Origin of the sequence: Massilia sp. PWRC2 (assembly GCF_049896725.1) — a bacterium.
In the GTDB taxonomy this organism is placed as follows: domain Bacteria; phylum Pseudomonadota; class Gammaproteobacteria; order Burkholderiales; family Burkholderiaceae_D; genus JAFCUW01.
In genome coordinates, this window is sequence record NZ_JAFCUW010000015.1 from 1 (window position 1) to 57,671 (window position 57,671).

48 protein-coding genes and 4 pseudogenes (1 of these 52 running past the window's edge) are annotated in these 57,671 nt (G+C 56.2%); 24 read left to right on the forward strand and 28 right to left on the reverse strand.

Features of this window, described 5'->3' with window-relative positions:
- Positions 1–517: 517 nt before the first annotated feature.
- Together ACP7BZ_RS21360 and ACP7BZ_RS21365 are read right to left on the reverse strand one after the other, a co-directional pair.
- Positions 518–2,083, reverse strand: a pseudogene (locus ACP7BZ_RS21360) (transposase).
- 387 nt (positions 2,084–2,470) lie between these two features.
- Positions 2,471–3,505 (reverse strand): DUF4158 domain-containing protein, encoded by a 1,035-nt coding sequence (locus ACP7BZ_RS21365; RefSeq protein ID WP_426116931.1) that lies wholly within the window; start codon positions 3,503–3,505, stop codon positions 2,471–2,473.
- Positions 3,506–3,662: 157 nt separating this feature from the next.
- On the opposite strand from ACP7BZ_RS21365, the gene ACP7BZ_RS21370 reads away from it, so the two are divergent.
- Positions 3,663–4,277: a recombinase family protein gene (locus ACP7BZ_RS21370; RefSeq protein WP_426116933.1), complete on the forward strand. Its 615-nt coding sequence runs from the start codon at positions 3,663–3,665 to the stop codon at positions 4,275–4,277.
- A gap of 162 nt (positions 4,278–4,439) precedes the next feature.
- The gene (locus ACP7BZ_RS21375; protein ID WP_426116935.1) at positions 4,440–6,137 is read left to right on the forward strand and encodes a methyl-accepting chemotaxis protein; all 1,698 of its coding nucleotides are present in this window, start codon (positions 4,440–4,442) and stop codon (positions 6,135–6,137) included.
- Positions 6,138–6,378: 241 nt separating this feature from the next.
- Here the strand turns inward: ACP7BZ_RS21375 and ACP7BZ_RS21380 are convergent, their stop codons facing one another.
- Positions 6,379–6,588: a transposase gene (locus ACP7BZ_RS21380; RefSeq protein ID WP_426116937.1), complete on the reverse strand. Its 210-nt coding sequence runs from the start codon at positions 6,586–6,588 to the stop codon at positions 6,379–6,381.
- A gap of 64 nt (positions 6,589–6,652) precedes the next feature.
- Positions 6,653–6,985 (reverse strand): annotated as a pseudogene (locus tag ACP7BZ_RS21385) (DUF4158 domain-containing protein); the annotation flags it as partial.
- Between the two features lie 542 nt (positions 6,986–7,527).
- Here ACP7BZ_RS21385 and ACP7BZ_RS21390 point away from each other — a divergent pair.
- The 5 genes from ACP7BZ_RS21390 (at position 7,528) to ACP7BZ_RS21410 (ending at position 13,685) form a co-directional block, all read left to right on the forward strand.
- The gene (locus ACP7BZ_RS21390) at positions 7,528–8,223 is read left to right on the forward strand and encodes a VIT1/CCC1 transporter family protein (protein WP_426116939.1); all 696 of its coding nucleotides are present in this window, start codon (positions 7,528–7,530) and stop codon (positions 8,221–8,223) included.
- Positions 8,224–8,767: 544 nt separating this feature from the next.
- A complete protein-coding gene (locus ACP7BZ_RS21395) occupies positions 8,768–10,312 on the forward strand; it encodes a carbohydrate porin (RefSeq protein WP_426116941.1) in 1,545 nt (514 codons plus the stop codon).
- A 72-nt stretch (positions 10,313–10,384) separates the two neighbouring features.
- The gene (locus ACP7BZ_RS21400) at positions 10,385–12,034 is read left to right on the forward strand and encodes an Nramp family divalent metal transporter (protein WP_426116943.1); all 1,650 of its coding nucleotides are present in this window, start codon (positions 10,385–10,387) and stop codon (positions 12,032–12,034) included.
- A 415-nt stretch (positions 12,035–12,449) separates the two neighbouring features.
- Positions 12,450–13,169, forward strand: a complete 720-nt coding sequence (locus ACP7BZ_RS21405) for an MgtC/SapB family protein (RefSeq protein WP_426116945.1) — start codon at positions 12,450–12,452, stop codon at positions 13,167–13,169.
- Between the two features lie 246 nt (positions 13,170–13,415).
- The gene (locus ACP7BZ_RS21410) at positions 13,416–13,685 is read left to right on the forward strand and encodes a metal-sensing transcriptional repressor (protein WP_426116947.1); all 270 of its coding nucleotides are present in this window, start codon (positions 13,416–13,418) and stop codon (positions 13,683–13,685) included.
- Between the two features lie 118 nt (positions 13,686–13,803).
- On the opposite strand, the gene ACP7BZ_RS21415 is transcribed toward ACP7BZ_RS21410, so the two are convergent.
- From ACP7BZ_RS21415 to ACP7BZ_RS21440, 6 genes are all read right to left on the reverse strand, one after another.
- A complete protein-coding gene (locus ACP7BZ_RS21415; RefSeq protein ID WP_426116949.1) occupies positions 13,804–16,797 on the reverse strand; it encodes a Tn3 family transposase in 2,994 nt (997 codons plus the stop codon).
- Positions 16,798–16,847: 50 nt separating this feature from the next.
- On the reverse strand, positions 16,848–18,068 hold the full coding sequence (locus ACP7BZ_RS21420) for an MFS transporter (protein ID WP_426116951.1): 1,221 nt from the start codon (positions 18,066–18,068) through the stop codon (positions 16,848–16,850).
- A 57-nt stretch (positions 18,069–18,125) separates the two neighbouring features.
- Complete coding sequence (locus ACP7BZ_RS21425) at positions 18,126–18,836, reverse strand: hypothetical protein (RefSeq protein ID WP_426116953.1); 711 nt, start codon at positions 18,834–18,836, stop codon at positions 18,126–18,128.
- 25 nt (positions 18,837–18,861) lie between these two features.
- A complete protein-coding gene (locus tag ACP7BZ_RS21430) occupies positions 18,862–20,496 on the reverse strand; it encodes a 2Fe-2S iron-sulfur cluster-binding protein (protein ID WP_426116955.1) in 1,635 nt (544 codons plus the stop codon).
- 183 nt (positions 20,497–20,679) lie between these two features.
- A complete protein-coding gene (locus tag ACP7BZ_RS21435; protein WP_426116957.1) occupies positions 20,680–22,104 on the reverse strand; it encodes a heavy metal sensor histidine kinase in 1,425 nt (474 codons plus the stop codon).
- Positions 22,082–22,756 carry a heavy metal response regulator transcription factor gene (locus tag ACP7BZ_RS21440; protein ID WP_426117040.1) on the reverse strand — a complete coding sequence of 225 codons (675 nt, stop codon included), beginning with the start codon at positions 22,754–22,756 and terminating at the stop codon, positions 22,082–22,084. The genes ACP7BZ_RS21435 and ACP7BZ_RS21440 overlap by 23 nt, the downstream gene beginning before the upstream one ends.
- Positions 22,757–23,071: 315 nt before the next feature.
- Between ACP7BZ_RS21440 and ACP7BZ_RS21445 the strand changes: the two genes are divergently transcribed.
- The 3 genes from ACP7BZ_RS21445 to ACP7BZ_RS21455 all read left to right on the forward strand — a co-directional run bounded on the left by ACP7BZ_RS21445 (position 23,072) and on the right by ACP7BZ_RS21455 (position 24,548).
- A complete protein-coding gene (locus ACP7BZ_RS21445; protein WP_426116959.1) occupies positions 23,072–23,635 on the forward strand; it encodes a recombinase family protein in 564 nt (187 codons plus the stop codon).
- A gap of 36 nt (positions 23,636–23,671) precedes the next feature.
- A complete protein-coding gene (locus ACP7BZ_RS21450) occupies positions 23,672–23,893 on the forward strand; it encodes a hypothetical protein (RefSeq protein WP_426116961.1) in 222 nt (73 codons plus the stop codon).
- Between the two features lie 127 nt (positions 23,894–24,020).
- Positions 24,021–24,548 (forward strand): hypothetical protein, encoded by a 528-nt coding sequence (locus ACP7BZ_RS21455; RefSeq protein ID WP_426116963.1) that lies wholly within the window; start codon positions 24,021–24,023, stop codon positions 24,546–24,548.
- Between the two features lie 481 nt (positions 24,549–25,029).
- Here ACP7BZ_RS21455 and ACP7BZ_RS21460 read toward each other — a convergent pair whose 3' ends face one another.
- The 6 genes from ACP7BZ_RS21460 to ACP7BZ_RS21485 form a co-directional block, all read right to left on the reverse strand.
- Entirely contained in the window at positions 25,030–25,509 is a 480-nt protein-coding gene (locus tag ACP7BZ_RS21460; protein ID WP_426116965.1) for a hypothetical protein, read from the reverse strand.
- Positions 25,510–25,602: 93 nt separating this feature from the next.
- Positions 25,603–26,361 (reverse strand): hypothetical protein, encoded by a 759-nt coding sequence (locus tag ACP7BZ_RS21465; protein WP_426116966.1) that lies wholly within the window; start codon positions 26,359–26,361, stop codon positions 25,603–25,605.
- Positions 26,362–26,367: 6 nt separating this feature from the next.
- A complete protein-coding gene (locus tag ACP7BZ_RS21470; protein ID WP_426116968.1) occupies positions 26,368–27,099 on the reverse strand; it encodes a P-loop NTPase in 732 nt (243 codons plus the stop codon).
- 11 nt (positions 27,100–27,110) lie between these two features.
- Complete coding sequence (locus ACP7BZ_RS21475) at positions 27,111–27,680, reverse strand: hypothetical protein (protein WP_426116970.1); 570 nt, start codon at positions 27,678–27,680, stop codon at positions 27,111–27,113.
- A gap of 291 nt (positions 27,681–27,971) precedes the next feature.
- Positions 27,972–30,938: a Tn3 family transposase gene (locus tag ACP7BZ_RS21480; RefSeq protein WP_426116972.1), complete on the reverse strand. Its 2,967-nt coding sequence runs from the start codon at positions 30,936–30,938 to the stop codon at positions 27,972–27,974.
- Between the two features lie 32 nt (positions 30,939–30,970).
- On the reverse strand, positions 30,971–31,534 hold the full coding sequence (locus ACP7BZ_RS21485; protein WP_426117042.1) for a recombinase family protein: 564 nt from the start codon (positions 31,532–31,534) through the stop codon (positions 30,971–30,973).
- A 269-nt stretch (positions 31,535–31,803) separates the two neighbouring features.
- Between ACP7BZ_RS21485 and ACP7BZ_RS21490 the strand changes: the two genes are divergently transcribed.
- The 5 genes from ACP7BZ_RS21490 to ACP7BZ_RS21510 all read left to right on the forward strand — a co-directional run bounded on the left by ACP7BZ_RS21490 (position 31,804) and on the right by ACP7BZ_RS21510 (position 36,718).
- A complete protein-coding gene (locus ACP7BZ_RS21490; RefSeq protein WP_426116974.1) occupies positions 31,804–33,423 on the forward strand; it encodes a MutS-related protein in 1,620 nt (539 codons plus the stop codon).
- A gap of 470 nt (positions 33,424–33,893) precedes the next feature.
- On the forward strand, positions 33,894–34,340 hold the full coding sequence (locus ACP7BZ_RS21495; RefSeq protein WP_426116976.1) for a hypothetical protein: 447 nt from the start codon (positions 33,894–33,896) through the stop codon (positions 34,338–34,340).
- Between the two features lie 11 nt (positions 34,341–34,351).
- Positions 34,352–34,567 (forward strand): helix-turn-helix transcriptional regulator, encoded by a 216-nt coding sequence (locus tag ACP7BZ_RS21500; RefSeq protein WP_426116978.1) that lies wholly within the window; start codon positions 34,352–34,354, stop codon positions 34,565–34,567.
- 280 nt (positions 34,568–34,847) lie between these two features.
- On the forward strand, positions 34,848–35,849 hold the full coding sequence (locus tag ACP7BZ_RS21505; protein WP_426116980.1) for a tyrosine-type recombinase/integrase: 1,002 nt from the start codon (positions 34,848–34,850) through the stop codon (positions 35,847–35,849).
- A complete protein-coding gene (locus ACP7BZ_RS21510) occupies positions 35,846–36,718 on the forward strand; it encodes a hypothetical protein (protein ID WP_426116982.1) in 873 nt (290 codons plus the stop codon). The genes ACP7BZ_RS21505 and ACP7BZ_RS21510 overlap by 4 nt, the downstream gene beginning before the upstream one ends.
- 27 nt (positions 36,719–36,745) lie before the next feature.
- Here ACP7BZ_RS21510 and ACP7BZ_RS21515 read toward each other — a convergent pair whose 3' ends face one another.
- Positions 36,746–38,089 carry a replication initiation protein gene (locus tag ACP7BZ_RS21515; RefSeq protein WP_426116984.1) on the reverse strand — a complete coding sequence of 448 codons (1,344 nt, stop codon included), beginning with the start codon at positions 38,087–38,089 and terminating at the stop codon, positions 36,746–36,748.
- A 924-nt stretch (positions 38,090–39,013) separates the two neighbouring features.
- Between ACP7BZ_RS21515 and ACP7BZ_RS21520 the strand changes: the two genes are divergently transcribed.
- Positions 39,014–40,093 carry an AAA family ATPase gene (locus tag ACP7BZ_RS21520; RefSeq protein ID WP_426116986.1) on the forward strand — a complete coding sequence of 360 codons (1,080 nt, stop codon included), beginning with the start codon at positions 39,014–39,016 and terminating at the stop codon, positions 40,091–40,093.
- Positions 40,093–41,169, forward strand: coding sequence for a ParB/RepB/Spo0J family partition protein (locus ACP7BZ_RS21525; RefSeq protein WP_426116988.1), 1,077 nt, complete (start codon positions 40,093–40,095; stop codon positions 41,167–41,169). The genes ACP7BZ_RS21520 and ACP7BZ_RS21525 overlap by 1 nt, the downstream gene beginning before the upstream one ends.
- Positions 41,170–41,394: 225 nt before the next feature.
- Here ACP7BZ_RS21525 and ACP7BZ_RS21530 read toward each other — a convergent pair whose 3' ends face one another.
- Positions 41,395–41,877, reverse strand: a complete 483-nt coding sequence (locus tag ACP7BZ_RS21530) for a plasmid fertility inhibition factor family protein (protein ID WP_426117044.1) — start codon at positions 41,875–41,877, stop codon at positions 41,395–41,397.
- A gap of 259 nt (positions 41,878–42,136) precedes the next feature.
- Here ACP7BZ_RS21530 and ACP7BZ_RS21535 point away from each other — a divergent pair, with 259 nt between their 5' ends.
- A complete protein-coding gene (locus ACP7BZ_RS21535) occupies positions 42,137–42,433 on the forward strand; it encodes a hypothetical protein (protein ID WP_426116990.1) in 297 nt (98 codons plus the stop codon).
- A 316-nt stretch (positions 42,434–42,749) separates the two neighbouring features.
- Here ACP7BZ_RS21535 and ACP7BZ_RS21540 read toward each other — a convergent pair whose 3' ends face one another.
- Positions 42,750–43,070 (reverse strand): response regulator, encoded by a 321-nt coding sequence (locus ACP7BZ_RS21540; RefSeq protein WP_426116992.1) that lies wholly within the window; start codon positions 43,068–43,070, stop codon positions 42,750–42,752.
- A gap of 203 nt (positions 43,071–43,273) precedes the next feature.
- On the opposite strand from ACP7BZ_RS21540, the gene tnpA reads away from it, so the two are divergent.
- The 3 genes from tnpA to tnpC are packed head-to-tail and all read left to right on the forward strand — an operon-like array spanning position 43,274 to position 45,621.
- Positions 43,274–43,603 (forward strand): IS66 family insertion sequence element accessory protein TnpA, encoded by a 330-nt coding sequence (gene tnpA / locus ACP7BZ_RS21545; protein ID WP_426116994.1) that lies wholly within the window; start codon positions 43,274–43,276, stop codon positions 43,601–43,603.
- Positions 43,603–43,959, forward strand: coding sequence for an IS66 family insertion sequence element accessory protein TnpB (gene tnpB / locus ACP7BZ_RS21550; protein WP_426116996.1), 357 nt, complete (start codon positions 43,603–43,605; stop codon positions 43,957–43,959). The genes tnpA and tnpB overlap by 1 nt, the downstream gene beginning before the upstream one ends.
- A 21-nt stretch (positions 43,960–43,980) precedes the next feature.
- Positions 43,981–45,621 carry an IS66 family transposase gene (gene tnpC, locus ACP7BZ_RS21555; protein ID WP_426116998.1) on the forward strand — a complete coding sequence of 547 codons (1,641 nt, stop codon included), beginning with the start codon at positions 43,981–43,983 and terminating at the stop codon, positions 45,619–45,621.
- Between the two features lie 438 nt (positions 45,622–46,059).
- Here the strand turns inward: tnpC and ACP7BZ_RS21560 are convergent, their stop codons facing one another.
- The 9 genes and pseudogenes from ACP7BZ_RS21560 to ACP7BZ_RS21600 all read right to left on the reverse strand — a co-directional run bounded on the left by ACP7BZ_RS21560 (position 46,060) and on the right by ACP7BZ_RS21600 (position 56,151).
- Positions 46,060–47,229, reverse strand: coding sequence for an ATP-binding protein (locus ACP7BZ_RS21560; protein ID WP_426117000.1), 1,170 nt, complete (start codon positions 47,227–47,229; stop codon positions 46,060–46,062).
- 392 nt (positions 47,230–47,621) lie between these two features.
- A pseudogene (locus tag ACP7BZ_RS21565) lies at positions 47,622–48,495 on the reverse strand (IS5 family transposase).
- Between the two features lie 133 nt (positions 48,496–48,628).
- Positions 48,629–49,939, reverse strand: coding sequence for a diguanylate cyclase (locus ACP7BZ_RS21570; protein ID WP_426117002.1), 1,311 nt, complete (start codon positions 49,937–49,939; stop codon positions 48,629–48,631).
- A gap of 5 nt (positions 49,940–49,944) precedes the next feature.
- Positions 49,945–50,340, reverse strand: a complete 396-nt coding sequence (locus tag ACP7BZ_RS21575) for a PAS domain-containing protein (protein ID WP_426117004.1) — start codon at positions 50,338–50,340, stop codon at positions 49,945–49,947.
- Between the two features lie 86 nt (positions 50,341–50,426).
- Entirely contained in the window at positions 50,427–51,995 is a 1,569-nt protein-coding gene (locus ACP7BZ_RS21580; RefSeq protein ID WP_426117006.1) for an HAL/PAL/TAL family ammonia-lyase, read from the reverse strand.
- 376 nt (positions 51,996–52,371) lie between these two features.
- Positions 52,372–53,526: an OmpA family protein gene (locus ACP7BZ_RS21585; RefSeq protein WP_426117008.1), complete on the reverse strand. Its 1,155-nt coding sequence runs from the start codon at positions 53,524–53,526 to the stop codon at positions 52,372–52,374.
- A 10-nt stretch (positions 53,527–53,536) separates the two neighbouring features.
- A complete protein-coding gene (locus tag ACP7BZ_RS21590) occupies positions 53,537–55,054 on the reverse strand; it encodes an ice-binding family protein (RefSeq protein ID WP_426117010.1) in 1,518 nt (505 codons plus the stop codon).
- Between the two features lie 254 nt (positions 55,055–55,308).
- The gene (locus ACP7BZ_RS21595; RefSeq protein ID WP_426117046.1) at positions 55,309–55,785 is read right to left on the reverse strand and encodes a transposase; all 477 of its coding nucleotides are present in this window, start codon (positions 55,783–55,785) and stop codon (positions 55,309–55,311) included.
- Positions 55,786–55,824: 39 nt separating this feature from the next.
- A pseudogene (locus ACP7BZ_RS21600) lies at positions 55,825–56,151 on the reverse strand (transposase).
- Between the two features lie 454 nt (positions 56,152–56,605).
- On the opposite strand from ACP7BZ_RS21600, the gene ACP7BZ_RS21605 reads away from it, so the two are divergent.
- The 3 genes in view from ACP7BZ_RS21605 to ACP7BZ_RS21615 are tightly spaced (at most 15 nt apart) and all read left to right on the forward strand, a layout consistent with a single transcriptional unit that may run on beyond the window.
- Positions 56,606–57,031, forward strand: a complete 426-nt coding sequence (locus ACP7BZ_RS21605) for a PAS domain S-box protein (protein ID WP_426117012.1) — start codon at positions 56,606–56,608, stop codon at positions 57,029–57,031.
- A gap of 15 nt (positions 57,032–57,046) precedes the next feature.
- A complete protein-coding gene (locus ACP7BZ_RS21610) occupies positions 57,047–57,661 on the forward strand; it encodes a biliverdin-producing heme oxygenase (protein WP_426117014.1) in 615 nt (204 codons plus the stop codon).
- Positions 57,658–57,671 carry the beginning of an ATP-binding protein gene (locus tag ACP7BZ_RS21615; RefSeq protein WP_426117015.1) on the forward strand. It continues 2,395 nt past the right edge of the window, so 14 of the gene's 2,409 nt are visible here — the first part of the coding sequence; its start codon is at positions 57,658–57,660; its stop codon lies off the right edge, out of view. The genes ACP7BZ_RS21610 and ACP7BZ_RS21615 overlap by 4 nt, the downstream gene beginning before the upstream one ends.

The following is a 57,671-nucleotide window of genomic DNA, read 5'->3' on the forward strand; positions in this document are numbered from 1 at the left end:
GTCCGGCGGCAAGGACTTCCCCGCCCTCGGGGCGGGGTTAGGGGTGGGGAAATTCACACGATTTGGCAGCATCACGTTTCCGCCGCCGTGTAAAGTTCCACTCAAAACGGCATAGAGCCTTTTTACCTGGCGTCGATTAATTCAACAACGCCGCATAAGTGCGGGCGATACTCGGCACGAAAAAATCCGTCTTGCGCTAAACAATGCGACAGAACCAAAAATAGTACGCTAAGCTAGAAAATTACAGCTGAGCACCTTGCCGGTGACGGAAATGATCTAAAGTACCGTTACCGAAAGGCCACTTTCGGCCAATACCGGACAGTCGCGCTCTAGATCGCGCTCGCCTTTATTGCGACCGGCCACAGTCGGCCAAGAGCAGCCATGGTGGCTAGCCACCGCTGAATCGAAGAGGCAGAGCGTTTCGCCTTTACAGACGGATCCAATCAAATCGTTCGATTTGACGGAATTAGGGGAACCGTAAGGATTCCTTCGTAAATGAGTAACATCGCCGACGCCGCTAAATTTTGAACGTTGCGCCGTAATCAATGGGTCCGAGCTTCCGGTCGCGCAATTCGTACATCCCGAAACGATTTGCGTGATGCGTCCGATACGGACTGAAAGCGGCCAGCAATTCGGGCGTCAACTGCATGCCTTCGGCTTCCAGCTCCTTGAATGCTTGCGTCATCGTGTGGCAGTTATGGAAAATCAGCAGGTTGGCGACCAGATGGTTGTACTTGATGATTTTCAACTGGTTCTCGCGCACATTGTCTTCGATGGTGTCGGAACCGAAATACGCCCACTGGGCGAAGTTGTTGAACCCTTCGCACTTGTTCTGGGCGGCCTGAATGGTCTGACGCAACTCCTGGTCGCCGATATATTCCAGCAGGAACATCGTGCGCACGGCACGGCCCAGTTCGCGAAACGCGAAGTACAGCTTGTTTTTCCGGCTGGCGGTGCCCAGCTTGCGCAGGATAGTCGACGGCGAAATGCGGCCTGCCTGAATCGATTGCGCCACTTGCAGCATGTCCGGCAAGTGGCACGCGATCAGGTCCCAGTCGATCACGTCCTTGGAAAACAGGTCGTCGATGTGTTCGTAGGTCGTGTCACTGGCCGGGCGAAACCACTTCAGGTCTTTCCAGTTGCGAATCCGTGGCATCAGCTTGATGCCCAACAAAAATGCCAGTCCGTAGACCGGCGCGCTTTGGGCTTGCGTGTCGCCATGCAAAATGTCGGGCTGGATGTCAGACGTGTTCTTGGTGAGTCCGTCGAGGATATACACGGCCTCCCAGACGCCACAGGGGATGAAGTGCGAAAACAGCGCAATGTAAGTGTCGCTGACGTGATAGTAGGCAATACCGCCGTAACCACCGTAGCGAATATGCCTCTCCGACAGCAAATTGTTTTCGTACAGGTTCCATTGCGTGCCGTCGGCGGCTGCACGCTTGGTGTCACCTTAATACTGCGGCAGCTGAAATTGGTTGTAGCCATTGATCACCGTGCTGATTGCGGCCTCCAGCTTTTCGGTGGTGACCTGGCGCTGATTGACGAAGGACACTTGGCGCGCGCTTACGTCGGCAATATTCTTTGCGATCTGGGTTGGCCCTATGCCGGTGCCGTAAGCGAACACCGTCAGGATTTTGCGCCGGTCTTCGTCATGCAGTTTGCCCTGGTGGCCGCTCAGGGGGCCGAAGTGCTTCCCCCAGCCCAGCCATTGCATCGTGTCGGCAAGCACATCAAGCAACGACAGTTCAAGTCGGTCGAGCTTGCGCCGTAGCACATCATCAAGTTCCTTGAATCCGGTTGGCAGCGCCTTTTTCTGATACCGGTCCAGCTTCGGGCGTCCGTCAACAATATTGAAATGCGGATTCGCCAGGTAGCTCTGGTCGGCCTGTTGTGCGGCCTGCGTCAGGAGCGTACGCACGTGGGTGACAAACTCGGTACTGTTCACCGGGATTCCGACTTTTTCGCCATAGTCGGCACGTGTGCGCTCGCACTCTTCCATTGGCACCAGCTCATCCCGATGGTCCGAATAAGCATCGCTGCCGGTTACACAAACGTCACCAGACTTCAGCTCCCGCACCATCTGAGCGCAGAAACAGACTTCGAACTGGCGCCGGTTGATGCGCGTGGGCGCAACGTTGCGCTGGGTTTCGCCAGTCACGAGCTTCCACCATTTTTCCGGAATCCAAGCAAGATTCGCCAGCGTCAGGCGCGCGCTGTCGGTAGCCGTGAGGGTTATCCATTCGTGGTGCCGATGTCGATTCGCCAGCACGAAGGCCAACGCTTGCTCGACGCCGGCATCCTGACTGGTCGCAACCAGTGGTAGTTTGCTGAGAATGCGCAGGACCTCGGCGCGACGAGGCTTGAAAAGATGCCAGAAAAATCGGCATTGGTTTTTGCCGCCATACTCGGCATGCTGGCGGGAAAACTCGCACAAGTCCGGGCGAGCCGTGACGGTATTGCGGATGCCCTACAATTGTTCGACATCCGGTTGGTTGGAATTGAGCAGCGTCTCCATCGCCGCGAACCGCCGCAGAATCTCGTCGGTCTTTTCCTGATTGTCGGCAAGGTATTTTTCCAGCGCTTCGTCGGCGGCGTGCTCCACTCGTTTCATCTGTTTGCAAAAAATATCGCACAGGTCGTCGGACACGCGCGCCAGCCGCTGCCGAATCAGGGCCAACGTCACTGCATGGCGCTTGGGTGCGGCCATGTCCATCATGCTGGCCGCGTCCAGGCTGTTGCCTTCGAGCGCCCATTGCTTGATCTTCACGAGAGGAATCGGCTTGAGCAGCCCGACATGGCATGACAGTCCGGTTAATTGGTCGTAACGTGCCACCAGGTCGCGCATGCCGTCGATGGTCGGCAATGCCGCATCTTGCTTGATATCGTTCCAGGTGCTGACATGGCGCGGGTCGTCGCCCACCACGTACAGCGCATTCAGAAATTCCCGTCCGCTCTCGCCCAGAGCTGCCTCGATGCGCGCATACATCGCCTGCGTCGTCGCGGTCCGTTGGGCGCGCGCCTCGCGCACCAGCGTGTCGAAGGCTGGCAATTCATAACTGTGGCGCACCAGTGTCTCGATGCCGATGTTAACGATATCGATCACATCGTCCTTGGTCAGTGCCGCGTTGGCCAGGGTTTGCTGCAGCAGTAGCTTACCCGGCTCGCTTAACACCTTGACCGACAGATGTTGACGGACCGCTGACAAGTGCTTGCGCCTGGCTTGCGAAGCATCGTAGCTGCGCAGATTGTCCCGGTTGCAGGACGCGCCGATTAAAGCGCCGATATGCTCGACAATCGAGCATGGCACGTGAATGGACGTGACGAAATAGCCGAGCCGCTGGTAGGTTTTGAGGAGCAACGCAAAACCCAGCCGAGTCGTATCCGACCTGGTCGCGCCATCGCAGAAAATGCGTTCGGCGTCGGTCAGCGTGTAGAAACGCTCCAGCTCGACGGGCGATAGGCGGCTCTTGAAGCGCGGATAGGCGGTGTCGCTTGGTTGCAATTTGGGGAAATAGAAAATTAGTGCAAGAAAAACGACCGTTTATCTTGCGATTATGAAAATGCCCACACGGGACCGAAAAACCACAAGAAAACTCATTGAGAAAAACAACGCAATATTGTACCCTTGGATTCAGCTTTTCTTGTACATTGGATAAACTATGTTGGTCGGGTATGTTCGTGTTTCCAAAAGCGACGGTAGCCAGACGCTGGCACCGCAACGTGACGTGCTGATTGCCGCTGGCGTGGAGCCCGATCGGATTTATTCTGATTTTGCATCAGGCCGCCAGGATGACAGACCTGGGTTGAATGCTTGCCTCAAGGCGCTTCAGCCCGGCAATACATTGGTAGTGTGGAAGCTGGATCGACTTGGCCGTGACTTGAAGCATTTGGTAACGACGGTGGATGAATTGCGTAATCGCATCATCGGCTTGAAAGTATTGGCCGGCGCGGGCGCACAGATCGACACGACCACCGCGAACGGACGGCTATTCTTTGGAATTTTTGCAGCGCTGGCGGAATTCGAGCGAGAATTAATTGCCGAACGCACACATGCGGGACTTGCTTCGGCAAGAGCGCGTGGACGCCAAGGCGGCCGTCCTCGGAAGATGGATCGGGCAACCGTGATGATGGCGATGGCGGCGATGGCAGACCCGAAAGCCAATGCCGTCGAAGTGGCGCGCCGTTTGGACATCACGACCACGACCCTTTATGCATATGTGAATGGTGATGGCACGCTGAAGCAAGCAGGGCAGAAGATTTTGATTAAAACGTAGCTGGATAGGCAGAGAACGGCCAAAAGCGGTCTTTCGATGCTTAGCATCAGTCGGCCCGCTCACGGTGTTACAGCCAGGGCTCGGGCAAATGACAAGCCGGCATCCTGAATTTTAGTTGGTTTGGCCCGCTGAAGCAGCGTCGCCGTCATCGAGGTAGCCGCTATGAATAGTTTCAACATCTCCACCCGTCTGATCATTCTAATCGGCATCCTCTCGGTATTGCTGATCGGTGTGGGCGCGGTTGGTCTGTATGGCATCGGCCAGTCCAATGACGCGCTCAAGACTGTCTACGAAAACCGCACCGTGGCCATCGGCCAAATTGCCGATATCCAAGGCAATTTGCTAGAGAACCGCCTAGCCATCAGCACTGCCATCATCACGCCCACGCCCGAGGTGATCCAGGCAAAATTGGCCGCGATGGAGGCCAATTTTGCCAACACCGCCAAGGTCTGGGACGCGTACATGGCCACCACGGCGACGACCGAGGAAGCGAAGGTCGCCAAGACATTTGGCGAGAACCGCGCCAAATACCTGCAAGAAGGTTTGCGTCCGAGCATGGTCGCCTTGCGCGCCAATGACATACCCGAAGCGAGACGTCTGCTGGTCGAAAAAATTAGCGTGTTGTACGAGCCGATGCGCGTCAACATCGACGCTCTGATGAAAATCCAACTCGACGAGGCCAGGAAGGAATATGGAGCCGCCCTGGCACGGTACGCCACCATCCGCCTCGTCGCGATCGGCTCGATCAGCGTTGGCGTGCTGTTTGCCGTCCTGTTCGGACTCGCCTTGGTGCGCGGCATTTCACGTTCGCTGGCCCTGGCCATGGACGCGGCCAATGCCGTCGCCCAAGGAGACCTGACCCACCGCATCCGGGTCGAGGGAAAAGATGAAATTGCGCAACTCTTGACATCCCTCTCGGCCATGCAAGACAGTCTCGTCGATATTGTCGGCCAGGTACGCAGCGGCACCGATACCATCGCCACCGCTTCCAACCAGATCGCGGCCGGCAACCTTGACCTGTCAAGCCGGACCGAGCAACAGGCCAGTTCGCTGGAGGAAACCGCATCGTCGATGGAGGAACTCACCAGCACCGTGAAACAGAATGCCGAAAATGCGCGCCAAGCCAATCAGCTGGCGGCATCGGCATCCGACGTGGCGACCAAGGGCGGCGCAGTGGTGGCGCACGTTGTCGACACCATGGGCTCGATCAACGACTCGTCCCGGAAGATCGTCGATATTATCGGCGTGATTGACGGCATCGCCTTCCAGACCAATATCCTGGCCCTGAATGCGGCGGTGGAGGCGGCGCGCGCCGGCGAGCAAGGCCGTGGCTTCGCGGTGGTGGCAAGCGAAGTGCGCAACCTGGCGCAGCGCTCGGCGGCGGCGGCCAAGGAGATCAAGGCCCTGATTGGCGACTCGGTCGAGAAGGTCGATGCGGGCACGAAACTGGTCGGTCAGGCCGGTTCGACGATGCAGGAAATTGTCGAAAGCGTCAAACGGGTAACAGACGTAATGAGCGAGATTTCGGCGGCCAGCTTGGAGCAGACCTCGGGCATCGAGCAGATTAATCAGGCGATCGCGCAAATGGATGAAGTGACCCAGCAAAACGCGGCCCTGGTCGAGCAGGCCGCCGCCGCCGCTGCGTCGCTCCAGGATCAGGCGGGGAACTTGGCGAAGGTGGTGGCGGCGTTCAAACTTGACGGGGCGCACAGTGCGGGACCCGCCGTTGCGGCGTCCATCGGGCGTGCGCCTGCGGGGCCCGCGCCCGCCCGCACCAGCGGCGCTGCCAAGCCAGTCAGGATCGCGCATGTACGGATCGCGCCAGCCATCGCGAAGACCGACGATTGGGAAGAGTTCTAGGATCGCGCGTAGCGGGGCGGCGCGCATCACATCCGGGCCGGCGTCGAAATGTCGATGATCCCGCCACCGAGGCACACGTCGCTGTCCTACAGCACGGCCAACTTGCCCGGCGTGACCGCCCACACATCAATTACGCACGCCCACTGGAACGAGGGGTTCTGGCGTTACCTGTCGCTCGGTGACGCAAAAATACTTTGATTCCAAAGCTGTTTTCGCCTATTACTCATTTACGTAGGAATCCTTACGGTCCCCCTTCTAGCTCAGGCACGGAGCGGCTACCAGGGGCCACCTTGGGCGACGTGCCGTGCCTGGCGGCGGCAACCCAATTGCCCAGCGTTCCTTTGGGGATCGTCAGGCGCAACGCGGCGTCGTCCAGCGTCAGGCCTTGAGTCAGGACCAGCTTTACCGCTTCTTCCCGAAGCTCCGGGGTGTATGTTTTTGAGCGTGCCATAAATTCTCCAGTTGGTGAAGTTTACCAAACTAGAGTGTCCGAAAAAGTCAGGTTACCTCATGCCGAGGTAGGCGCGCAACTCATGCAGATGCTCATTGCGCGTTTTCTCGCGCTCGCTGTATTGCGGCCAAGCAGCGACGTCGCTGCGTACCTGGCTGGCAATCCACTGAATTAGCGCCTCCGGCACCACCGTATCGCTGGCTAACGCATAGCCAGGATAGCGCAGCAGGCTCAATTGGATAGCGAAACCAAGTCGATTGGCGTCGCCCCGGCGCTGCCGGATCAACGCTAAGTCGGTTTCGGTGAAGCTGTAGTGCTGGATCAAGTCGTCCTGACTGTCTGGCAACATCAATAAGCTAGCGCGTTCCGTGTCGGAGAGCAGTGAGCGGCGCGGCATTGGATCGGTTCCTTTTGTGTGTTGTAAGAAGTGGGCGGAACGTTTCACGGCTTATCAGCTTCAAGGCGTCAGCGCATCGGCCCTGCACCTCAGAACGCTGCAATTCAATTTTTGGTCGGCTCACTCGATCGTCACGAACACAGAGCGGTGCTGGTCTTGCGAACTTAAGGCAAGTCCATACCGACCGCCTTTTTGATGGACGGATAATACCCGCTTTTTTTCGTTGCAGCGTTGTATAGGTCGTCCATCCCGTCACCCTTTTTGGTGCCGGCAAACGTTTAATATTTTTTGCCAAGCCGACAGCGATACCGCCTCCCGCCTTGTTGCAGAGGATTAGCGCAAGCCACAAAATTCCTGCCTACCGGCAGACAGGGCGCCGCTTCAACGGTGGCGTGAATCGATATGTGATGGCAAGGATATACCGCGCCAAAATGAGAATGATAACGACACTGATTCATCCTATCTCAGCTAGGCTTTCCAAATGAACGCACCTATAATTTTTTCTCGTTGTCTTTTTAAATACCACTCATTTGGAGATCGGCATGGGGAAAACGCACCACGAGCAACATCGTATTCAAAATATTGGATGGCTTCGCGCGGCAGTCCTCGGGGCAAATGATGGGATCATATCAACTTCCAGTCTCGTACTCGGCGTGGCCGCAGCGCATGCGGCGCATGGGAATATCGTGCTGACCGCAGTCGCCGGACTCGTCGCTGGCGCGATGTCGATGGCCACTGGAGAATATGTTTCAGTATCGTCCCAAGCCGATACTGAGAAGGCTGCCATTGCCGAGGAGCAGACGGAAATTGAAAACGATCATGAGGGTGAACACCGGGAACTAACCATGATTTATATGCACAGAGGTCTGGACCGTTCTCTTGCGGCACAGGTAGCGCAACAGCTCATGGCGCACGATGCGATTGGCGCGCACGCACGGGACGAATTGGGCATTTCCGAGCTATCGACGGCGCGACCATTCCAAGCCGCGTGGGCATCGGCTGTCAGCTTTTCCGTTGGTGCCGCGCTCCCGCTTGTCGTGACCGCATTGGTACCCGTGCAGAGTCTGATGTTCTCGATGGTGTCCGCCACCCTGGGAGCTTTGGCGATCCTGGGCGGCATCGCGGCTCGCACCGGCGGCGCGAAAGTCCTGCCGGGAATAGTGCGCATCACCTTCTGGAGTACGCTGGCAATGTCGTTTTCGGTAGGGGTAGGGGCCGCCTTCGGCGCCATTACGTGATGGCGCTCTGCCACCTTCAGCACAAGTTGGTTCGACGACGGGGCAAAGTGCCGTCCTGTCGGACCCGGCGGGGAGGCAGAACAGCGGCAGCAAGTTGTTTATCAAGTTAAACCCCAGGTCATCTTCCTTGGTCAAAGCAAAGTGCATCAAAATCACACCACTCAATTTTTTGGCTTTCGTGCTTTACTTCTTGGCAAATTTCCGGGATCATACGCCCGTTATTATTGAATGGAGGTCCAAATGGACTCAGGCAGTTGTAAGCGACCTTTCGGCTACACCGTATCGAACTGTTGAGACACGTTTTCGGACCAACCTGATCTTTGGCGTCCACTGTCTCGACACTCAATGACGAGGCAGTGCGCACGCGAACCAATTCTGGCATGCCGCCGGGATTAATTCTGTAGCGCCCTTCCAAAAGACTAATTGCGATTGCCCTACGCGGGCGTGCGTTTGCACGCGTGCGTTGGATTCTCGCCGCACATTTATGCCGGATTTTTTTCCGAGGCATTCGGCTGCGTGCGCACTAAAAATGGAAGTAATAGCAATGCACGACACAACACAAAAACAGAGTCTCTATGGAACGTTGGTTCTTACCGCCCCGCGCGAGTATGGCGAATTCACATTTCGACCAACGCGTTTGATTGGCTCACTGCACAAGATCCTGGCTGCACTGACACGCATGGTGTTTAACAATTTGGGCGCGCAACAATCTGCGCTGCTGAGCGTTGTCGGCGTCGTGCTGTCCGGGCTGATGTTTCCGTTAATTGCGCTTGCTGCAGACATTGAAGCGCCTGGCGCAACTATGCCGCTTACGGCTGTAAATGATGCGAACCTGATAGAGACGCCAGAAAAGTTCAACGCCAAATTCCAGACCACCTGGATCGTAGCCGAACACGGCACTTTCAGAGCGCCCTACAGCGGCACGAACAGCCTGCTGCCGATCCATGAGAAGGCCTATACCTGGACCGTTACTGCGTTCTTAGGTTTTCGGCCCTTTGCCAACACTGAGCTGTATTTCAATCCCGAAATGATTCAGTCCAACCAGTTTTCTGGGCTACATGGTCTCGGCGGATTTAACAATAATGAAAATCAGAAGATGGGCGAAACTACGCCGACCTTCTATCGCGCGCGTTTGTTCGTACGCCAGACGTTCAACCTGGGCGGCGAATCGATCAAGCTCGAATCGGGACCTAACCAGCTTGCTGGCAGTGTCGACACCAACCGCGTGGTGCTCACGGTCGGGAATATCTCGACGCCCGACATTTTTGACAACAACGCGTACGCTCACGATGCGCGCACGCAGTTCCTGAACTGGACTTTCTTTACCCATATAGCCTCGGATTTTGCCGCCGACGCCCGCGGTTATACCTGGGGCGCAGCGCTCGAATATTACGTCAATGACTGGGCTTTTCGGGTTGGCCAATTCACGCAGCCGATCGAATCGAATGGCCTGGCTCTGGAACGTAGTTTGACGCGCCACGCGGCTCAGCAATTCGAAATCGAGCATAGCCACAACCTGATGGGCCAGCCCGGAAAGGTGCGGCTGTATGCCTTTCGCAACCATGCCAAGATGGGCAACTTTGACGACGCGCGTCTCTACGCCCAAGTTAATGGCAAGGACTCGCCAGATGTTGCAGACGTGCGGCGCAATCAAACTAAAACCGGCGCCGGCCTCAATGTTGAACAGCGCGTGAGTGCAGAAATTGGTGTATTTGGACGTGCCGGATTCAATAACGGTAAGACGGAAACGTACCAGTTTTCTGAAGTCGACAGGTCACTGTCGGGCGGTGTTTCAGTACAAGGGGCGCTATGGGGACGGGAAAAGGATACGGTTGGCTTTGCCGCTGCAAAAAATGATATTTCGTCGGCGCATCGCTCGTATCTGGCTTCAGGCGGACTCGGGGCATTTGTTGGCGATGGCATGCTGCCGAGCTACCGGTCCGAAAGGATAGTCGAGACCTATTACAACGCTGTGCTAACGAATCACATCAGCCTTGCGGCGGACTATCAGCGCGTCGCCAATCCTGGTTATAACGCGCAGCGCGGCCCCGTCAGCATCTATGCGATGCGCCTGCATATCGACTACTGACACTTGCGATCAATAACTGATAACTGAAAACCACGCGCATTAGCTAAGTTCGATGCGCACGAGGAGAAAGATATGGAAAACCAAGTTCGTCAAATAGACATCCGGGCCCAAGGCGCGGCCCTCGACAGCGCTCACGTTGGTGATATTCGTGGCGCGTTCGGCACCATTGAGGTGGCCGATACCGGCAAACGCAGCAGCTGGATGGCACGCTTCAAGACGCTAATGGCAATCATCGGGCCGGGCCTGATCGTCATGGTTGGCGATAACGATGCTGGCGCGTTCGGCACTTACACACAAGCTGGGCAGAATTATGGCACCACGCTATTGTGGACCTTGATGTTGTTAATCCCAGTGCTTTACGTCAATCAGGAAATGGTCCTGCGGCTCGGCGTGGTCAGCGGTGTCGGCCACGCGCGCCTGATTCTCGAACGCTTCGGGCGGTTCTGGGGAGCGTTCAGCGTCGTCGACCTCTTCCTTGTCAACGCGTTGACGATCGTCACTGAATTCATCGGCATTTCGCTCGGTCTGACCTTTCTGGGCATACCGAAAATTCCCGGGGTTATTGCAGCGGCGTTACTCATCATGATGGCGGTCAGCACCGGGAATTTCCGGCGGTTCGAACGGTTTTCGATGGTGTTGGTCTTCGCCAGCTTGCTGCTAGTACCGGTATTTGTCATGGTCCATCCCCCACTTGGCCAGTTGGCGCATGATTTTCTGGTGCCGTCGTATCCACAAGGCGCCAAGCTCAGTGACATCATGCTGCTGGTGATTGGCATTGTTGGTACCACGGTCGCTCCATGGCAGCTATTTTTTCAACAAAGCTACGTCATTGACAAACGCATCACCACCCGCTTTATCCAATATGAGCGCTGGGATCTCGTGCTAGGGATTGTATTGGTGATTATTGGCGCGGTCGCAATGATGGCGTTCGCCGCACACACCTTCGCCGGCAAGCCAGAATTCGGCAATTTTGCAGATGCCGGCGCGGTGGCAAGCGGCATCGCCAAATACTTCGGTAAACTGCCGGCCCAATTGTTTGCGATAGCCCTGATCGACGCCTGCATAATCGGTGCTTCGGCCGTATCGCTGTCAACGGCGTACGCCGTCGGTGACGTGCTCTCGACGAACCACTCTCTGCATCGCAAGCCTAAGGAAGCGATCGGCTTTTACGCAGTCTATTTCACGCTCATCGTGATCGCCGCAGCGCTCGTACTGATCCCCGGCACGCCGCTTGGTTTATTGACAAATGCGGTGCAGACACTGGCCGGCGTGCTGCTGCCAAGTGCGTCGGTCTTCTTGCTGTTGCTGTGTAACGACAAGGAAGTACTGGGGCCTTGGGTGAATGGCCGCAAGCTCAATATTTTTACTGCGGCCATTGTCGCCATCCTCGTGATGCTGTCGATCATACTCACAGCGGCGGTGATCTTTCCCGACATCTCCAGTGAAGCCATCGTCGGCATCCTGGTCGGTGGCAGCTTGATCGCCCTTGTCGTAACGCTTGCGGTAAAGATTATTCAAGCAAAACGTACGCAGACCCTGCAGGTCGTGGCTACGCGGTCGCCAGTGCAAGATAGAACGCTGTGGCGCATGCCCTCACTGGATCAGCTCAAGCCGATGAATCTGACCCTGGGCACGCTGGTGTGGATGGGGGTGCTGCGCGGCTATCTGATTATTGCGATTTGCATGGTCGCCTACAAAGTCGTCCGGATGGCATTCGGCTGAGTCTAACGACGCCAAAAGGCGCCGTTAGACCAGTTCAAAATAGTGCTTTAACGCCGTTCTGCGCGACGGAAGACGAGCGCCGGGGATGCATCAGCGTTTGCGGCTGCGATCTGATTTTATCAACTTCAGACTTCCATTTAGAGGCACAAGGTGCGGGTGCGGCGGCGCGGAGTTTTTTTGGGGGGGAAACTTCAAAATCATAATCCGTGACGGTGCCCTTTCGCTTGCACCATGTGCAGCCTTCGACTTTCGAAGGCCCGGAGCTGGCAACTACCCTCCCACGTCAACCGTAAGGATGGGCCTCTTACGTATTACGTAACCAACGCGAACACTTTGTGATTCATAGCAGCAGATGAATGCTAGTTTCGTTGGACAAAAAAATTTCGCCAATCGTTTAGGTCGAAGGGAGTTTGTTATGGTTTGGTATGACTTTGCTCTGCGCGTTTTCGCAGCGCTTTCCCTTGGCGCGCTTGTCGGCGCCGAACGACAACTACGTCAGCGAATGGCGGGACTGCGCACCAATGCGCTCGTGGCGACCGGTTCGGCTCTCTTCGTCACGATAGCGGCCTTTACTGACGATCCGCAGGGCAATGCACGCATCGCTGCACAAGTCGTGTCGGGCATTGGCTTTCTCGGCGCCGGCGTCATCATGCGTGAAGGATTGAACGTGCGCGGCCTCAATACGGCAGCGACTTTATGGTGCTCGGCCGCAGTCGGCGTGCTGGCCGGTCTGAACCATACCCTAGAAGCGGCGATCGGCACAGCCTTTGTCTTGGCAGCGAATTTCCTCTTGCGAGGGGTCGCCCAGCGCATCAATGTGCAAGGTGCGGCCGCCGCCAACGAGGTCGAGCAGGCCTATCGAATAACGGCTGTCTGTAGCACAACTGAGGAGGTACATGTACGCAGCCTGGTCTTACACATGCTTAATGGCATGTCGACATTGGTCCTGCAGTCGCTGCATAGTGAAGACGCGCCGCAGACAGGAAAGATTGAGGTGCGCGCCGACGTGCTTGCGACGCCCGGCAACCAGGTCATGCTTGAACAAATTGTCAGCCGCGTGAGTATGGAGCGCAGCGTGTCGGTAGTGCGTTGGGCGATGTTAGACCGCCGTGCGCTGGAAAAAACTGAGGTGTAAATTGCGGATGTTAAATGATTTCTTGCACACGACACATACTCTTAATCGGTCAACTTGCGTAGCGAAACAGGATCGCTTTTCCTATCTTGGCTATTTCTACCCATCGCCTCGAAAAGGTAAAGCTTTCCAAGAGGGGTCGTCTCAGAAAAGGGAAAATAAAGCACGTTAAGACGCTCTGGCCTTGGCTGGGTGGCGGCCATTTCTTTCTTGCTGTAATATCCTATCCACTAGGATAGGATATTGCCCATGACAACACACACATCACACCCCGACATCATCAAGAGGCTCAAGCGGGCCGAAGGCCACCTCAAAAGCATCATCGTCATGCTCGAAGAGGGGCGCGGATGCCTAGACATTGCCCAGCAGCTTCAAGCGGTCGAAAGCGCAGTCAGCAACGCCAAGAAAGCCTTGGTGCATGACCACATTGACCATTGCCTTGAACACGCGGTGCGTGAAGGCACCCAAGGCGCGGATGAAACCATCCGCGAATTCAAAGCCATCACCAAATACTTGTAAGGCGCTTTCCTATGACTGAATTTTCAACACTACTACAGCAGGGTTCATCCAATGCCTGGCTGTTCATGGGGTTTAAGGTGCAGTGGAACGGAAAACCGGGTTAAGGCCGGTTTCTGGCCTACTCGTCGATCGCTGGATTGCGCAACGGCCGCATCTCGCCCTTGGCCACCGCGTCCGGTACTGAGAACGAATACCGACCCAGCATGTTGATGTGTTCATGCAGTAGGGGCGACAACCTCGCCACATCCTCATCCCGGACCGAAAAGTCGTCCGTGCGAAGCTGGTTCAATGCGGCCTCCATATAGCTTGTGTTCCACAGCACGATCATGTTGAGCACCAGGCCGAGCGCACCGAGCTGGTCCTCCTGCCCTTCACGGTAGTGCTGCCGCAGTTCGCCGCGCTTGCCATGGAAAACAGCGCGGGCGACGCTATGTCGCCCCTCGCCACGGTTGAGCTGAGTCAGCGTGCCTCGACGCTTCGCTTCGTCATCGATGTATGTGAGCGTGTGCAAGGTCTTGTCGACGCGGCCGAACTCGGCGATGGCCTGAGCAAGCCGGGTCGGGCGCTCTCCGACCTGGAGCGTACGCATGATGCCGGCAGCCGGCACCCGGCCGAGCTTGAGCGAGCCGGCCAAGCGCAGCATGTCGTTCCAATGCGGCTCGATCTTTTGCAGGCTGATATTCTGTGTAGATACAGAATTGAGCAGTCCGTAGTCCGCCTTCGGGTCGATCCGCCAGAACCGCGTACCGCCGACATCGGCCAGGCGCGGACTGAATCGATATCCAAGCAGGCGAAACAGCCCAAAAACCACATCGCTGTAGGCGCCGGTGTCGGTCATGATCTGGGTCGGCTGAAGGTCGGTTTGCTGCTCCAAGACGACGGCCAGCAGAACCAGGCTGTCGCGTAGCGTGCCAGGCACCGTGATGTCGTTCAGTCCTGAAAACTGGTTCGATATAAGGTTGTACCAGGTCACACCACGCCCGACGCCGAAGTATTTCGGGTTGGGCCCGGAATGCACCGAGCGCACCGGCACCACGAACCGCATTCCGTCGGCGGACGCTACTTCGCCGCAGCCCCACACGCTGGCCAGCGCCGAACGGCCCTGCGCCGATACCAGTATGGTGTTTGCCGCTGTAATGGTATCGTCGCGCAGGTAGTTCTGGTCCACCCACGACAATCTGTCGCGTTTGAGTGCCGGTATGTCGCCGCGGATCAGGGGCTCCGGTCCTGTGTTGCAGGCTTCGGCCATCAGCACCGCGCAGATGCTCACATGCAGATCGGAAGCGCGCGCAGTGCGCTCCGATATGTGGGTGAAGGCGTCCGTAAAGTGGGTGCGGGCGGCGATCTCCAGGATCAGCTCTGGCAGATCGACGCGCGGCAGCATGCCTATGACCCTGGCACGCAGCGCGATCAACGACGCCGGCTCGTCCATTTTGTCCAATGGGCTGAGCACCAGTTCGTATTTGTCGCCGACTTTCTCAAACCGGACGGCCGGATTGTCGGGTAACCTGGCGGCTACCGCCTGGTAGGTGCGGCCCAATTCATCAGCCAAGGCGGTCAAGGTTGGCCCCGGCGCCGCCGAAAGACCCAGCGTCCTGCAAATGATCGGACGCGTGGATTCCCATTCCGCGCTATCGAGCAAGCCGGCGCGCGGATCGGCGTAACGCCAGCTCGGGGTCACGAACACGTCGCGCCGCCGCAGCGCGACACGCAGTTCGGACAACACGCAGAAAGTGTAGGCATGGAAATCGATGGTGTCACCCTCGCGCAGCACATGGCGTTGCCAAGGCCTGGTGATTATGTCGCGTGGTGCATCGTTACCGGGCCTTTTCACTGTCATGTTGGCGCGAAGCCAGGCGAAAGCTGTGACGAACGGCGCGCCGGCGGCATTTGCGCCAAAGTGAATGTGCTCGGCCAGCGCTGGGAGGAAGCGGCGGACGGTCTTGTACTTGGCGTCCAGCTCCTGGTAGTAAACATTGTCGGTTGGTCGAATCAGCTTGTTGACGCCTGCGAGGGCCAGGGCGAGAGCGTCAGGCGAAATCCGCGCGAATAGCTGTTTGCGTAGCTCACTATCCGGCACGGCATCGTCTAGCCGCATTTGACAAGCGCCCGCGAGGATTGCCGCCGCTTCGTCAAGGTCTTTGAGCGAACGGAGGCGCGATTTTTTGTCCGCCTTCACGGCGTCACCGAAAAGCTCTCGCAGGATGACCTCGAGCACTTCCAGGGCATCATCCTGTGCCGATGCTTCGAGGCAGTGCACGAACGCGACCAGGGTTGCTGTGCGGCGCAGTAACGGCAGGCGCAGGATTGCGCTGGCCTTAGCGGCGCCAGCAAACCGGGCCAAGGCCGCGACCCGCGTAGCTGGGATGCGCGTGGCAGCCGGCAGCCGGATGCCAAGCTCACGTACCGATTGCAAACGCATGAGCGCAAGGCTCATCGACCGGCTGCTGGCAACCACCGGCCCGGTACGCAGGCGATCCAGCGGCGAGTTCCGAATGCCGCCGGAAGATACCAGGAGAGCTTCCAGGCGCGTTTGCTGGTTCAGGCTGATCCCATTCCCAAGCGAGCGCCATAAACGCTCCTCTACGCGGCTGCGCAGGCGCGCAACGTACCGTTCGAGCGTCGTGCAGCCTGGTAGCAGTACCTTGTGCGTCATCAGCCATGTTGTGGCGCGCTCAAACAGTACACTCGGCCGATCGGTGCCGGTCCAGCAAAGAGCATATAGCCACCGGGTCAGGCGGAACGCGATCAGGGGTTCCGTGAATTCAACGTAGCCATAGGATGCTCGAATTTCCGTCGCGTGCTGCCAGCGCTGCTCGCCGGCACTGTAGGCGCTCGCCTTATCTAGTGCCTCGATGCGCAGCTGCTTGGCCAGCGTCGATAGCACGGGCTGAGGCACGGCTAACGGGTCGTCAAGGAACGTGCCCAGGTAGCGTACCGTCCCGAGCTGAACGGCGAAGCCCAGCCGATTGTGCGCGCCGCGCTTTTGCGCGATCAGCACATGATCAGTGTCGTCCAGGTGAAAATACCGCGCAAGGTCATGGGGCGAAGGTGGCCCAGCGTAACGGCCATAGTTGTCGCGCTGGTCGTTCGAGAGAAAACTGACTGGCATGAGTTTCCCTGCTTAGCTGTGATTGCACCATTCTGGCTTGCATCGGTGTATTACTTAGAGGGAGAGGTAGCGCAGTCGTGGATCGCGCCGGAACCATACTTGGCGAGCCCAATCAGGGCCACCATGCAAAAAACGGCACCAGTATAGAACGTTGACGACGCCCCAAATCGATCCCATAGCAGGCCTGCCAACACGCTTGCTATCAGCATGGCGATGCCGCTCATCAAGTTAAACACGCCATAGGCCGTGCCGCGCAGATCAGCCGGTGCCGTATCGGCGACCATCGTTGCCAGGAGTCCCTGTGTAATCCCCATGTGAACGCCCCAAAGCACGACGCCGCTTAATACCACCGCCCAATGATCGCTTGCGGCCAAAATCAGATCGGCGGCCACCAGGACGACAAGCCCGAGCGCCAACAACTTCGTATGGCTCATGCGGTCCGACAGTTTTCCGAATGGATACGCCGAGGCGGCATAAATCAAATTCATCGCTACCATCACCAGTGGCACAAACGCAACCGGGATGCCGCTTTGCTGAGCGCGCAGGACAAGAAATGCTTCGCTAAAACGGGCCAAGGTGAATACCGCGCCAATCCCAACTACCCACCAATACCGGGCGCTAAGACGTGTTAGGTTTTCTCGGCGGATAGGATTTGTACGTTTGCCGTTTTGATGCTGCACTGGTTCGCGCACACCGAACAGAAGCAGCGCAACGGCCAGCAGGCCCGGAATTACCGCAACCCAAAATACCTTCCTGAAATCGTTGGCCCACAAAAGCATCAATCCGACCGCAAGCAGTGGGCCGAGAAATGCCCCCACCGTGTCAAGCGATTGGCGCAGGCCGAAAGCGGCGCCGCGCAGGTGTGGTGGAGCGATATCAGCGACCAACGCGTCACGGGGCGCCCCTCGCACACCTTTCCCTACCCGGTCCAGTAGACGAGCCGTAAGTACGATGCCGGTTGTATTCGCCACCGCAAAAAGTGGCTTTGTCAGCGCACCCAGCGCATAACCGAACAATGCCAGGCCCTTGCGCTTGCCGAGGTAGTCGCTCAACGCTCCCGAGAACACTTTGACGATGAGGGCGGTGGATTCGGCAAGTCCTTCAATCAAGCCAACAACGAGGGCGCTGGCCCCGAGCGTGCCGACCATGAACAAGGGAAGCAGGCTATGGACCATTTCCGAGGAAATATCCATCAGCATGCTCACAAATCCCAGCATCCAGATCCCGAATGGGATTTGTTTGAGTGTGCTGCCGATGTTCTTTGTTGTCATTTTTTCGTCATCGTCATGAAACCATATATTAAAGCTGCTCGTCCAGAACGCAGTTTTTCAGAAATTTACGCCAATTTTCAGTTTCACGAACGAAAACCGGTCGGTCGGATCGCCAACCTGCTGATGATAAAAGTAGGAAATTCCGGCAAAATACCGTTTACTGATGTAGTAATTTATGCCCGTCTCGAACTCGCGCTTACGAGATGGCGATGCGTCGAACTCGCCCAAATTTTCGTAAATATGAGCGGCGACAAACGCCCCATACTTCTCATTGAAACGGTGCTCGGCAGTTCCGGACAGATCATAAAAAGTGCGACCACCACCGTTACGCTTTTCAGCTAACAGCGCTGTGGTGAGACTCAAGTTTTTTGCGATATCGCCAGACCATGACAAGCCCGCCACAGCCCAGTTATAGTTGTCCCGAAACGTGTAATTTTCATGCCGCAACGCCCCGACCGTCGCCGTAAAATGTTCGGTGAGTGGGAAGTTGAAATTGACTTGCGCTTCAAACTTCCGCTCGCGCGTCATGTTCCCATCGACGGTGTGATACGAGTTCTCTGTGTAGCGCTCCAGACGAAAATCGACATTGCCCGTCAGGGCGGGTGGCGCATAATTCGCTGTCAGCCGACTATTCAGTGAGGGCATCAGGCGCGACTGGGTCGAGAGATTGCCTGTGGCGAGATACTGACCTGTGAACTCTTCCGATTGCGCCGTGCCGGCAGTGGCGAGCAGACCAAAAACAACCCATCCATATTGGAATTTTTTCATTGTGCTCTCGTGATTTTTTGTAGGGTTAACATGCGATTTCTATTTTTGATGTGGTCGGCCGTGCCTGGCAAGCGAGGACGAGGTTATCGCGGATATCCCGTGCGGTAAGCGATGTGTCGGTGTGCATCTTGACTTCACCTGAAATCAGTTGGACTTTACATGTTCCGCAGACCCCTGTTCGGCACAGCGACTCGATCGGTACGCCGTATTCTTCTGCGGCGTCAAGCAGCGTCCCGCCGGCAGTGACCAACCCGGTTTTCTTGGATTTTGCAAAAAAGATGGTCGCGGCGCGTAGCGCGTCGTCGTGAATGATTGCGCCGCCGAATGATTCAGTATGGATTTGTGCTTCTTCCACGCCCAAACTGCGAAGGCTGGAAATTGTTGCCGCCATCATTGGCTCAGGACCACATAGGTAGACAGGAAGGCGCGCAATCTGAGGGGCGAGTTCCACAAGATGAGAAGACTGCAAGCGACCGCTCGGACCGGGCCATTCCGTCCCATCGATTCGGGATGGCAAAATCAAGTAGTGGAAATGCCGATACCGTTCGGCGAGTGCGTGTAGTTCTTCCTCGAACAACCCATGCGCCGGGGTACTCACGGCAAACAGAAGAAACACGTCGTGCGGCCACTTCTGGTTTGCCAGATGGCGGACGATCGATAGCAACGGCGTGAGGCCGATACCGCCAGCGATGAGAACGACGCCATCGGAACCTGCGCCAGTGAACGTGAAGGTGCCGTGCGGGCCATCGCATGTCAAGAGTTGCCCTACCTGCGTCATGCTGTACAGATAGGCCGACCCTTTGCCGTCGCTCGTGCGCTTCACAGCTATGTCGCAAAAACTTTTTGAGTCTGGTGCCGAGCAGATGCTGTAACTGCGGGTAAACACGCTGTCGTTCTGCTTGAGTCGAAATCTCAGAGACTGTCCGGGTAAAAAAGTAAAAGGCAGATCCCCGCCACGCGGGTTCACCAGGCGGAACATTTTGACGTCATCGCGCAGATCGATGATCGAGTGAATGACCAGTTCACCACGCCAGGAAGGCGCTTCCGGCTGTTGCGCCGCATTGAACGCACGAAGCTTGGTTCCATATGTCACGCGCCAGACAACGAGACTGACGCAGACAAGAGCGCAAGCTTCGATAAATAGCTTTCCACCATCCAAGTAGTCGATTACTGCATTTTGTTTCAACGACGGTTCGGTGAAAATTCCATGGACCAGAAATGAGCCGATCACGACATAGCTTGCGTAGTGCAGTTTTTTCCACAACGTATATTTGAATCGGTTTCGCAGGTACGCAGTCACCACGACAAATATCAGTGTGTACGCCGCGAGCGCACCCAAACTCGTCAAGATCGGCTGCTCGCGCGTGATGAAAGGGAAAAAGACCGCAAGAACCGTGTAGTTCGCCGCTTTCGCCAATGGTAGCCACGCGGGATGCAGCAGCGAAATAAATAGAGCACTGTAACCGGACCATTTGTGAAGTTCCAGCAGTGGAAGACGCCGATGAGGCCACCGGAGTTCGGTGTTGTAGTGCACCGAAAGCAGCAGCCCAATGAAAAGGTTCAGGGTCATGATGCCGGCGGCCGTCAGGCCAATATAGGCGCTGACATCGATAAATGAGATATCAAACTGAGCGATTAAAAACTCTTCCATTAATTTCATCGCTTTCAATGGGATTCAGGTCGGACCGATCGCTATCGGTGCCTGTTCAGGGAATGGGAAAAATCGTGCGCTGAGGTTGCGTGCCGACTACATGTGGACGCGATCATAGCGAAGAAAGTAGTGCGACGACATGACCGGAAGCTGACCGTTTGGTCATCTTGCAATGCCCGATTCATATCGTTGTTACGTGGCAGGGAATCTCAGTGTCGCAGCGGTGCCGCGGCCAAGTTGGCTATCAATGGAAACCGATCCACCGTGCAACAGCATGATTGACCTGACGATGGCGAGGCCCAGTCCTGTGCCAGCGCCCTGCCTGAAGCGTGCGCTGTCAGCACGATAAAAACGGTCGAAAACGTGGGGCAAATCCTCCGGCGCAATGCCCTCTCCGGTGTCGCTGACGACGATTTCCACAGCGCGATCAGATGTTTTCGTCACATCGACAACAACGGACCCGCCGCTTGGAGTGTGGTTTAGTGCATTGATGATCAGATTGCCCAACGCATGGCGCAATAGGGCGGAATCAGCCAGCACCGTCCCCGAGCCGCCAGCGATCAGGGTGGTTTCTTGCTCGTCCGCTAGCGCCTGGTAGAAAGCGCACACGGCTGCGACCTCATGCTCAATGACCAGCGTTTGCTTGTTAGGCAGCGAGTCGGGTTGTTCGGTACGGGCGAGGAACAACAACGCGTCGACCATCCGTGCCAGGCGCTCGTACTCCTCCGTAGCCGACGCGATGCAGTCGCGATATTGCTCTTTCGAGCGGTCCTTGGAAAGAGCCAGTTCCGCTTCACCCTGAAGAATGTGGAGAGGGGTACGCAATTCGTGCGCGATATCGGCGGAAAATCGGGACATTCGGACGAACGACTCATCCAAGCGCACTAGGAGCTGGTCGAAATTGGCGGCGAGCGGTTGCAATTCCCGAGGCCAGTCGTCGTCCACTACGTGCCGGTGCAACTGTGCTGCGCTCAGCTCCGCGATGATGGCTGCCAGCCGGGACACTGGCTGTAGGCCGCGCCGTGCGATCAGGTAACCCGCAATAACGGCGATGGCAAGCGAGGCGGAAAGAGCGAGCCACAAGATGCGCCGGTATGCCGCGAGTACCTCTTCTTCACTGGTCCGGTTCATTGCAACCTGCACCGTAAATCCGGCGCCAACGCCGACGCGAGCGGACATGAGTCGGTACGTCTCCCCCGAGCCTGAAGCCCAGTCCACTCCCTGTTCGTCGCCGCGTGTGCGGAAACGGGGATCTGCGAATGGGCGTCCGCCCGCGACGGCATGCGGGATCGGTGCCTCTATCACATTGATGCCTTGGGCATCGACGACGCGCAGATAGGAGCCGGGAAGCATCGCGGCCTCGCGATGAACCTCTTCCTGAAGCGCTGCGGTGTCGCGGGAATGTAACAACAGGATACTGCGCACTTGGGCGATCCGACCAGCCAGCCATTGGTCATCTTCCTGGCGCAGGCGGTCCGCCAAGACCCAGTACAGGATGCTGCCGGCCGACGCGATCAACACCACGCTAAGGAGCGCGTACCAGACCGTGAGGCGAAAGGCGATCGAGCCGTGCTCCCCGATCACGGCCATTGGCTCAAAGCCGTTCTTCGATGACATAGCCGACGCCCCGCAGAGTGTGAATCAGTTTCCGCTCGCTCGGATCGTCAACCTTGCGCCGCAGTCGGCGCACAGCGACGTCGACCACGTTACTGTCGCCGTCAAAATTGATGTCCCATATCTGTTCGGCCAGCCGCGTCCGGGTCAGCACCTCGCCGGGATGACGAAGCAGGTATTCGAGCAGTCGGTATTCCTGTGGAGCGAGTTCAAGCGGCTTTCCCGCCCGTGATGCCTTGTGCCGAGCCAAGTCCATGTCGAGATCGGCCAGACGCAAGATATCAGGTTGTTGCGCCGGCGCCCGACGCAAGGCGTTGCGCACACGGGCAAGCAATTCGGAAAACGCAAACGGTTTGACCAGGTAGTCATCGGCGCCCAGATCCAGGCCCTTGACCCGATGAGCAACGGCGTCAAGTGCCGAGAGAAGAATCACCGGCTGGCGGGGCAGACGTTCCTTGATTTGCGTAAGCACCGACCAGCCGTCTTGCTTGGGCAACATGACATCAAGTACGATGAGGTCATATACTCCCGTCAGCGCGAGATGAAGCCCGTCTGGCCCATCCGCAGCGTGATCAGCAGCGAAACCTTCCTCGAGAAAACCGCGTTTGATGAAAGCGGCGGTCTTGGGCTCGTCTTCAACGATCAGTATTTTCATTTCCAAACCTTTATCGTGTCCAGCAGCCGAGCTTTGCCAATTTGAATGCTTCGTCATGCCAACTCATTTTTGTGGCCCCCGCGATCATATGACGTTCATGAAGCTCATTGCGCTAATTTTTGAACGCCGGAGGTTCCCCTAAAGTAATTCCGGCGCCTCCATAAGAAGTGATGTGTCAGCTTGAGCTATACCCTAACCTGACGTCAGAATACGAACATACAACGCGTCAGAATAGGGTCGCTACGTTGATTTCTTGACAGTTGACATGGACGGTCATAGAGTCTTTCCTGACACATCAAATCAAGGAGACACATTTTGCGAGGTCAGCGTATCGGTTATGCCAGGGTCAGCAGTTTCGACCAGAATCCGGAGCGTCAGCTCGATCAGGTCCAGGTAGACAAGCTGTTCACCGAGAAAGCTTCAGGCAAGGACACGCAGCGGCCGCAGCTTGATGCCCTACTATCGTTCGCCCGCGAAGGAGACACGGTCGTCGTGCACAGCATGGATCGCTTGGCGCGCAATTTGGACGATCTTCGCCGGCTGGTGCAGACCTTGACCAAGCGTGGGATACGAATCGAATTCGTCAAAGAATGCCTAAGCTTTACCGGCGAAGACTCACCAATGGCAAATCTGCTGCTCTCCGTCATGGGAGCGTTTGCGGAATTCGAACGGGCATTGATCGGCGAGCGACAGCGGGAAGGCATCGCTTTGGCCAAACAGCGCGGCGCTTATCGCGGCCGCAAAAAAGCGCTGACGGATGACCAGGTGGTTGAGCTCCGCCGCCGCGTTGCCGGCGAGGCAAAAGCTACGCTTGCGCGCGAGTTCGGTATCAGCCGCGAGACGCTTTATCAATACCTGAAAGTGGGGCCGGAGGCTTAACGCGGTTTTTCGTTCCACTGCACCTCAAACCCCAAAATGACCAGCGATCAGTTGGACAAGGCTCTCGCCAGTGGCGATCCGCTGAGCGGCTATGAAGCGAACTTGCTTCACTTCCTGGACGAGGCGCCCGTGCAGGTCGTGGTGATGGCGATCGAGGAAATTGCGTTGCGCTGGTCAGTGAACCCATCACAAATATGGAGCAACGTCGCCAAGCTGGCAGACCAGTTAGGCGGCAGACGTTCGGAGTTATGGGCGTGAGTCAGTCAAGCACCCTGCGGCACTGGATTGGGGCCGCAGGGTTTCCCCTGTTGACCCCTAATACTGTGTTTTTATACAGTTTATCAGTGATGTCGTATCATGTTGTTTTCTTTCGGCGCGAAATTGTATGCATGAGTTTGAAGAGGCAATAAGAAACCTCGTTTCTATCGTAAACGCGTTCAGACAGACGGGTACGAACATTAATGCTGCCCCTGCAATGCCCGCGTTTTCGTATTTGTTGACACCCAAGCAACGGGAGAGAATCGCAAAGATTTGCGCCAAAGAAGGTTGGGCGCCTACAAAGTGCGGCGGGGTGGAGATTAACGCCAGCACCGTCGATCACATTCTTGATTCCCGCTTAGCGCAGGGTGTCTCAGAGGAGTTTGTTGCGGACATCCTGGTTGCGGCCTACAACCAATTCTCCGAGATCCACGTCAACACGAAGTATAAAAAAGAGGAGAATAAGGAACAGGCCTTTTTCTTGAATGGTATCAAGAAGCTGAAATTTGGTGAAGTGACTTGGAATGCTGTTGCTGTGGTCGCCCTGGAAAATTTGAACGATGCCGGCGAACGCCAACTGGCCTCTATTACTGCATATCATGCAGACGAGGCCAAAGTTCGGAAGATCAAGGGGTTGCCAAAGGCAAAGAAATAGGATGATTACGAGGAAGGACGGCCTTGTAAATAAATCTCCCTGAACTAAATCAGAGCAGAATCTTGCACATTTACAATTTCCCTTCATGTGACCTAGCTAGCCAGGCCTCGCAGCTCCGCCGACAAATTTTCTGCTGTCTGCGTAATCAGGACTGGATCATAGCACACAACCTGGCACATCGATCAAGCCCCTACGCGCGAAGTGTGGGACATCAAATGGTCAAGAGGACGACATGGCGAAGCACACCCCTAGTGCTTCGGCTCACTACTGTATGTATTGACAGTGACTGGCGGGCATGCTACCCTCACAGCGTTCTTCAAACTATGCAGCAGACGGAACGCTGTGAGGGTAGCATGCCCGCCATCCGCAGCTCGATTTTTCCGTAATTTTGCTCGCTTCAAAAAGCTGTTTTTGCGCTTCATTTGGACTCTCCTACAGAGGGTTATCATAGCCCTCATTATACAGGAATTACCTTTTAAAATCAGCGACTTAGGTCGTTTAATCGCTGCGTTTTTGGGGTGGTGACGACGCCATAAACTGGATGGCCAGCGGCAAATTCATCAAGTTGAATAATCCCCAAAAACAGGTACGCGAGCTTGATCCGGTAACTACGATCGGCGTGGGGAAAAGCTTTCACTCTGGGGTTGTAAGCCGGAACCCCCGATTTTTCCGTCATGGTACTTTTGGCTTCGTTTCTGACCTCTCTGCCACGGCCGAATCGGGTGCGGATACCCTGTCGGCTTGACCTGGTGAGCGGAAATTGGCCGGAACAGGTTTTCCGTCCCCCAAAAATCGCCGCAAATCTGACGCGCGGAATTTTTGGGGTTCCGGCGTACACCCCCTTCATGTAATTCAATTTGCCGCCGGCGCCACCGATGACGGGCATCGTGGACGAGCCCTCCTCCACCGGCTGCACTAGGACCGCCTGGCCCTTGCCGTCGCCATGGCCATGGCCATGCATAGTGATCCAGCGAGTGCCGGGCGTATGGATATATTATACAAAACTTTTCGATTTTTTTCGATTTTTTTCGATTCTTTGAGGTCTTTTTTGAATCTATTTGCCCGGTTGGCGATCGTATTGTATTAAGCCCAGAGCGTATCGCACTTGCGATGTGCGGATACCCTCTTTGCCTGCGGCTTCATCAATCCTTTCACCCTGAACCAGTACGGCCTTGCACGCTTTTAACGTGCGGTTAGATATTATCTTTCCGCCGTCCAGCGCCTTTTGTGCCGCCTGGTCAAACTTTGCTTCGGTCCACGTACCGCTACGGGACGGCAGCGCTTGAGTGCTCGTATGTCCTTTTCCTAATGGGCTTTCGCCGTGACGCTCTAAGCGATCCAAATAGAACAAAGATAGGGCCACTCCGATGGCACCCCCTAGCAGCACCGCTAACCCTTGACGAACCAAATCGTGATCGATTAGGACGGCGCCCGCGCTCAGTAAGCAGAGGGGAAAAACAACTTTAAGGTAGGACCGCAAGCCCGGTTGTTTAATTGTGAAGAATAGCTTGTCTACTGTGCTGAGCTGCTTACGGCATCTCTCAGCAATATCCTCAAGCACAATTTCATTGACCGCCATGCATATGAAAATCGGATCATCTGGCGCGACGCGAACACCCTTGTCCAACAAGATCGCTCTCATTGCATCGAGATCTATCTGAGAGCGGAGAATGGACCCCCGTTCACTGTTGTATCTGTTCACTATTCCGTTAAGTACAATTTCGTTTAAAGCGACCAAGTGGAAAGCGGAATCGTCCTGCTTAACCTGAATTCCTTTTAACCGCAAGCGATTTTGTATTTTCTGGATGTCCATCAGGTTTTACCAATTAACGTTATCGAGTTCTTCGAACACGTTTCCAACGATTTTCTTCAAGCGATTTTTTGCAAGGAAGGTGAAGTCGCTTGACTTCATCACATCATCCAGCGTCATGCTGCTTGACGTCATTGCCTTCATATCTCCAACCATAGTATCTGACTGGCTGCGGTCTACGATTTTTACAATGCCGGCGATTTTCCCAGCTTTTTTTGCTTCTTTATAAAGCTTGCTATCGGTAATTCCATGGCCTTCGTAAGAGAATGCGCCCCAGAACTCATTTTCCCAAATGACAATCTTCGCATGTTCGTTTACTTTTTCGACCAAAGCGTTAAAACCATCGTAAGTGTCACGCATGGCGCCGCCACCAGTAATGACGGTGTGGACGAACACTTTCTTTCCACTTTGTGCCATCACTTCGTAGATGTCGTTTTCGAGCAGGTATTTCGTCAAAGGCATGAAGGTCGCGGCGCCATTGTCGATAACAAAGGTAGCTTCCGTATTCATGACCATTTCCATCAACGGATCGAATTTTGCTTGGAGGATGTTTCCCCCGACCGCAATTTCGACTGATGCTACGTCCAAACTAGCGTACTTGGAAAAAGTTTTGTTGACCGGGTCGGTATCAGCGCATACCACGTTCTGACCTTTGCTTTGGAGGTACTGTGCCAGCAAAACGGCAACAAGTGATTTCCCAACGCCGCCTTTGCCCTGCAAGATCAAGTGAAGACTGTTCATGTTTATCCCTATTAGTTTGATTTATCTACTTCGAATTGCGCCGAGGGGATGTGGCTTAGCTCATCCGGTGTTCTCGCCAATGCGTGCAATACGTTTTTGCTTTTAGGCTGGGGTGTTACTACTGACTCTTGTTGCTTACTTGGTGCGATTGCGGCGGGAGCCGCTTCCATCGACTTTGACCCCGGCATTGTTTTAGGGTGAAAGGTAGTAGCCCCTTGCTCCGCTCGCTCTTTCCGTATCCGTTGAAGCGCGGATTTGAAAGCCCCCATCTTCATGTCAGCGAAGCCTAACTTGTTCAGTTCGGCCAACACTTCAGCTTGCGGTACACGTGCCTTTAAGGCGACCTCTACCTCGTCAAATATGTCACGTAACCGTGCTGCCTCGGGGCGATTCAAACTCCCTGTTGCCAGGTTGCGGAAGCGCTCTCCGACCTCGTTCTTGTCCATATATACGCCCTCGTCTTTAAGTGGCTCGAATTTACAGGGAAACAAGATGCCTGTAAATTCTTTTCGATTCCACCCGGCTATATTGCACTGTGAAATGATATTTTCCAATTTATTTCGATTCTTTTCGAGTCTCACCGTTACTTTGTAGTGCTTTTACGATCTTTTTGCATCTTTTGTTGCCTTAAGTAAATTCCCAAGGCAAAATGATGCGTAAGTAGAGACGTTAGCAAAATACAGGATGGGGTTTGTCAGACACATACGCTTCGCTACTGTGCCTGCCAAACCATGGGATCGATGCTCGGCGGCTACGCCTTCTCTCATCGTCCCTCCCCTGCAAGGGCGCTGCCCTTGACCCGCTTGCCACAACCCGCGCCAAACATAAGGGGGAGAACACAGGATTCGGAAAAAATCGGGCGCTAAGCCAATTCACTCGTTGTTGCGCAACCCCAATGGCCGAAATTGTCCATCGTCGGCCTTCCGATTCTGACGCCAGACGTAATCCCCGGTCAGATTGATGTGTTCCCAGTCCAAGGGAGACAGGTATTGCAGCATGTCGTCCTTGGCCAGCTTGCATGACTCGCGCAAGGCCTGCGTGGCCCGCTCCAGGTACACGGTGTTCCAGAGCACAATGGCCCCCGTCACCAGATTCAAGCCGCTGGCGCGATACCGCTGCTGTTCAAAGCTTCGGTCCCGAATTTCGCCCAGCCGGTGGATGAAGACTGCCCTGGCCAGCGCGTTGCGCGCCTCCCCTTTGTTCAATCCCGCATGGACGCGCCGGCGTAGCTCGACGCTTTGGAGCCATTCCAGAATGAACAGCGTGCGCTCGATGCGGCCCAATTCACGCAGCGCGATCGCCAGACCGTTCTGGCGCGGGTAACTGCCGAGCTTGCGCAGCATGAGCGACGCTGTCACGGTGCCATGCTTGATTGACGCCGCTAGGCGCAGGATTTCGTCCCAGTGCGCGCGCAGGTGCTTGATGTTGAGGGTGCCGCCGATCATGGCTTTCAAACCTGGATAGTCGGCAATAGCGCCCGGAATGTACAGCTTCGTGTCGCCGAGGTCGCGAATGCGCGGCGCAAAGCGAAAGCCCAGCGTATGCATCAGCGCGAACACGTGGTCCGTGAAGCCGGCGGTGTCCGTGTAGTGCTCCTCGATGCGCAGGTCTGATTCGTGATAAAGCAACCCGTCGAGCACGTAGGTCGAATCCCTGACGCCGACGTTGACCATTTTGCTGCTAAACGGAGCGTAGTTGTCAGCGATGTGCGTGTAAATCATCTTTCCCGGTTCGGCGCCGTACTTCGGGTTGATGTGTCCGGTACTTTCGGCCCGGCCGGCTGCGCGGAAGCGCTGGCCGTCGGATGATGACGTGGTGCCGTCGCCCCAGTTGGCGGCGAACGCGTGACAGGATTGAGCGTTGACGAGTTCGGCCAAGCCGGCTGAATAGGTTTCGTCACGGATGTGCCAAGCCTGTAACCACGACAGCTTGGAATAGGTCGCGCCGGGGCTCGATTCCGCCATCTTGGTCAGGCCGAGGTTAATGGCGTCGGCCAGAATCGCCGACAGCAGCAATGTCCTGTCTTTGGCCTGCTCGCCGTTTTTCAGATGGACGAAGTGACGGGTGAATCCGGTCCAGTCGTCGACATCCATCAACAGCTCCGTGATCTTGATGCGTGGCAGCATCGCGCTGGTGAGGTCGATCAGTGCCTGGGCCGACTCGGGCACCACCGCGTCCTGCGGGCTGATTTTGAGGCCAGTGTCGGTAATGATGGCGTCCGGCAGTTCATTGGCCAGCGCAAGCCGGTTGACCGTGGCCAGTTGCTGGTTCAGCAGCATCACGCGTTCGAGCAAGTACTGGTCGAGGTCAGGGTTGATTGCAATGGGCAGCGTGCGGGCCTGTCTAAGTTCGCTAAATTTTTCCGGTGGCAGCAAATATTCCTCGAAATCCCGGAACTGGCGCGAGCCCTGCACCCAAATATCGCCGGAGCGCAGGGCGTTCTTCAGCTCGGACAGAGCGCATATCTCATAGAAGCGGCGGTCGATGCCGTCGCTGGTGATGACGAACGGTTTCCAGCGGGCTTTGACGAATGTAATGGTCGCGTCTTCTGCTACCCTGCGCGCTCCGGTCGTGTTCATCTCGCGCACGACGTCGATGGCGTCGAGCACCGATTGTGCTGCGGGCGCCGCTTTGAGCTTAAGCACGTCAAGAAATTCGGGCGTATAGCGACGCAATGTGTTGTACTGCTCTTCGATCAGTTGTAGATGGTCAAATGTTGCGGGCCGGGCGAGCTGGGTGGCCTCGGTGACGCTTTGTTCAAATTCAGTCCACGGCAGCACGGACTCGATCGCGGCATATGGGTCGCCGCCGGATTCTTTGGCTTTAACCAGCGCACGGCCAATTTTCGAATACAGACGTACCTTGTCGTTGATCGCCGTGCCTTGCTTTTGGAACTGCTCCTGGTGCTTGTTCTTGGCCGCGCTAAACATCTTGACCATGATGCGGTCGTGCAGGTCGACCAGTTCGTCCGTCACGGTGGCCATGCCTTCGATGGCCAGTGCTGCCAGTGTGGCGTAGCGCCGCTCGTCCTCGAATCTGGCAAGGTCGCTCGGTTGCATCTGAGCGCCTTCACGCGCAATCTTCAGCAGACGGTTTTGGTGAATATGCCGGCCCAGTCCCTCCGGCAAGGCGAGCGACTGGAAGATCTTGAGGCGCTCGATATGCTCCCGCACGTAGCGGGAATTCGGTTTGCGTGGTGACTGACGCAGCCATACGAGCCAAGTGATTTTTATGTCCGGCGCGACATTGAGCAGGTTATCCAGCCCGCTTCGGTGATGTCGTTCCAGCGGCTCGATCAACGTTCGATAGATGCGCCTGTTGGCCCGCGTCACAGCTTCCGCGCAAGCACGCTCAATGACCGATAGAGCCGGCAAAATAATTCGTTTCTGCCTCAGCGTTTGCAAGGCATGGCTTGCAAGCACGATGCCTTTGTCAGTCTGCATGGCAAGGTCAGCCAAACTGTGCGCCAGCTTCCGAAAATCCGTCAACCCGAACGGTGACAATCCGAGATAAGCGCGCAACTCATGCAAATGCTCATTGCGCGTTTTTTCGCGCGCCCCGTATTCCTGCCAAGTGGCGGCATTGCTTCGTACCTGGCGGGCGATCCATTGAATGACCGTATCCGGCACCGGCATGTCGCCGGCCAGCGCATAGCCAGGGTAGCGCAGCAGGCACAATTGGACGGCGAAGCCGATTCGGTTGGCGTCGCCGCGGCGCTGCCGGATCATGGACAAATCGGACTCGGTAAAGCTGTAATGCTGAATGAGATCGTCTTCGGCCTCCGGAAGTGCCAACAGGCTCTCCCGTTCCGTTGCGGAAAGTACCGAACGACGCGCCATACGTTACGCCATCCTGGCGGCGTATAGGCACTTCATGTTGGCCCCGCCCCGCCAATTCGCGCGATGGTTTCAATCAGCGTGGTTCGCTTGACTCCAAAGGTTCGACAGACCGCCGCCTTGGACATGCCATCGCGCAGTGCTGCAAGAATGGACTCCAATTTTTCGCCGGTAATTGACGGCGGGCGGCCACCGACACGACCGCGCCGACGCGCTGCGGCAAGCCCGGCGGTCACGCGTTCCTTGGTCAACGCCCGCTCAAACTGGGCCAGCGCGCCGAAAACATGGAACAGCAATTCGCCGGAAGCTGTCGTCGTGTCCATTCCTTCCGTGAGTGACCGAAAGGCGACTTGCTTGTCTTTAAGCGTGTTCACGATGGAAAGTAGGTGCGGCAATGAGCGGCCGAGCCGATCTAGCTTCCAGACGACAAGCACATCACCAGGCCGCAAGAATTCAAGCGCTTGAGCCAAGCCTGGCCGATCATCCTTGGAACCGGACGCACGGTCTTCATAAACATGCCGGACATCGACGCCCGCCGCCTGCAGCGCGTCGCGCTGCAGGTTGGTGTTTTGGCGGTCCGATTCGGACGAAACGCGCATATACCCGACAAGCATGTACGGAAAACCCATAAAAGATGATTGTCGTATGCTACATCATGACGACATAGGTTTCCGTACACTTTTCATGCCTTGGCGTGTAAGCTCTAGATAACGCCTGTCGAGCCGTCGTAAAACATCTGTTTTCCGACGGGCCTATGTCTGGAAAGACGCCGACATTTCGTCGCACCGTGCCATTGATTTATTGACACGTGGTCGCATATCGCATGCATCGTGTTCTTTCCTATTGAAGGCTCGCCAGAAAAGGCAATATGACGGTCTCCACCGCAACTCAAGTCTCATTTTTACGTCGTTTCCAAAAATCGCTGCGCTCCATTTTTTTCATCCCGGACCCAGACTTGGAATTTTCATTTAAACATAGCGAGCTCGCCCAGTTGCATGCGAACACAGCCGTCGCAACAAAGGCGTCGATCGATGTTCAGACATGGGGCGACCTATTGCTCGATCAGTACGCCAAGATTTTCTCGGAAGGCGTCAGCATATTTGGACAGCAGGTGCTATACCGGCGTCTGCTCGCTGGATCAGACGACACTGCCTGCGCCGAACAAATTACCAGGGTGAAGGCATTGATGGCGGACCCGGAACAGCTGTTCCGGCTTTATCAAGCCTGTCAGCCTTTGCGACGCGCGGGTATTGAAATTGCAAGCCTGCTATTCGGCTCGCAGCAAGATAGCAGTCGGCCCGCATGGACTCGTTACATTGGCATCGTGGGGCCCGGCTTCCTCGTCGCGCTGGCCGCCACCTTTGTCTGGCCATTGGCATGGGTAGCCGTTGGCATTGCGTTTGCATTGTTGTTGGCAATCCGGTTTCGCTACACCGCGGCGATCGAGGGATGGAACGTATCGATGGAGTCGCTGCAGCGCGTGCTCAGTGTTTGCAGCAGCCTGGGTGAGCGTAGCGAACCAATGCTGCATCAGTTTGTGGAGCTGCGCGCACGCGCCGGTCAGATCAATCGCAGTCTATCGCGTGCGCCGTTGCTCGTATTGGTTCCGGTCGCAAAAGACTACCTCGACTGGTTCATGCTGGCTAACGTCCTACATTATTTCAAATGCGTGAATCGGGTCGATCGCAATCTCGTGTTTCTGCGCGAGTTCTACCTCTTGATTGCAAACCTGGAGGCAGACATCGCCCTCGCACGTCATTTACAGGTTGCGCCCATTTTTTGCTGGGCCGACCGTCATACGGGCACCGACGTAAGGTTCAACGAAGTCGTGAATCCCCTGCTTGCGCACGCCGCGCCGCTGTCGATCGACCTTGCCGAGAAAGGCGCTTTCATTTCCGGTCAAAACGGAATTGGCAAGAGCACGCTGCTGCGCACGATCGGCTTAAACCTTGTTGTTGCGCGCGCATTTGGATTTTGCTATGCGCGTGGCGCCGCCGTGTCCACGCGCCCAGTCTACGCGAGCATGCAAAACGAGGACGCTATGCTCGGCGGAGAGAGCCTGTACATCGCCGAACTACGCCGCGCCACCGAAATGCTCGCATCCCTCGATGGCCCTGATGCGGGCATTTACATAATCGATGAGATTTTCCGTGGCACCAACCATCTTGAATCGGTATCCGCTGCCGTCGCAGTGCTTGAAGAACTCGCCGGCAAGGGCATGGTCATCGTCTCGTCGCACAATCTAGTGCTAGCGCCTCTGCTTGCGCATTGTTTGACGCCACTCTACGTGAGCGTGTCCAACAGCCATTCTGGGCAACTGACCCTGCTGCAGGGAGTGCTTGCACAAACGAATGGAATCTCGCTCCTGTCGGAACGCGGTTTTGACGCGCGTCTGCAGCACAGGGCGAGCAGGGTGTTTGACTGGTTGAGCGGATACCTCGGCCATCCCGCCGAATATGGCGACGTCCTTGTGGCAACTCGGGTGTGATCTCGCATTCGGCGAAGACGGCCCCGAGAACTCTTCAGCTTGGAGGTGCAGTGGGGCTGAGCATAACCGTTTCTCTGTACTTCAACCCCAACATGACCATCGAAAGGTTGCCGACGAACAAATTCGGCCGGTGGGGAGCCTTAAAGGCGGGTGAACTGGCTTGGCGCCCGATTTTTTCCGAATCCTGCGTGCCCCCCTAAGGGGACGCGTCTGTCAGGTTGAGGTCTAAGCGTTGCCACATTAGCGTCAGAGAATTCGGCAATATACCCTATTCTGACGCTCTTACAGTCACGTACCTGACGTCAGATTGAAGCGTACATCAGCCTGACACTAAGCCGCCGCGTCGATCAATTTGACCAGCATAGCCGTTCCACGACACCTAAGGTCGCCATTACATGTAACCTACTGGTGACTTAGTGGGAGTTATCGGTTACACTTGTTCCCATCATATGCTTTTTCTCGGAGAACCAATGTCACCTGTTGACGTCAACCAGACAGAAACGATAATCCGCTTCTCGCGCCGCCAGTTGTGGGGGGTACTGATCATAATGATCGCCTTAACAATTAACTATTCAGTCCGTATGTTCCACCCCGATTACGAACATGCTGTTGGCGTTCTGTACGTCGTGTTCATCGTCGTGTTCATCGTCGTCTTTGGTGGGGCGTCCTCCAGGATCAAGTGGGGTGCGCAGGAAACCAAGCAGGCAATAAGCGTTCTGGAAAATGACGAGCTGCGCAAGTTCGCATGCGCAAAGGCCTTCCGTAACGGTTTCTTCATTCAGTTGCTCTATCCTGCCGCTTGTGCCTTCGCGCTGCTCGCGCTGGGCATAGCAGACCCATGGCCGCTTGTCGTCGGCAGTAGCACCTGGCTTGGCTTCGTGACCTTCATAGCCAGCGTCCTGTGGTATGACCGCTAATGGAGCAACGCATGAGCGAGAACCTTTCCACCACGATGAGGCAGCACCGTGCGCGTCTCGACCTGACCCAGGCCGCGCTGGCCGAGCGAGCCGGCATCACCCGCAAGTCGGTCAATGCGATCGAAGCGGGAACAATGGTGCCGTCCACGATCCTGGCGCTAAAGCTGGCGCTCGCGCTAGGCGTGACGGTTGAAGAATTGTTCGCGATTGAGATGTTGCCAAATTAGCCGTCGGCCAGCAACGACAATGCGAGGCAGGTCACTACAGCAAGGCTTAACCCGGTTGCCGGTTCCATTGCACCTGAAACCCCAAGCCCCTGGCAGTTCGACCGGCCCCAGTGCTAAAAGAGCCAAGAGAGAGAAAAGAGCAAAAAGAGAACAGAGAGAAAACCTCGGGAAATCCCCAACGTCGCCGGCCGTCGCACACCTTGGGTCTAAAATAGAATGAGTGTGGATTAGTTACCTTTTATGCTATACTTCGAAGTAACTTCACCCTCCCCTTCTCCTCATGAGCAACCTGACTTCGTGGGACGCCGACCCGGTTCAGTCGTTCAAGGACTTCGTGACGACGATCGACTTCGCGAAGACCGCCCAGCGCTTGCGTGCCGACGGCACCATAAGAGCGGTTTCGGCTGAGTCAGCGAAGACATATACCTTCATGTTTGCGAACGTGGTCAACTGGATGGGCGGCCAGGGCAAAACAATGTCTACGGTGACCCAGGCAGACCTGATCCGGTTCATCAACCGCAGCGAAAACGGACAGCGCCTCCTCAACAGCAAAATCGCCTACAGCTACCTGCGGCTCCTGGAGCGGTGCTACCAACACCTCAACATCGCGCCCAATCCAGCCAGGCAGGCCATCCTCGGCACTGACCGCAACGCGATGTCACGGAACAAGGCTGGCCGGCACCTCTCGCCGGAGCAGCTTCAGCACTTCTTCGACGCTTTACCGTCAACGCCGCCGCGGCTGCGCCGCATCACAGCGTTCGATGGGTGGAAGCGACGCCGCGACAGGACCATGCAGATCATGATCGCGCTGACAGGGCTGACCGTTTCGGAGGCAATTGGCCTCCTGGTTCATGAGATCAGGGACCAGGTTGCGCTCGACGGGTCGATCGACCTGACGATCACGCCGGAGGAAAAGCACGACACCAGCTATGAGCACACCACTTCCCTGCCCCGTGAAGGCGTCAACGAGCTGAGGCCCTGGCTCGCTGAGCGCGAGAAAATGGTCAAGGAAATTGCTCTGCCCGGCGAACTCGTTTTTCCGGCCAACGTCCAGGGCGAGAAGATGACGAAGAAAACGGTCTACAAACAGATCCGGGCGACCTTTGAGCGTGCAGGCCTGGACACCTCTCGCGCCGGAGGCCAGACCTTGCGCAACACGTTCGCAAAGGGACAATTAGATGCCGGCGCCACCCCATACGACTTGAAGAACGTGCTGGGCATAGCGCTTGAACGTTCCGCCGCCGACTATAGGCTCACAAGAATTAAAGGCGACCCTAAATGAAACTGGCCATCATCCTTGACACCTTAGCTACCGCCAGGCTGCCCGCCGTGACGGGCGAGCAGCTTCTGAGCCTGGTAGGGACCGCGGAGGGCAAGGCGTTCGCTGCGGACCTAAAACGGTTTGCCGCCGGCGAGACGCAGCGCCACGACCAGCTGGCGGCTGTCGTGCACGCGCTTGCGCCGGCGCTGCGAGGAGCGGTGAAAGAGCTAGGCTACCAGTTTGATCTGCGCACCCTGATCGCGGCAGCAAAGCTTGACCGGTCGTCCGGCATCAAAGCGATCATCAAAGCCAGTGAAAGGCCCGACAAACGTGCCCAAGCAGTCGCGTTCCTGCGGCGTGCCGGACTTCAGGTAATCGGTGGGACCGAGCGGTCGGCACCGGCTGTGCCGACCGAACCGCCCTACTACTCCTTCAAAATATTCGGTAATTCAGCCGCGCTTTGCATTAGCGAAGCCAGAACGCGCGCTGGCAACCAGTACACCATCCAAGTCGAGGGAGCGGTGGGCGCCGCCGTGAGCGGAACCAAATCGTTCGACTGGAGAAGCGTGATGATCGTTCAGCTCACCAAGCAAGAATGCTACTTGACCCTCGCTCTATTCGAAAACAAGATCGCCTCGCTGCGGTTCGATGGGCACGGCGACCGTCACGATAAATCGCTTCATATCGACTACCAAGAGCGCCACTATTTTGTGCGAATGACGAAAAGGGGAAAAGCCGCCGTTGCGGTTCAGGTCAGGCCGGCTGACGCACTGCAGATCGTCTCGCTCCTCTACAAACAGATTCGACTCAATGACCCGCACCTAGAGATAGACCAGATTCGCGCGTTCACAGATCAACTAGCGCAGATGACGAACACCACGACGGTTTAATCGCTCGCCGGCGGCGGTGTCGGTTTGCTACGCTGTCTTGTTCACGCTAATCGCGCCCGACTCGATAGCGAATTGGAAGATGTCTTGCGAGGTAGGCTCACCCCAATGCTTTTGGGCGAGCCACGAGTAAAGGGGCACCATGAGCCGCGCTATCCGTTTGTCGACTTCTTCCGGGATGCGAGTCGCGCTGTTAGCTTGCACCCCGTTGTATTCTGCGATAACCGCCTCGCGATCTGCCGCCGGCATTTCCTTTAACATCGCTTCAGCCTCAGCGTTGCGGTGCTGCGTAAATCTGGTCTGGATATCACGCATGCTCGCAAGGTCTTGACCTGGAGTGGACGGTGCCGCTTCGACAGGCTCCGGCGCGTACTTCCCTTCCAATGCTCGCTTCATATACGCGCCGATATTCTTGATCGCTGGCTGGCTCTTGTCGGCCACGCGGGTCATCGTGAAACGCCAGGTTGCATCGATGACCGCAATCGAATAGGCGTTCAAGATCTTCTTCCGATCCCGCACGCCGATTCCCATGTCCTCTAGGCGCGTCTCCCACTCCGCACTCTCTCCTGATTCGGCAGGCGCTTCCAGTCGGAAGATAGCCTTTTCCTCTACCTTGAACTGGAGGGTCTTAACGCTACGGCCGCCGTCCTTGTTCTCGATCAGCTCAATGGTGAGGTCGGACTTTTCATTGATTTCCTTTATAGCCGGCTTCAGCTTTTCACGCTTAAAAAGCTTAAATTCATTGAGGACAGACGTCTCACTGACTTCACCATAAATTACCCAACGCCAGTCTTCCCATACCATTTCGTTTGTCAACTTCGATGGGTTCGTGCGAAAGCGATTTACCCATTCATACAGCGCCGCAGCTGGGTCTAACTTAAAAGTGCGCTGAATTCTCAGATCTAATCGTGCGTAAATTTTTGAATCGAACAGCATTGGCTTGATCTGTGGCGCGTACGAGTAGAAGACCCGGTCCCGATCGAAGCCGACGAACGGCAACAGCACGCACGACGCCCACATCGCCTCGCCATCCTGTTGAAGAAAATCCCACTGTACCGTCAGCTTCTGCATCTGCGTCAGCGCGTCCTTCAAGTGCTTGCGATTCGGAGACGTGTAGTCGATGATCCGCATCAGTTCTAGACGCGAGATCGAGTAGGTATCGACGTTCACGCCTGGATTTTTGGCATGCTCTTCGAGCGCATGCTTCAGCATCGCGTTGAACGCTAGGCGCTGCGTTTTATTTTGAATACCGCCAGTGATCGCCATGTGGATCGCTTGAACTGGTTTCTTTAGAATTTCAGGCTGTTGTTCGAACAGCAGCGCAAGCGCCATCTGTGAGCCAGCAGTTTCATCATGGGACATCTGAAATTCCAAGGAGAGGGTAATAATTGTTGAGTATTGTTCCCCTTTGTTCCGGTTTCGTCAACTGGAGCGTATCCACCGCTGCCTATCAAAAACGTTCACCGTTCGACTCCAAAGGTGAGCGTTTTAGTCGGTTCAAACGCACGCCAAGCTCGCTGGCCTTGCCGGAGCCCCACGCATCTCGCCTGTTTTTATCCTTAGGTGCGAGGAAACTTACTTATAGATAACTTTTTGGGCCTTGGGCTATCAGAAAAGCTCACCTTTAGTCCGAAAACACTGTTTGCCTATCAAAAACCATCATCTTTCGGCCCGTCAGCTCCGAGTCCCTATCAAAAAGAGTCACCTTTCGCAGCCTGAACGCGCCAGGCTATCAAAAACGTTCACCTTTCACGGCCCCCGCCCGCGCCAAGGGAGATTCTAGAGCCGCTTGACGGGTATAAGAACTAGAATTCAGTGCTTTTTTTGCAAGTCGAAAAGGGGCAAATAGTGCGCAGAAGTCGGAATGTGCGAGATGACATGAGTGGTGTAGAAAAAAATGGGTTTTTTGTGACTGATACGCCAACTTATCCACAGCATCTATCAAAAACATTACCCTCAAAACATATCCCCATCCCTACCCTATCAAAAAAGCTCACCTGTAAACATATCCACAACCCCAGCCTATCAAAAACGTTCACCTGTAAACATATCCACAACCCTAAATCTGCGGGAAGCCTTGCTAGCACTGCGTTTTGGTTAAGCAAATGTAAACTCAAGGGTTTGAATGCAATTTTGAATTATTTGAACTACTAGGCATACTCCCGAGAACGCATACTGTGCCTTGTTGTTTGAAAAACGCTTCGCTGCTAGGTTTTTTACTGTTTTTCGTAGTTTTACCTTGCAACGTCAAAGTTTCTTTGCGAGAGTAGTATAATCATACGTTGATTGGGGAAATTCTTGAAGCGCAAGCCATTTAAAGTACAAGCCGTCGCAACTCTGCTGGGTATCAGCGTCGATGCCGTTCGTCGCGATTCAGACGATGCAGGCCTGCAAATCGAGCGTCAGCCCGGTGAAGGCCCTAAAACCCGGCTGTTCAGCGTCGAGAACATTTTCGATCTTGCAGCGTATCGGGCGAAGAAATACGGCATCGTCGCGAAGCAAAAGCGGATCTTCACGGTGTACGCCCCTAAAGGTGGAGTCGGTAAAACGACCAAGGCATCCAATGTGGCTGTGACCTTGGCGCTCATGGGTTTGCGTGTGCTGGTGATCGACCTCGACTTCCAGGCCAATTTGACCATCTCGTATGGCTACGACCCTGAGCTTACGCACGACGAAGCGAATGAGTCTGGATTGCCTGTTTCCACTTGTGTCGACTATCACTTCGGTCACCTTCTGCCGCAGTGGCAGGGTAACGGCGCCGGCGCTACGCTGGACCAGGTCATCAAGAAACCATTCGGCGAGAACGGTCCACACGTGATCCCGTCCGAAGTTACGCTTGATCGACTGGAGGCACTGTTCACTGTCGAAGCGATCATGAGCAAAAAGCCAGAACTGGCTATCGCTCGATGGCTGGCGAATAGCCGTACCGGGAAAAACAAGGACATCGACCTGTCCAATTACGACGTCATCATGTTCGACGCGCCACCAGCGAAGAACCAGACCACGCGCGGCGCCTTGCTCGCAAGTGACTTTGTGATCGCTCCGGTGTCCATGGAAAAATACAGCACGAAGTCGGTTTCGTATCTCGCAGGCGTTCTTGCGGAAATGGATGCGGAACACGGCAAATACCCTGAACTGGTCATCCTGGGCAATTTCTACGACATGACCCGCGTACGCGTGGCGGCGCAAGTACTCGCGCTAACCAAGCAATATCCCGACGCCTGGCTGGACAAACAGGTGAGTTCCAGCGAGGAATTCCGGAAAGTTTTGTCCGACGAGGAGGGCATGCCGCTGGCACTTGCCCGGCCAAGCAGCAATGCAGCGGGTGAGCTACGCGCTGTCACAAAGGCGCTCGTAGAGAAGATGGGGATACTGTAATGGGCAAAGCACACCAATCCGAATCGGAATTTAACGCAACGCTGGCCGCGCGGCTCGCCGCCGGTGCGGCGGCCTCGCCCCAGCCTCCAGCCAACGGCGGGATGCACATGACGGCAGCTCCGAAGGGGCCTTCGAAATCGTTGGAAGCGTTGCTTGAAGGTGACACCCCATTTCCGGCGCCGATGCTCTCCCCTGGCATGATTGAATCGGCCAGCACGGTCGAGCAATCGGAAGATCACATCGTACGCATCCAGGTGCAACTGGTCGTTGACTCCCCGTGGCAGCCGCGTACTCGCTACGATGAAACCGACCTGCAGGCGCTTGGCCAGACGATGAAGGATCGGGGCCAGGACGAGCCGATCAAGGTACGCAAGCTGGCTAACGGGCATTTTGAACTGATCTACGGCCACAGGCGTATCCGTGCGGCGCGGCTGATCGGCTGGGCCGATATCAAGGCAACGGTCGTGGAGCTGGACGACAAGGCGGCCGAGTTGGCAACGCTTGTCAGCAACGAGAGTCAGGTAGGCCTCAGTGACTGGGAGCGTGCCAAAGCCTACAAGCAATCCCTCGACCATGGCCTCGCCGCGGACCAAAAAGAGGTTGGACGGCTTTTTTCGTGCTCCCAATCTAGGGTTTCCCAATGCCTAACCCTCTATAAGCTCCCTGAGCCGATTTTGCAGCTGCTCAACAAATACCCCGGCTTGATCAAATATCGGCACGCTAAGCTCGTCCTGCAGCTTGCAAAGGACTATCCGGAGGCTGAGGAAGCGATCGTAACGGCAGTAGAAAGCATGATTGACCAGCCTGACCTTGAGGCAGACGAGCTACGCAACCAGGTCGAGAAGGCGCTTAAACCGAAACGCCCTCGCCCGAAAACGCTGGAACCTCGCCTGATTGGCGACAAGAACGGCTCTTCGGTCTTCTCAGTCAAGTTGCACGAGCGCCAGATCGTCATCAACATTGAGGACGGTGTCGACGTTGAGATGGCTAGAAAGCGCACCTTGGCCGCACTGCGTGAATACGCGCAGACGTTCGAACTGCCTGAAAAAGAAAAGGCTTTGAAATCAAAGACTTAACTTTTCAGAATTTGCATATTTTTTGGTAAAACAATTTAAAATCAATGACTTAGATATTTTTATGAACCGTTAATATTCCGGCGCCAGGTGCGCCGGTTTTTTTGCCTGATCGATTAACACCGCCTGCCCTCTGCCCTCTTCCCCCTCCACCGGCAGCGCCGTCCGTACAGGAAAAAAACGACTATCTACGTGAGGTAGTCGGGTGAAATTGTCACTGTAGCGCGGTCAGTACTGCACCCCCGAGCGTTGCTTCAACGACGAAAGGAGCACAGGCGGACGATTCGACGAACCGGCCAACTCGAACAGTAGCTCCGCGGCTCTCCGCTCACACCGGACGGGAAACTCCTTCGCGCCGTTCGCCAGCAAGAAGATAGTTCGTGTGACTCCGTTCGTGAAGCTGAGGAAGACTTCTCCTTGGCGGACAACCATCGCATCTTTCTTCCACCACAGAAAATGCTGGCGTCGCTCAAAGACATCTCGCGAGATCACACCGCACGACACTTTGGCCAGAGGAACAGGATTTTCGGCGCCGTGCGAAAACCCATCGACCGCATCCTTGTCCTTGTAGTCGGTGGGCCACGTCGCTTCGTCGAGCAATGCAATCTCACGGTGACTACTCTGCGGCGATCGCCACAACTGCACGAAGCGGGCGGCGTCAACGAGAACCACCGCATAGCAGTCATCTCCCCCCGGCAGCTCGGCTTGCATGTGCACGGATCGACCGTCCTTCAACGGAACCGCGAAGGTGGCCGCAGTCAGCGATCCGAAAATCTTTGCAACCCCGGTGAACGTCGGAAACTCGTTTCAACTAGGATTGGCTTGAATGTTTGACGGCGGTGCGGCCGGTGTCGTTGGTAACGGCTGAGTGTGCGGACTGCACATTAGGTAACTCCTATTGGAAGTATTTTGATGGCAGGATGGCGATGAACGAATCGGCGCCGACGAGAATCGCTGCGAATGGATTTGTGTGCTGCCACACATCGGCATGGGTGTTGCGAAACATCGTTTGGGGAATGCCGCAATTGTTTGCTTGGCGAATGGCGTACAGCTCGGCCGCCAATCGACCCGCGCTGCAAATGCTCCGTTCACGTTGAGACGTACCTTCGCCAGTAGTATTATTGCCCTGACCATGCAGTGCCGTCGATTGATTGTTGGTGGGATGGTGATGGGTGAAGATGCAATGCTCCTCTCGATGCCGATTGTCGGCGTTGGTAAAAGAGGAAGACCTATAAAAATTGATCGGCTCGCGACATCGGTTGGTTGACGCCAGGCGGGGAGGGCGCTACGGGGCGTTGTTGAATAATTCGACCGGTCGCCACAGGAGTGTACAATCTGGCATCATTTCTTTCCAGGTAGGGGATCTACGCCGGAACCCCCGGAAATTTTGTCACCCCAAATCCAAACCGGCCAAGAGTGCGTATTCCACGGCAAAGTGGCGCGTCCAGGCGTGAAGAAGGGAAACGGAAAAAATAGCACGCTAGGCCTACGGCGCTACTTTGAAGGGTCTTCCGAGCCGGATGATCGGCTGCTTACGCCCCTAAGCGGACATTAGCAGAATAATTTAGCCATTTCGATACGAATTAATCTGACTTGATTTGCGCAAGAATGGAAGCGAGCTTTTTTGCATCCACTGGCTTGATTAAATGATGGTCAAATCCGGCAGCTAAAGTATTCTTTTGATCCGCATCCTGACCATACCCTGTCACAGCAATCAGCACGCACTGGGATTTTTCTAGCTGACTCCGAAGCCGCCGTGCCAACTCATTGCCATCCATGTCAGGCAGTCCAATATCGAGAAGACAAACATCAAGCGCTTCATGCATGGCGCGCTCTAACGCGCGCTTCGAGCTATGTTCAATAATTACCTGATATCCGAGTGCTTCAACAAACATCGCCAGCATCTGGGCCGCGTCGATGTTTGAGGTACCCTGACTTTTTCGGACACTCTGGTTTGGTAAACTTAACCAACTGGAGAACTTATGAAACGCTCAAAAACCTACACACCCGAGCTTCGCGAAGAAGCGTAAGCGCTCCATGAACCACAGCCTTGTGGCGTGCCCCGGATTTCCGCATGCTAGCCGTTTCAATTTAAACGGGAGCAAGCATGGAAGGCGACACCGAATTTTGGACCTCGCACGTCGAGTCGTGCCAGCGAGGGGGAACGGCGGCGAGCGCGTACGCGCGCCAGCATGGCCTGACGCTGGCGTCACTGTATTACTGGCGTCGTAAATTAAAGCTGTCCGCCGCAGTCGGCGACAGCTCCAGCGCACCGGCGAACAGGTTCGTCGCCCTGCGCGTGATGGATGCGGCAGTTGGTGCTTCAATCGGCCCATGCACACTGGTGCTGCGCTCCGGCCTGCGCCTGGAACTGGCGGCGCTGCCGCCGCCGGCCTGGTTGCTGGCCCTCGAACAAGCCCATGCAGGAGTGCGCTGATGCACCCTGGCTGCCGCATCGACCAGGTGTTTTTATGCCGCGACCCGGTCGATTTCCGCAAGTCCATCGGTGGCCTGTCGGTGCTGGTCGAGCAGGCGCTCGGCCTCGATCCGTTCGGCAGCGCGCTGTACGTGTTCATCAACCGCGACCGCAACAAGATCAAGGTGCTGTACTGGCACCGCAACGGCTTCTGCCTGTGGCTCAAGCGGCTGGAGGCGGAGAAATTCGCGTGGCCGCGCGACGCCGACGGCGCCACGCAAGGGGTCACGCTGCAGCAATTTGAGTGGCTGTTGGAAGGCTTCGATGTATGGCAAAAACCGCCCCATAAAACCTTGCATTTCAGTACCGTTTCATAGGGGGATTTGGTAAACTACGGCATGCCTTCGACCACTGCCAAACCGTCCAACCTGCCGCCCCGCTACAGCCTTCCAGAGCTGGCGTTGCCGGCCGTGTTGCCGACCGACGCGGCGGCGCTGACGACACTGTTGCACGCGGTCATTGCGGCCCATAACGACGTCAAGACGCAGGCGTTGAACCACATGCAGCACATGCTGGAGCAGTTCATCCTGGCGCGCCACCGCATGTTCGGCGCCAGCTCGGAACAGTCGTCAGGCCAGGGCCGCTTGTTCGACGAAGCCGAGGTCCTGGCCGCCGGCAGCGATGTGGCGCAGGACGTGGCACCGCTGCCAGCCGACACCGGCGGCGACGGCAAGACCGGCACCAAACCGGCGCGCGGCAAACGCGGCCTGTTGCCACCCGAACTGACACGCGTCGATGTCGTGCACGACGTGCCAGAGGCCGCGCGCACCTGCCCGTGTGGCATGCCGATGGTGAAAATCGGCGAAGAGATCAGCGAGCAACTCGACCTGGTGCCGATGCAGGTGCGCGTGCTGCGCCATATCCGCAAGCGCTATGGCTGCCCGGGCAGCGTACACGCGCCGGTGACGGCGGCCTTGCCACCCCAGCCCCTTCCGAAGAGCAATGCCAGTGCCGACCTGCTGGCCATGCTGCTGGTGGTCAAATTCATCGACGGCCTGCCACTGGCCCGCTTCGAACACGTGCTGGCCCGCCACGGCGTGAAGGTGCCGCGCCAGACGCTGGCACGCTGGGTCATCGGCGCGGCCGGCGTGTTGCAGCCGCTGCTGAACCTGATGCGTGACGCCTTGCTCGAAGGCCCGTTCCTGCACGTCGACGAAACCGTGGTCCAAGTGCTCAAGGAGGCAGGCAAGGCACCCACGTCGAACAGCTATATGTGGGTGCAAACGGGCGGGCCGCCGGGGCGGCCGGTGGTGGTGTTCGACTACGATGCGAGCCGCGGCGGGCAGGTGCCGGTGCGCCTGCTGCACGACTACCGGGGTTACGTGATGACCGACGGCTACAGCGGCTACAACGAACTGGTGCGCACCGACGGCATCGAGCAGTTGGTGTGCTGGGCGCACGTGCGCCGTCGCTTTGTTGAGGCCGTTAAAGTGCAGCCCAAGGGCAAGCGCGGGCTGGCCGACGAGGCCGTCGCGCTGATCGGCAAACTGTACGGCGTCGAGCGCGACCACAAGGACGCCGACGACGCCACACGCCTGCTGGCACGGCAACGGCACAGCGTGCCGGCGTTGGCCGCGTTGCGCACGTGGCTGGATAAAACGCTGCCGGGTGTGACGCCGAAGAGCGCGCTCGGCACGGCGCTGTCGTACCTGCGCGATTACTGGCCGCGCCTGGCACGTTACACGGAGCGCGGCGACCTGCCGATAGACAATAACCGCGCCGAGAACGCGATCCGCCCCTTCGTCATCGGCCGCAAGGCATGGCTGTTCAGCGACACGGTAGCCGGCGCCAACGCCAGCGCCGTGATCTACTCGGTGCTGGAAACGGCGAAGGCGAACGGCCTGGAACCTTACACATGGCTGCGGCACGTGCTGCGCGACCTGCCCACGGCGAATACCGTGGATCAGGTCGAGGCGCTGCTGCCGTGGAATGTGAAGGATTTGCATACGCCGGATTTAACCAGCAATCTGCCTAGCTGAATAGGTTGGGGTTCGTGGAGCGCTTACCAAAACGTAGCCCACCTGGGAAGTTGTAAAACAATGCGTGTCGGTAAGGTCTCCCAACAATTTCCTGAATTTTTCTTCTGAGGTTCATATGTTCGTTCTCGTTGGAAGAATACGCTTCGTAACGCGATCCTTCAGGAGGTCACTGCAATGCCCGCTTCTGGCCGATAGCGGCCTGTCGGAAACGGTACTTTAACCATTTCCGTCACCGTCCAAGATGCCGAGCTGTAATTTTTAAGCTTAGCGTAATATTTTTTCCGTTTCCCCTGTTTTCCCCTTACACCCCTGTTTTGAGCTTGATTTTGGGGAAGGATATCATGACGGGCTTGGCTAGTGAATCCGGCGCTTCGGAATCTTCCCAACGTCGCGTACCTCGCCGCAAGTCCCTTCCCGGCAGGTGCCTCCGTTGCATTTTTAAAACGCAATGTGGCAAGGATCCGCTGGCAAAGTGCACACGGCGCTGGCAGGGATGCGCAACGTAAAATTGGTGCCATGTGATGCGGTGGAAGTGACCCGAATCCCACCCCCGTGAGCGGTCGCGATTTCATGCGTGATGTACAACCCGAGGCCAAGATTATGCGTCTGGCTCGCGCTACGTTCACTGGCTGACTTGATCGCAAAAGTCTTAACTGGATCGAACATCGTGCGCAAGCGCTCTGGCGCAATGACGTCACCCGCGTTCTGGATAATCCAAACCACGTCACTTTTTTCGCGGCTGATAGTGATCAAGACCGGCTCCGTTGGCGAGCCATGCTGAACTGCGTTTGCGAGCAGGTTCGATAGCACCTGACTGATCCGTGCGCGGTCCCAATGCACGTGCAGGTCACCGTGCATGGCCAATTCAAACTTGCGACCTGGATGACAAACCTTCATTTCGTTGACCACGGCCTCACATTCGATGCGGAAATCCATTGCGGCGGCAGTGATGGGAATTCCTCCTCCCAGGTGACTGGTGGAAAAATCGAGCAGGTCCGCGACGATCTCGGTGACCCGTTGTGTGCTTTTTAGGACTTGGGCAGCGACGCGGTGGTGCTTCGCAGGCAGTGTGTCATCCTGCATGATGAGCTGGGTTCCCATGCTGATCGCGCCCAGCGGGTTCCTCACGTCATGCCCGAGGATGGCCAGAAAAATATTTTGCGAGTCGCGCAACATGGCCGAATATTTGGCGATCGACTCCGTCAGCGATTGATCAATGGCTTCGTTAAAGCGCAACATGTCCTGAAGGTCAAGCTCGTCCGCTTTTTGCACGTTTAGCTGCCACAGACGCAGTACACTGGCGCGCATGGCGCGGTATTCCGCCATTAATTCTTCGATCGAAAAGCCGGACATCATGCGGTCTTCAGCATGCGACTCGGCCGCCGTAGCGCCCTGCGCTGCGGGCGCGTGCCCCTTGGATTTCTCTATCCCCTCTTGAGCATCTTGTTCGGTTTCCAGGTCGGCCGCAATGACTTTTAACATATCTTTTGCGTGGTCGCGCAAGCGAAGCTTGCCGGCCGACGCGAGCGGGTTCAAGGTTGCAGCGAAGTCTTCCCATTCCTGCAGAATTGCTTCCATATTTTTCAGAATAAAGTTTGAGAGTCGCATACAACCTCTTGGAAAACGTCAAAGAAATTTGGTCAAATCAATTCCATTCATTTCGAAGCGAAATGGCCGAAAGCGGCATGTCGGAAAACAGTTTTTTTCCGATACTCGCAGCAGCAGCCAGCTCTAGGATGACTGGACTAGCCCTTATAAAGATACGAAAACCCATGTCGGATTTGCTCAACAGCCAGAAACTGCCTAGTAAGTCGCTTATTTTATTGCATTAATATAATCATAATCCTGCCTCAGCACCTGATTTTTCTCGTTTTTGTGTTCTTCCCGATCATGCCAATTTTTTACACGGCCAAAAACTGAGTCGCAGCAGAATTTTGCCCTGGTGATGGCTTTGTTGCATAAATCAAATGAGCACGTAATACCCCAAACCCCACGCGGATTTATGGCATGGCCACGGTCGCGGGCGTGCCCAACCGCGTGAAGCGATTTAGGATTGCAGCGCGTATCTGTAACTCGGCAACTTGGCGGTCGAAGTCACGCGCCATGACCCGTTCACCGAGCAGCTTGAAGCAACGCATCTTGGTTTGGACGAGGCTGCGTCTATGATAGCCACTCCGCTTCTTCCAGATTTTCCTGCCAAGCCGGCGTATCGCTTCCAGCGATGGTATTACGGGTCGCAGCCCTGGGCCGCTTGTCTTTCCACGGCTTAGCGTTCTTGCGAGTTCGGGTGATTGCATCGGCTACGCACTGTGCAATGGCCTCGTGACAACCTTTCGTATCGTAAGCGCCGTCGCCACTGACGCTCGCGATGGTCTCCTCCTGGCCAATCTGCTCGAGCAGGCATGGCATTATCGGGGCGTCGCCCGTCGCAATGTTGGTCACCTCGATAGCCCGGATTTCCAGCATGGTCGCGTCAATGCCAAGATGGACTTTGCGCCATTGACGACGATAGTCGGCGCCATGCTTCTTGGTTTTCCACTAACCTTCACCCAACATCTTGATGCCCGTACTATCGACCAGAAGGTGCAATCCTGTCGTTGTTGGCCTCACCTCAACTGACACCGCAAGATGTTTCTGACGGCGGCTGACGATGCTGAAATCGGGTACCTGCTAGTCAAGACCAGCCAGCTTGAGTAGACTCTGTGCCATGCCCATCGCCTGGCGTAGCACCAGATTAAACAAGCCTTTGATGGTCAGGCAAAACCCAATTGCCGCCTCGCTGTACTTGGGACTGCGGCCGCGCTTGCCGTTGGCACTGCCATGCCAGGGCATGTCCCTGTCCAGTCAGATGAGCAATGAGTTGCGCGCCTTCAACGCCGCGTTGTGGGTCTTCTAGTTGGTCGTTCGATACTTTGGTTTTGCAGGTGCACTCATGCCGTCAGTTTACGCGTCCCGCAGCTCGGCCGCTGAAGTTGAGGATTTGTGCAACAAAGCCCCTGGTATTGGGTTAAGCCTTATGCACCTGATTGCGGCCCGCATTTTTTGCGCGGTAAAGTGCGCCATCTGCAGCTTTCACGAGTCTGCGCATGTCATCTACGGAATCATTCATCTCTGCAACACCAACGCTGATTGTTAGCGCGATGTCCAGCTCGCCCGGCTCGACCATCAAATTGGCAACGCAATGGCGTACCCGCTCAGCGAGATCTTTTGCATCGTCAATCCCCGTGTATGGCAGTAAGACGGCAAATTCCTCTCCGCCGATTCTGGAAATGATATCAAGCTGGCGGACGCAGCGTTTGATTGCCACAGCAAGGGCTTTGAGAACAGAGTCTCCAACGTCATGGCCGAACCGATCGTTAATCGATTTGAAATGGTCCGCGTCGATTATGAGTACAGACAGCGGCCTTTTGCTACGCCGCCAGCGATTAAGCTCGGTCTCTGCCTTGTCGAAAAAGGCACGGCGATTCAAAAGACCGGTGAGATCATCACAGCTCGTGGCATGCATCATCTTTTCAGATGCATCTACATGCTCGTTGATGTCCCGTATCAAAAGAACAAACGCTGATTTTTTGGCGTCCGGGAAAACTGCAACGTGCACATCCAGCACGTCGCTCATCTCAGGGACTGAAATGATGTAGCTTGCCCAAAACCTCGCGCCGTCTGCTTTTACGCACCAGTCATTTTGTAAGGTCCATCCGCTTGCAGTAACGTCATACAAGAGATCCGGTAGACGTTTCGAAAAGCTAAGAGCGTCATCAAATAAGGTACTGCAAGGCTGTCCAATGGCTTCAGTTGCGGATAAGCCGGTTAGCTTTTCCATAGCCTCGTTCCAGTTCAGGATCAAACCATGCTCGTCAAGACCCACCACGCCATATTTGAATTGGTCGTTGAGCAACGCGTTGTACCAGGCTGAGCCAAGGCGAATCTGTTCTTCACGCATGACGGCCTCGGTCACATCGGTAAGCATGCCCATTAGCGTGTCGGCAGCAACCTTTAGTAGCGTCAACTCATACGTCTTGTTCTCGGCATACCGACGCGCTCGAAAAAACGGGGCAAACCGCAGTGCCTTGCAAATCGTTCCGTTCGATTTGTCATGCTCGGCCACCAGTTTTCTGACTTCAGGCAATGAATGATCGATTGCATCGAAGAGATTGGTGAGGGTACCGTCTGCCTGGAGCGGCATTAACAAATTTGCCGCCATGGGGTTCATCAGCGAAATCTGTCCATCGGCCGACATTTGGAGGACGCCGACTGGCGCCATGTACAAAAATGTCATGAGTGCCTGAAGTTCTTTTTCTGAGTCCATTTCGTTTGCCATGACAATTACTTTCGATTGACCAGTACGAAACGCATCCGGCTGACTTTATCTTTCAATAGACGCAAGGTACATGGCGTTGGCCGCATCCGCAGTGTCAGGACGTAGTCAAGGGTGGCATCGAGCGCCTCATGGTTTTCAGATGCTTGGGCAAACCGTTCAGAGATTAAATAATTGTTCATGCAGGGGGCTACGACCTCGAACATCGGGCTCCCTATGACACTGTCTCGATTAAGTCCTGCCCATTGAGCTTCAGGGGCGTTATAAATGCAGATCACCCCCTCGCCATCAAAACCGATGACACCGAAAGGTAATTGGTCAAGAGCTACAGTTGACAACGATATAAGTGTTGCAAATAAATTAAGACTATCAAATTTGACGTCAATGACTGCTCGGCCTGACATAAGTATCCTTAGATTAAGTATGTGTGGATGGACGATCGAACCCAGTTGATCTGTTACGAGATGTAACTACGTGAGTATACTGTTTTTCAAGATCGATTGATACGGCCGATGCTCCAATGTTCAGCACGAATATTCGTAATTAGTTGTTTCAGGTCGCCATCGAGTCTTCGATCGCTCTTTAAAAAAGGAATCAAGGTGTCCAGCTCACGGCTCATTGTGCAACACGGCCCATCTTTCAACGTAGCGCCTTTCATCGTGCGAAGCGCAACGCCTTGGCGCACCGCGATGAGGAGCGCAGCAGCGACTTGTTCGGTGAGTTCGATAATACGCAAGCAGTCGCGTGCGGCGATCGTTCCCATGCTGACCTTGTCCTGGTTATGACACTCGGTCGAGCGCGAGAAGACCGACGCCGGCATCGTGAGCTTGAGTGCTTCCGCGGTCCACGCCGAGACACTGATTTGCAGCGCCTTCAGGCCGTGATTGATCGCGCGATGCGTCGCATCCGCCCCCGAAAGATTCGCCGGCAGCCCGTTGTTATAACGGGTATCCACCAGCAGTGCCATCTGCCTGTCCATCAGATCGGCGAGGTTGGCGATCGCGTTTTTCATCGAGTCCATCGCGAACGCGATATGCCCGCCATAAAAATGGCCTCCGTGGAGTATCCGTCCACTCTCGATGTCAACGAGCGGATTATCATTTGCGCTATTTAATTCATTTTCAATATCGCGTTTAATCCACGGCATGGCATCGACCAGTACACCGATCACATGTGGTGCGCACCGAATGGAATAGCGATCTTGCAACCGACGGCTGTTGCGCATCTCGCAGCCAGGTTGGATGTTGAGGTCCTGCCGGATCCATTCGGCAACCTGCTGCATTCCGGCATGTGGCTTTGCCGAAAATAGCGTTTCATCGAAGTGTTCTAGGTTCGCATCGAGTGCAAATGCGGCGAATGACGTAATGCGGGTGCAAAGACGCGCGAGATATTCGGCACGCCGGTAAGCCAAGCACGCTAGACCGGTCATGGCGGCAGTGCCATTCATGATCGCCAGCCCTTCTTTCGGTCGAAGGATGAGGGGCGCGATGCCTGCTTGACGCAGCGCTACGTCAGCCTGCATTTCCTGTCCGTTCCACAAGACCTCTCGCTCGCCACACAAAACGGCCGCTAAATAGGAGAGCGGTGTCAGATCGCCACTGGCGCCAACCGATCCCTCCGACGGCATCACAGGAACGATGTCCGCGCTTAGTAATGCAATTAGTGTTTCAAGCAGGTCGACACTGACGCCGGACCAGCCCTTGCAAAGCGACGTGAGACGTGCAACCACAATTGCGCGGCATTCAACAGCATCGAAATTTTTGCCCAGCCCGCAGCCATGGTAATTGTACAGCTGTCTAGGCAGCGCTGCGACTAGCGCTGCGGGAATGTCAACTTCGCAAGAGTCTCCGTATCCTGTCGTTACACCGTACACGACGCCTTCCTGTGCCAGAATTTGGTCGATGAGGTCGGCTCCAGCTTGAATCCGATCCCGGAAGGCTTTAGCAGGATCCAGCGTAACGCGAACTCTCTTATAAGCCACGGCAACGACATCGTCGATTGTGACCGCCGCCGTGCCAAAGCTCATCTCGCCAAATGTTCTACAAGGGATCGTGGTCATCGGTGTTCTGCATTATGCTCGTCAAATAATTCATCCATCTGCCCATGGTTAAGATGACCAATAGTTTGGTAACCACGCCGAAAATGAGGTTCTGTCGCATTAAGCAAAATTCGCGAAATTTGACCACAATAGGCAGGGTCCCATCATAGAGATCATCCTACATGTCGTATGGCCGATGTCCGGAAAAAATTAACGCGACAGAACCGGCACCGATGCAATGTCGTTCGCCGACCAATTTTCTGCGCTTGCAGGAATGGTCCGTCCGGTTTGAGAGGGACAGTGCCGTTTCAGGGAAATTCCGCCGTTTGATCAACAACGCGACAGGGCCCCAAAAAGAGCCCCTTAAACACGGGCGGCTCAGCTGCGCAACATCTACTTAGCGTACAAAACTACGCGTGCCCACTACCTCAATTACTACGCGGCGGTTTTTTGCGCGGCCTTCGGCGCTGGCGTTAGATGCGGCCGGCATCGACTTGCCCTTGCCTTCCGTGTACAAGCGCGCTGGGTCGAGGCCTTTCGATATCAGGTAGGCCTTCACAGCCTCAGCGCGCCGCAGGGACAGCTGGTTGTTGTAGGCATCGCTGCCGACCGAATCGGTATGGCCGACGGCAATCATCACTTCCGTGGACATCCCTTGCAGTTTTCCGACAAATGCGTCTAGCGCAACACGGCCTTCGGGTTTAACGACAGCCCGGTCGAAGTCGAACAGCGCCTCGGCGGCGAATGCCACTTTTTCCGATACCGGTTGCGGTGGTGTCGGCAACGGCGGCGGTGGTGGCGCCTCCATCATCGCAGGCGCCGCCTGCGGTACCACCACGGCGGCCGCGGCCACAACGGGGCGCTCGGCCGGACGGCCGAACTTGTAGCTGATGCCAAGCGACATAAGATCGACGTCGCCACGATTGCCGACGGCGTCATTGATTCGAAATCGCGTCACTTCGGCGCGCATCGCCAGCGCTTCGCTCAGCTTGTACTCCAAGCCCAGGCCGAACTTGGCGCCGGCTTTTCTCTGTGAAGGGTTCGGGTCGGTGACCGCATTGAGCCGGTTACCCTGGAAATGGGTATTGGTGCGCGTGTATTTCGCGCCAACCCGGCCGAGAAACGAGAAACGCTCGGTCAGGGGATACTGGCCGACCAGATCCAGATTGCCGCCTTTGAACGACGCTTCGCCGCCAAAAGTGCCATTGCCTGACGTTGTCGCGTTCACACCGAATTTGCCGAGGTCGAAATAGCCCGCTTCGACGGCGAAATAACGGTTGAGCTGTTTACCTACGAAAACGCTGAAGCCGCGATCGCGCTCGCTGGTGGAAAATCCGGTCACCGTCGCGCCATTGGCGATCAGGCTGGCACGAATGCGCTGCTCGTCAATCGCGGCGCGCGACTGCCCCAGCGTAGCGCCGGCGTACCAGGTCGTGTTGGCCCAGTCGGGATTGATAAAAGTGTCGTCGTCCGACGAGGCCACGGCACCGCCGGAACAGGCGGCGGTGCCGAGTAGGACAATGGCGGCGACCGCTTTATTGTTGATTTTCATGATGGTCTTCTTATTTGGTGATCTGGTTATTACTGAGCGTGACGGCGGCGCCGGAAAGCACGCGGCCGTTTAGCAATGTGGTGTTGTCGCCAGCCGTGATAGCGGCCGACTTGCCTAAGATTGAACCCTTGAACACGCTGTTGGCACCGAGCGTAGTGGCGCCAACCGGCACCCAGCTGACTTTCTCGGCATCGGCGCCGCCAATGAGCGCAACCAGCGAATTGGCCGTGGTGTTAAGCGTCAGGGCCGTGCGGAAAATGTAGGCGCCTGCCCCGTTGAGCGTCAGGGTGCCGGTCACGCTGATGTTGCCAGCGTAGCAGTACACACCGGGTGGCAGCGTCAAGCCGCCCAGGTCGATATCGCCAGCGAAATTGACGTCACACAATCGGCCGTTGGCGTCGGTGATCGCCGTTTGCAGGTCAGCCAATGCCGTGTCCAAGATGGCACCGGACTGGTAGTTGGTGGAGCCCGGTGCCTGCGTCGGCGGCACGGTTTGCGATGGCGAACCGACGTCACCGTTGATCAGGGTGGTGCCGCCTGCCTTGCTGGTGAGCGCAGTGCCAGCAAGTACGGCAAAGTTGGCGGCGCTGCGCAGATTCACGCCAGCCGAGGCCGGCGGTGGTGGCGGCACGCCGGCCGTCACGGTGATCTGGGCACTGCCCGACTTGCTACCTACTGCAGCAGTGATGGTGCTATTCCCAGTTGTGACACCGGTGGCAACACCATTGTTCAGCACCACGGCAGTCGTGGTATTCGATGACGTCCAGACTACGCTGCTGGGGATGAAGGCAGTGCTGTTATCTGAATATGTCGCAACGGCAATATATTGCTGGGTTCCGCCAATCGGCACGATGGCCGATGCCGGTGTCACGGTAATGCTCGACACTGTAACCGCGGTGGTGGTGGCTTGGGCAGTGGCGGTTTTGCCATCGAAGCTGGCGGTCAGCGCCGAGCTGCCTGGAGCGACGCCAGTGATCACGCCGCCGTTGCTGATGCTGACCGAGGCGGGCGTTGCCGAGCTATAGACGGCGGTGGCGGTGACATCGACGACCTTGCCGTCGGAGTAGGTCGCCACGGTCGCAAGCTGACGGGTGGCGCCGGTCTGGAAGGTGGTGACGGCTGGCGTCAAGTTGAGCGAAGCAACAGTGGCCGGCAGTACGGTCAGGGCGCCGCTGGCGGTCTTGCCGCCAAACGCCGCGCTCATGGTAGTGGTGCCGGCACTGACGCCCTTAGCGAGTCCGCTGGTATCGACCGTGGCGACGGCCGCCGAGACGGGGGTCCAGGTCGACTTTGCAGTGACGTCGATCGCTGAGCCATCCGTATAGCCGGCGATGGCAGAAAACTGCTGGGTTGCGCCGATCGCGACGGTTGCCGTTGCAGGGGTCACGACGACGCTGACCAGGGTAGCGGCAGGCACGCCGAGAATGGGCGCGCGCCCCTGGTCGCCGCCGCCGCAAGCGGCCAGCAGCGAAGCCGCCAGGAGACCTACCGCACACAGCAGCGTTTTGAAATAACGTTTGGAATTCATAATCTGAGACTTTCGTTGTACAGCACTGTATTTCTGCGTCACTCGCACAGGTTTATACGATGGGGCAGAAATATTGCATTACACTAATAGGTGTGAACGCCTATGAACTATAATCTTGTGTCTGCCCAGACACCGCGCGACACCGTACGCAAGTGCAAATATATGTTTAAGTTGCACACACTGCTGTTCCAAACCAAAGGGCGTTGTTGAATTAATCGAAGTCAGGCAAAAACGTCCCCAGTTTCGGTCCGTTTTTAGATTTTTACCGCCACCGGCATACCGAAGCTGGTCATCGTGTTCAGTGCGGACGCACTAATCCACGCCTCCGTTTTCTGGGATGCCAGAGCACGTGCTTTCATCGTGTTGCCGAAGATCCGCTTGTAGCGCTGCATCGCAAGTTCCACATAGCTGCGGAATTTATAGCCGGTTATCCGCTGCCAGGTGGCGCGCCCTTTCTGAGCGATGGTTTCAATATGCTGGTCCCGCCAAGTCGTACCGGTGTCGGAACGTACAGCGCTCTTGTGCGGTGGAATGATCACTTGCGCATCGGGCTGCTTCGTCAGCACCGCCTGCGCTACTGGCTCGCCGTCGTAGGCGCCATCGCCCATGAACATTTCAAATGGTATCGTGATTTGATCGAGTAAATCCGGCACGGCCGTCGTGTCACCCACTTCCGGCGTCATCAGTTCGCAGGCGAGAACCTGATGATATTCGTCGATCGCCAGGTGCAGCTTGCGCCAGGTGCGCCGGGCCGGGACGTCATGCTTTTCCTAGTGCCATTCATCTTTGCCGTACACTATGAGTCCGGTGGAGTCCACGATGACGAGGCTGCTTGGGTCCAGCGCTTTGCTCAAGGCATGTCTTGGCAAGCCGATGCTCCGCTTGGAAATGCAGCTGAAATCCGGGATGCTGATCTCGACCTTCAGGGCACGGGCAAGCGAGTTCATGAAGCCTTCGGTCTGCCGCAACGCTAGATGAAAAACTTAGCGTATGAACAGCACGGTCTCGATTGTCACATTGGAATACTTTGTTGGCCGGCCGCGCGCCCCGGTCTTCGCTGGGCACCACTCGGCAATCGCCTCTTCGGTAAACCACATCGTAAAGTCACCGCGCCGCTTGAGCGCTGCATTGTACGCAGGCCAGTTCGTCACCTTGTAATGCGGCTTCTCGAATTTGTGGCGACGCTCTTCGCTGTGTTTGTACTGCACGGGAATACTTGGGAAGAAACAATGCCAGATTGTACACTCATGTAGCGACCGGTCGAATTATTCAACAACGCCGCCAAGGGTGGGGAAATTTTAAAGTGGCTAAGGGGGGGAAGCTGTCATAATGCAATGGTTGCACTCGACTCCGGACTCTCTGGCGCCACCGTCTTCCACGCAACCTAGGGTCGCCGATGTCGAATGCAAGCTGGATCCAGCCGCCGCCGGAAGCGGTATTGACGCATGTCGAGGCACTGACGGCCTTGCGCATCAGCGAAGAACGTTTTCACGCCTTCATCACAGCCGGTACTGACTTGGTCTACCGCATGAACGCCGACTGGAGCGAGCTGTGCCAACTGGTCGGACGCAACTTCTTCGCCGACGTCCCCCAGCCAACGGACGGCTGGCTGGCCGAGTACATCTACCCCGAAGACCAGACGCGCGTGCTGGCGACGATCGCCGAGGCGATCCGCACCCGGAGCGTGTTCGAGATGGAGCACCGGTCCGTCGGCGGGACGGCAGCGTGGTCTGGACGCACTCGCGGGCGGTGCCACTGCTCGATGCGCAAGGGTCCATCCGTGAATGGATCGGCAACGCCGTCGACATCACCGAACGCAGGCACAAAGAGCAGGCCTTGAACGAGTCGCAAGCGCGCTACAGCGGCCTACTCCGTCAATCAACGGCAATGAAAGTTGCATTGTTATTATTGGTTTCTTGTGCAATAGTTTGGTTGGGTAGTTTAAATTTCCTATCCGCTCAATGCATGGGCTCGTAAAGGTAATGATTGTTCATGATATTGAAACGTCTGAAATTGGCAACCAGCGCCAGCCATACCGCATTGGAAGAACAGTTGCCGTTGATGAACGATGACTTGTCGCTCAGTAGCTATAGCCAGTTTGTGAGCCGCTTCTTCAGCTTATATGAACCGCTAGAATCCCAACTAATGGTCTCACCGTACTGGCGGTCGCTGGCGTTTGACTACACCGCCCGACAAAAGACCCCACGTCTGACGCTAGATTTGTTGGCGTTGGGCAGTAGTTCTGCACAGTTGGCTGCAATTCCCCGCTGCACCAACCTGCCTGACCTGACAACCCCAGAGGATCTTTTGGGCTGCCTCTATGTGATTGAGGGTGCCACTCTGGGCGGGCGCATCATCACGCGGCAACTGCAAACCCAACTGGGCCTGACACCTGAATCAGGCGGCGCGTTTTTTGATGGCTACGGCGCGCAAACTGGCTCCAACTGGAAGGCTTTTTGTACCATGTTGTCGAATCATGCCGATCTGCACGCCGATGAACACCGCCACGCGGCGATCGTTGCGGGCGCAAACCGCACCTTTGAAACCCTGACCCACTGGCTGTTTCCAACTTTCCAATGCACAAACATAAACGACAGCCAACCATGACCTCCAATCT

Bases quoted from the DNA above. Each gene is read 5' to 3' on its own strand.
- ACP7BZ_RS21370 (WP_426116933.1), top strand. From the start codon at position 3,663: ATGTTGGTCGGGTATGTTCGTGTTTCCAAAAGCGACGGTAGCCAGACG.
- ACP7BZ_RS21375 (WP_426116935.1), top strand. From the start codon at position 4,440: ATGAATAGTTTCAACATCTCCACCCGTCTGATCATTCTAATCGGCATC.
- ACP7BZ_RS21380 (WP_426116937.1), bottom strand. From the start codon at position 6,588: ATGGCACGCTCAAAAACATACACCCCGGAGCTTCGGGAAGAAGCGGTA.
- ACP7BZ_RS21390 (WP_426116939.1), top strand. From the start codon at position 7,528: ATGGGGAAAACGCACCACGAGCAACATCGTATTCAAAATATTGGATGG.
- ACP7BZ_RS21395 (WP_426116941.1), top strand. From the start codon at position 8,768: ATGCACGACACAACACAAAAACAGAGTCTCTATGGAACGTTGGTTCTT.
- ACP7BZ_RS21400 (WP_426116943.1), top strand. From the start codon at position 10,385: ATGGAAAACCAAGTTCGTCAAATAGACATCCGGGCCCAAGGCGCGGCC.
- ACP7BZ_RS21405 (WP_426116945.1), top strand. From the start codon at position 12,450: ATGGTTTGGTATGACTTTGCTCTGCGCGTTTTCGCAGCGCTTTCCCTT.
- ACP7BZ_RS21410 (WP_426116947.1), top strand. From the start codon at position 13,416: ATGACAACACACACATCACACCCCGACATCATCAAGAGGCTCAAGCGG.
- ACP7BZ_RS21415 (WP_426116949.1), bottom strand. From the start codon at position 16,797: ATGCCAGTCAGTTTTCTCTCGAACGACCAGCGCGACAACTATGGCCGT.
- ACP7BZ_RS21420 (WP_426116951.1), bottom strand. From the start codon at position 18,068: ATGACAACAAAGAACATCGGCAGCACACTCAAACAAATCCCATTCGGG.
- ACP7BZ_RS21425 (WP_426116953.1), bottom strand. From the start codon at position 18,836: ATGAAAAAATTCCAATATGGATGGGTTGTTTTTGGTCTGCTCGCCACT.
- ACP7BZ_RS21430 (WP_426116955.1), bottom strand. From the start codon at position 20,496: ATGAAATTAATGGAAGAGTTTTTAATCGCTCAGTTTGATATCTCATTT.
- ACP7BZ_RS21435 (WP_426116957.1), bottom strand. From the start codon at position 22,104: ATGTCATCGAAGAACGGCTTTGAGCCAATGGCCGTGATCGGGGAGCAC.
- ACP7BZ_RS21440 (WP_426117040.1), bottom strand. From the start codon at position 22,756: ATGAAAATACTGATCGTTGAAGACGAGCCCAAGACCGCCGCTTTCATC.
- ACP7BZ_RS21450 (WP_426116961.1), top strand. From the start codon at position 23,672: ATGACCAGCGATCAGTTGGACAAGGCTCTCGCCAGTGGCGATCCGCTG.
- ACP7BZ_RS21455 (WP_426116963.1), top strand. From the start codon at position 24,021: ATGCATGAGTTTGAAGAGGCAATAAGAAACCTCGTTTCTATCGTAAAC.
- ACP7BZ_RS21460 (WP_426116965.1), bottom strand. From the start codon at position 25,509: ATGCATGGCCATGGCCATGGCGACGGCAAGGGCCAGGCGGTCCTAGTG.
- ACP7BZ_RS21465 (WP_426116966.1), bottom strand. From the start codon at position 26,361: ATGGACATCCAGAAAATACAAAATCGCTTGCGGTTAAAAGGAATTCAG.
- ACP7BZ_RS21470 (WP_426116968.1), bottom strand. From the start codon at position 27,099: ATGAACAGTCTTCACTTGATCTTGCAGGGCAAAGGCGGCGTTGGGAAA.
- ACP7BZ_RS21480 (WP_426116972.1), bottom strand. From the start codon at position 30,938: ATGGCGCGTCGTTCGGTACTTTCCGCAACGGAACGGGAGAGCCTGTTG.
- ACP7BZ_RS21485 (WP_426117042.1), bottom strand. From the start codon at position 31,534: ATGCGCGTTTCGTCCGAATCGGACCGCCAAAACACCAACCTGCAGCGC.
- ACP7BZ_RS21490 (WP_426116974.1), top strand. From the start codon at position 31,804: ATGACGGTCTCCACCGCAACTCAAGTCTCATTTTTACGTCGTTTCCAA.
- ACP7BZ_RS21495 (WP_426116976.1), top strand. From the start codon at position 33,894: ATGTCACCTGTTGACGTCAACCAGACAGAAACGATAATCCGCTTCTCG.
- ACP7BZ_RS21500 (WP_426116978.1), top strand. From the start codon at position 34,352: ATGAGCGAGAACCTTTCCACCACGATGAGGCAGCACCGTGCGCGTCTC.
- ACP7BZ_RS21505 (WP_426116980.1), top strand. From the start codon at position 34,848: ATGAGCAACCTGACTTCGTGGGACGCCGACCCGGTTCAGTCGTTCAAG.
- ACP7BZ_RS21510 (WP_426116982.1), top strand. From the start codon at position 35,846: ATGAAACTGGCCATCATCCTTGACACCTTAGCTACCGCCAGGCTGCCC.
- ACP7BZ_RS21525 (WP_426116988.1), top strand. From the start codon at position 40,093: ATGGGCAAAGCACACCAATCCGAATCGGAATTTAACGCAACGCTGGCC.
- ACP7BZ_RS21530 (WP_426117044.1), bottom strand. From the start codon at position 41,877: ATGCAAGCCGAGCTGCCGGGGGGAGATGACTGCTATGCGGTGGTTCTC.
- ACP7BZ_RS21540 (WP_426116992.1), bottom strand. From the start codon at position 43,070: ATGCTGGCGATGTTTGTTGAAGCACTCGGATATCAGGTAATTATTGAA.
- tnpA (WP_426116994.1), top strand. From the start codon at position 43,274: ATGGAAGGCGACACCGAATTTTGGACCTCGCACGTCGAGTCGTGCCAG.
- tnpB (WP_426116996.1), top strand. From the start codon at position 43,603: ATGCACCCTGGCTGCCGCATCGACCAGGTGTTTTTATGCCGCGACCCG.
- tnpC (WP_426116998.1), top strand. From the start codon at position 43,981: ATGCCTTCGACCACTGCCAAACCGTCCAACCTGCCGCCCCGCTACAGC.
- ACP7BZ_RS21560 (WP_426117000.1), bottom strand. From the start codon at position 47,229: ATGCGACTCTCAAACTTTATTCTGAAAAATATGGAAGCAATTCTGCAG.
- ACP7BZ_RS21570 (WP_426117002.1), bottom strand. From the start codon at position 49,939: ATGGCAAACGAAATGGACTCAGAAAAAGAACTTCAGGCACTCATGACA.
- ACP7BZ_RS21575 (WP_426117004.1), bottom strand. From the start codon at position 50,340: ATGTCAGGCCGAGCAGTCATTGACGTCAAATTTGATAGTCTTAATTTA.
- ACP7BZ_RS21580 (WP_426117006.1), bottom strand. From the start codon at position 51,995: ATGACCACGATCCCTTGTAGAACATTTGGCGAGATGAGCTTTGGCACG.
- ACP7BZ_RS21585 (WP_426117008.1), bottom strand. From the start codon at position 53,526: ATGAAAATCAACAATAAAGCGGTCGCCGCCATTGTCCTACTCGGCACC.
- ACP7BZ_RS21590 (WP_426117010.1), bottom strand. From the start codon at position 55,054: ATGAATTCCAAACGTTATTTCAAAACGCTGCTGTGTGCGGTAGGTCTC.
- ACP7BZ_RS21610 (WP_426117014.1), top strand. From the start codon at position 57,047: ATGATATTGAAACGTCTGAAATTGGCAACCAGCGCCAGCCATACCGCA.